Annotated in this window: 61 protein-coding genes, 1 pseudogene, 4 riboswitches and 1 other annotated feature (2 of these 67 only partly in view); of the genes and pseudogenes, 15 read left to right on the top strand and 47 right to left on the bottom strand. The window is 42.2% G+C overall.

The genetic code is table 11. From position 1 onward, the window contains the following. Window positions 1-776 carry the 5' portion of a protease HtpX gene (htpX, locus tag MHB41_RS06435; RefSeq protein WP_041116432.1) on the bottom strand. Its footprint begins 124 nt before the window's first position, so only the first 776 of its 900 coding nucleotides appear in the window; the start codon lies at window positions 774-776; its stop codon lies beyond the left edge, outside the window. Between the two features lie 278 nt (window positions 777-1,054). Here htpX and MHB41_RS06430 point away from each other — a divergent pair, with 278 nt between their 5' ends. After that, complete coding sequence (locus tag MHB41_RS06430) at window positions 1,055-1,771, top strand: DUF1836 domain-containing protein (RefSeq protein ID WP_025092320.1); 717 nt, start codon at window positions 1,055-1,057, stop codon at window positions 1,769-1,771. 123 nt (window positions 1,772-1,894) lie between these two features. Then, window positions 1,895-2,092 carry an alpha/beta-type small acid-soluble spore protein gene (locus MHB41_RS06425; RefSeq protein ID WP_034281522.1) on the top strand — a complete coding sequence of 66 codons (198 nt, stop codon included), beginning with the start codon at window positions 1,895-1,897 and terminating at the stop codon, window positions 2,090-2,092. Between the two features lie 36 nt (window positions 2,093-2,128). On the opposite strand, the gene MHB41_RS06420 is transcribed toward MHB41_RS06425, so the two are convergent. The 4 genes and pseudogenes from MHB41_RS06420 to MHB41_RS06405 all read right to left on the bottom strand — a co-directional run bounded on the left by MHB41_RS06420 (window position 2,129) and on the right by MHB41_RS06405 (window position 5,960). After that, window positions 2,129-3,307 carry an anti-sigma factor domain-containing protein gene (locus MHB41_RS06420; protein ID WP_061109749.1) on the bottom strand — a complete coding sequence of 393 codons (1,179 nt, stop codon included), beginning with the start codon at window positions 3,305-3,307 and terminating at the stop codon, window positions 2,129-2,131. Further along, window positions 3,304-4,059, bottom strand: a complete 756-nt coding sequence (gene sigI / locus MHB41_RS06415) for an RNA polymerase sigma factor SigI (RefSeq protein ID WP_003210952.1) — start codon at window positions 4,057-4,059, stop codon at window positions 3,304-3,306. The genes MHB41_RS06420 and sigI overlap by 4 nt, the downstream gene beginning before the upstream one ends. Before the next feature lie 215 nt (window positions 4,060-4,274). Then, a pseudogene (locus MHB41_RS06410) lies at window positions 4,275-5,166 on the bottom strand (TerC family protein). Beyond that, a riboswitch (yybP-ykoY riboswitch) is annotated at window positions 5,162-5,268 on the bottom strand. It overlaps the preceding pseudogene by 5 nt. A 77-nt stretch (window positions 5,269-5,345) precedes the next feature. After that, the gene (locus MHB41_RS06405; protein WP_098677349.1) at window positions 5,346-5,960 is read right to left on the bottom strand and encodes a DedA family protein; all 615 of its coding nucleotides are present in this window, start codon (window positions 5,958-5,960) and stop codon (window positions 5,346-5,348) included. A gap of 246 nt (window positions 5,961-6,206) precedes the next feature. On the opposite strand from MHB41_RS06405, the gene MHB41_RS06400 reads away from it, so the two are divergent. After that, window positions 6,207-8,627, top strand: coding sequence for an EAL domain-containing protein (locus tag MHB41_RS06400; protein ID WP_340898850.1), 2,421 nt, complete (start codon window positions 6,207-6,209; stop codon window positions 8,625-8,627). A gap of 30 nt (window positions 8,628-8,657) precedes the next feature. On the opposite strand, the gene MHB41_RS06395 is transcribed toward MHB41_RS06400, so the two are convergent. From MHB41_RS06395 to MHB41_RS06385, 3 genes are all read right to left on the bottom strand, one after another. Further along, a complete protein-coding gene (locus tag MHB41_RS06395) occupies window positions 8,658-9,122 on the bottom strand; it encodes a MarR family transcriptional regulator (protein WP_087975546.1) in 465 nt (154 codons plus the stop codon). A gap of 357 nt (window positions 9,123-9,479) precedes the next feature. Next, window positions 9,480-9,644 carry a stress protein gene (locus MHB41_RS06390; protein WP_034281517.1) on the bottom strand — a complete coding sequence of 55 codons (165 nt, stop codon included), beginning with the start codon at window positions 9,642-9,644 and terminating at the stop codon, window positions 9,480-9,482. Window positions 9,645-9,681: 37 nt separating this feature from the next. After that, window positions 9,682-9,837: a hypothetical protein gene (locus tag MHB41_RS06385; protein WP_087975683.1), complete on the bottom strand. Its 156-nt coding sequence runs from the start codon at window positions 9,835-9,837 to the stop codon at window positions 9,682-9,684. 192 nt (window positions 9,838-10,029) lie between these two features. Between MHB41_RS06385 and MHB41_RS06380 the strand changes: the two genes are divergently transcribed. Next, a complete protein-coding gene (locus tag MHB41_RS06380) occupies window positions 10,030-10,359 on the top strand; it encodes a MerR family transcriptional regulator (RefSeq protein WP_024424656.1) in 330 nt (109 codons plus the stop codon). 126 nt (window positions 10,360-10,485) lie between these two features. On the opposite strand, the gene MHB41_RS06375 is transcribed toward MHB41_RS06380, so the two are convergent. Next, window positions 10,486-10,857: a cupin domain-containing protein gene (locus tag MHB41_RS06375; protein ID WP_211042860.1), complete on the bottom strand. Its 372-nt coding sequence runs from the start codon at window positions 10,855-10,857 to the stop codon at window positions 10,486-10,488. Between the two features lie 183 nt (window positions 10,858-11,040). Between MHB41_RS06375 and MHB41_RS06370 the strand changes: the two genes are divergently transcribed. Then, window positions 11,041-11,904: a LysR family transcriptional regulator gene (locus MHB41_RS06370; RefSeq protein ID WP_340898853.1), complete on the top strand. Its 864-nt coding sequence runs from the start codon at window positions 11,041-11,043 to the stop codon at window positions 11,902-11,904. Between the two features lie 115 nt (window positions 11,905-12,019). Here the strand turns inward: MHB41_RS06370 and MHB41_RS06365 are convergent, their stop codons facing one another. From MHB41_RS06365 to MHB41_RS06335, 7 genes are all read right to left on the bottom strand, one after another. Next, window positions 12,020-12,418: a membrane lipoprotein lipid attachment site-containing protein gene (locus tag MHB41_RS06365; RefSeq protein ID WP_211042864.1), complete on the bottom strand. Its 399-nt coding sequence runs from the start codon at window positions 12,416-12,418 to the stop codon at window positions 12,020-12,022. Window positions 12,419-12,520: 102 nt separating this feature from the next. Next, a complete protein-coding gene (gene mgtE / locus MHB41_RS06360; protein ID WP_342502610.1) occupies window positions 12,521-13,879 on the bottom strand; it encodes a magnesium transporter in 1,359 nt (452 codons plus the stop codon). Window positions 13,880-14,086: 207 nt separating this feature from the next. Next, window positions 14,087-14,251, bottom strand: a riboswitch (M-box (ykoK) riboswitch). Window positions 14,252-14,384: 133 nt separating this feature from the next. Continuing rightward, on the bottom strand, window positions 14,385-14,525 hold the full coding sequence (locus tag MHB41_RS06355; protein ID WP_003212346.1) for a hypothetical protein: 141 nt from the start codon (window positions 14,523-14,525) through the stop codon (window positions 14,385-14,387). Between the two features lie 281 nt (window positions 14,526-14,806). Continuing rightward, the gene (locus MHB41_RS06350) at window positions 14,807-15,325 is read right to left on the bottom strand and encodes a PepSY domain-containing protein (protein WP_211042866.1); all 519 of its coding nucleotides are present in this window, start codon (window positions 15,323-15,325) and stop codon (window positions 14,807-14,809) included. A 93-nt stretch (window positions 15,326-15,418) separates the two neighbouring features. Beyond that, window positions 15,419-16,108, bottom strand: a complete 690-nt coding sequence (locus MHB41_RS06345) for a PepSY domain-containing protein (protein WP_034281514.1) — start codon at window positions 16,106-16,108, stop codon at window positions 15,419-15,421. Window positions 16,109-16,174: 66 nt separating this feature from the next. Beyond that, a complete protein-coding gene (locus tag MHB41_RS06340) occupies window positions 16,175-17,524 on the bottom strand; it encodes an ATP-binding protein (protein WP_034281513.1) in 1,350 nt (449 codons plus the stop codon). 3 nt (window positions 17,525-17,527) lie between these two features. After that, entirely contained in the window at window positions 17,528-18,214 is a 687-nt protein-coding gene (locus MHB41_RS06335) for a response regulator transcription factor (RefSeq protein ID WP_034281512.1), read from the bottom strand. Window positions 18,215-18,657: 443 nt separating this feature from the next. Here MHB41_RS06335 and MHB41_RS06330 point away from each other — a divergent pair, with 443 nt between their 5' ends. The 3 genes from MHB41_RS06330 (at window position 18,658) to MHB41_RS06320 (ending at window position 22,970) form a co-directional block, all read left to right on the top strand. Then, window positions 18,658-19,617, top strand: coding sequence for a S8 family peptidase (locus MHB41_RS06330; protein WP_024424648.1), 960 nt, complete (start codon window positions 18,658-18,660; stop codon window positions 19,615-19,617). Window positions 19,618-19,730: 113 nt separating this feature from the next. After that, window positions 19,731-19,922: riboswitch (cobalamin riboswitch) on the top strand. Between the two features lie 149 nt (window positions 19,923-20,071). Further along, window positions 20,072-22,360, top strand: a complete 2,289-nt coding sequence (gene metE / locus MHB41_RS06325) for a 5-methyltetrahydropteroyltriglutamate--homocysteine S-methyltransferase (RefSeq protein WP_046310735.1) — start codon at window positions 20,072-20,074, stop codon at window positions 22,358-22,360. A 139-nt stretch (window positions 22,361-22,499) separates the two neighbouring features. Further along, the gene (locus MHB41_RS06320) at window positions 22,500-22,970 is read left to right on the top strand and encodes a nucleoside deaminase (protein ID WP_034281510.1); all 471 of its coding nucleotides are present in this window, start codon (window positions 22,500-22,502) and stop codon (window positions 22,968-22,970) included. Between the two features lie 58 nt (window positions 22,971-23,028). Here the strand turns inward: MHB41_RS06320 and MHB41_RS06315 are convergent, their stop codons facing one another. Then, the gene (locus MHB41_RS06315) at window positions 23,029-23,445 is read right to left on the bottom strand and encodes an organic hydroperoxide resistance protein (protein WP_034281509.1); all 417 of its coding nucleotides are present in this window, start codon (window positions 23,443-23,445) and stop codon (window positions 23,029-23,031) included. Window positions 23,446-23,607: 162 nt separating this feature from the next. Here MHB41_RS06315 and MHB41_RS06310 point away from each other — a divergent pair, with 162 nt between their 5' ends. Continuing rightward, entirely contained in the window at window positions 23,608-24,054 is a 447-nt protein-coding gene (locus MHB41_RS06310; protein ID WP_024424644.1) for a MarR family transcriptional regulator, read from the top strand. A 33-nt stretch (window positions 24,055-24,087) separates the two neighbouring features. Here MHB41_RS06310 and MHB41_RS06305 read toward each other — a convergent pair whose 3' ends face one another. The 6 genes from MHB41_RS06305 to purU form a co-directional block, all read right to left on the bottom strand. Continuing rightward, entirely contained in the window at window positions 24,088-24,516 is a 429-nt protein-coding gene (locus MHB41_RS06305; RefSeq protein WP_041116420.1) for an organic hydroperoxide resistance protein, read from the bottom strand. Window positions 24,517-24,691: 175 nt separating this feature from the next. Then, complete coding sequence (locus tag MHB41_RS06300; RefSeq protein WP_024424642.1) at window positions 24,692-24,826, bottom strand: hypothetical protein; 135 nt, start codon at window positions 24,824-24,826, stop codon at window positions 24,692-24,694. Continuing rightward, complete coding sequence (locus tag MHB41_RS06295; protein ID WP_046310731.1) at window positions 24,816-25,952, bottom strand: Rap family tetratricopeptide repeat protein; 1,137 nt, start codon at window positions 25,950-25,952, stop codon at window positions 24,816-24,818. The genes MHB41_RS06300 and MHB41_RS06295 overlap by 11 nt, the downstream gene beginning before the upstream one ends. Before the next feature lie 124 nt (window positions 25,953-26,076). Beyond that, window positions 26,077-27,324 (bottom strand): glutamate-5-semialdehyde dehydrogenase, encoded by a 1,248-nt coding sequence (locus MHB41_RS06290; RefSeq protein WP_034281506.1) that lies wholly within the window; start codon window positions 27,322-27,324, stop codon window positions 26,077-26,079. 12 nt (window positions 27,325-27,336) lie between these two features. Next, window positions 27,337-28,434 carry a glutamate 5-kinase gene (proB, locus tag MHB41_RS06285; RefSeq protein WP_034281505.1) on the bottom strand — a complete coding sequence of 366 codons (1,098 nt, stop codon included), beginning with the start codon at window positions 28,432-28,434 and terminating at the stop codon, window positions 27,337-27,339. Between the two features lie 55 nt (window positions 28,435-28,489). Beyond that, window positions 28,490-28,708, bottom strand: a binding site (T-box leader). 43 nt (window positions 28,709-28,751) lie between these two features. Beyond that, a complete protein-coding gene (gene purU / locus MHB41_RS06280; RefSeq protein ID WP_120207186.1) occupies window positions 28,752-29,654 on the bottom strand; it encodes a formyltetrahydrofolate deformylase in 903 nt (300 codons plus the stop codon). A gap of 161 nt (window positions 29,655-29,815) precedes the next feature. Between purU and MHB41_RS06275 the strand changes: the two genes are divergently transcribed. Continuing rightward, entirely contained in the window at window positions 29,816-30,001 is a 186-nt protein-coding gene (locus MHB41_RS06275) for a hypothetical protein (protein WP_024424637.1), read from the top strand. 136 nt (window positions 30,002-30,137) lie between these two features. Here the strand turns inward: MHB41_RS06275 and MHB41_RS06270 are convergent, their stop codons facing one another. Both MHB41_RS06270 and MHB41_RS06265 read right to left on the bottom strand, forming a co-directional pair. Continuing rightward, window positions 30,138-30,452, bottom strand: coding sequence for a multidrug efflux SMR transporter (locus MHB41_RS06270; RefSeq protein WP_024424636.1), 315 nt, complete (start codon window positions 30,450-30,452; stop codon window positions 30,138-30,140). Next, window positions 30,449-30,778 (bottom strand): multidrug efflux SMR transporter, encoded by a 330-nt coding sequence (locus MHB41_RS06265; RefSeq protein ID WP_041116412.1) that lies wholly within the window; start codon window positions 30,776-30,778, stop codon window positions 30,449-30,451. The genes MHB41_RS06270 and MHB41_RS06265 overlap by 4 nt, the downstream gene beginning before the upstream one ends. 66 nt (window positions 30,779-30,844) lie before the next feature. Further along, a riboswitch (guanidine-I (ykkC/yxkD leader) is annotated at window positions 30,845-30,954 on the bottom strand. Between the two features lie 222 nt (window positions 30,955-31,176). Between MHB41_RS06265 and MHB41_RS06260 the strand changes: the two genes are divergently transcribed. Beyond that, on the top strand, window positions 31,177-31,311 hold the full coding sequence (locus MHB41_RS06260; RefSeq protein WP_073204910.1) for a YrzI family small protein: 135 nt from the start codon (window positions 31,177-31,179) through the stop codon (window positions 31,309-31,311). A gap of 219 nt (window positions 31,312-31,530) precedes the next feature. Further along, window positions 31,531-32,574 carry a trifunctional transcriptional activator/DNA repair protein Ada/methylated-DNA--[protein]-cysteine S-methyltransferase gene (locus tag MHB41_RS06255; RefSeq protein WP_025092309.1) on the top strand — a complete coding sequence of 348 codons (1,044 nt, stop codon included), beginning with the start codon at window positions 31,531-31,533 and terminating at the stop codon, window positions 32,572-32,574. Between the two features lie 14 nt (window positions 32,575-32,588). Here the strand turns inward: MHB41_RS06255 and MHB41_RS06250 are convergent, their stop codons facing one another. From MHB41_RS06250 to MHB41_RS06230, 5 genes are all read right to left on the bottom strand, one after another. Further along, window positions 32,589-33,134, bottom strand: a complete 546-nt coding sequence (locus tag MHB41_RS06250) for a GNAT family N-acetyltransferase (RefSeq protein WP_340898865.1) — start codon at window positions 33,132-33,134, stop codon at window positions 32,589-32,591. Window positions 33,135-33,151: 17 nt separating this feature from the next. Then, on the bottom strand, window positions 33,152-33,640 hold the full coding sequence (locus MHB41_RS06245) for a small multi-drug export protein (protein WP_025092307.1): 489 nt from the start codon (window positions 33,638-33,640) through the stop codon (window positions 33,152-33,154). Between the two features lie 105 nt (window positions 33,641-33,745). Beyond that, complete coding sequence (locus MHB41_RS06240) at window positions 33,746-34,504, bottom strand: hypothetical protein (protein WP_280149647.1); 759 nt, start codon at window positions 34,502-34,504, stop codon at window positions 33,746-33,748. Window positions 34,505-34,508: 4 nt separating this feature from the next. Next, on the bottom strand, window positions 34,509-34,835 hold the full coding sequence (locus MHB41_RS06235) for a PadR family transcriptional regulator (RefSeq protein WP_024424630.1): 327 nt from the start codon (window positions 34,833-34,835) through the stop codon (window positions 34,509-34,511). A gap of 114 nt (window positions 34,836-34,949) precedes the next feature. Continuing rightward, a complete protein-coding gene (locus MHB41_RS06230) occupies window positions 34,950-35,471 on the bottom strand; it encodes an acyl-CoA thioesterase (RefSeq protein ID WP_008346212.1) in 522 nt (173 codons plus the stop codon). A gap of 179 nt (window positions 35,472-35,650) precedes the next feature. On the opposite strand from MHB41_RS06230, the gene MHB41_RS06225 reads away from it, so the two are divergent. After that, a complete protein-coding gene (locus MHB41_RS06225) occupies window positions 35,651-36,532 on the top strand; it encodes a dimethylarginine dimethylaminohydrolase family protein (protein ID WP_340898867.1) in 882 nt (293 codons plus the stop codon). A 39-nt stretch (window positions 36,533-36,571) separates the two neighbouring features. On the opposite strand, the gene MHB41_RS06220 is transcribed toward MHB41_RS06225, so the two are convergent. From MHB41_RS06220 to proG, 10 genes are all read right to left on the bottom strand, one after another. Further along, window positions 36,572-37,540 (bottom strand): oligopeptide/dipeptide ABC transporter ATP-binding protein, encoded by a 969-nt coding sequence (locus MHB41_RS06220; protein WP_041116397.1) that lies wholly within the window; start codon window positions 37,538-37,540, stop codon window positions 36,572-36,574. Then, window positions 37,530-38,447: an NlpC/P60 family protein gene (locus tag MHB41_RS06215; protein WP_327828151.1), complete on the bottom strand. Its 918-nt coding sequence runs from the start codon at window positions 38,445-38,447 to the stop codon at window positions 37,530-37,532. Before MHB41_RS06215 ends, MHB41_RS06220 begins: the two co-directional genes overlap by 11 nt. Then, window positions 38,447-39,526, bottom strand: coding sequence for a dipeptide epimerase (locus MHB41_RS06210; protein WP_327828150.1), 1,080 nt, complete (start codon window positions 39,524-39,526; stop codon window positions 38,447-38,449). The genes MHB41_RS06215 and MHB41_RS06210 overlap by 1 nt, the downstream gene beginning before the upstream one ends. Beyond that, window positions 39,523-40,464, bottom strand: a complete 942-nt coding sequence (locus tag MHB41_RS06205) for an LD-carboxypeptidase (protein ID WP_034281493.1) — start codon at window positions 40,462-40,464, stop codon at window positions 39,523-39,525. The genes MHB41_RS06210 and MHB41_RS06205 overlap by 4 nt, the downstream gene beginning before the upstream one ends. Before the next feature lie 315 nt (window positions 40,465-40,779). After that, window positions 40,780-42,402 (bottom strand): peptide ABC transporter substrate-binding protein, encoded by a 1,623-nt coding sequence (locus tag MHB41_RS06200; protein ID WP_340898868.1) that lies wholly within the window; start codon window positions 42,400-42,402, stop codon window positions 40,780-40,782. Continuing rightward, window positions 42,402-43,412, bottom strand: a complete 1,011-nt coding sequence (locus MHB41_RS06195) for an ABC transporter ATP-binding protein (protein WP_044331813.1) — start codon at window positions 43,410-43,412, stop codon at window positions 42,402-42,404. Before MHB41_RS06195 ends, MHB41_RS06200 begins: the two co-directional genes overlap by 1 nt. Before the next feature lie 6 nt (window positions 43,413-43,418). Beyond that, a complete protein-coding gene (locus MHB41_RS06190; RefSeq protein ID WP_034281490.1) occupies window positions 43,419-44,381 on the bottom strand; it encodes an ABC transporter permease in 963 nt (320 codons plus the stop codon). Beyond that, window positions 44,378-45,313, bottom strand: coding sequence for an ABC transporter permease (locus MHB41_RS06185; protein ID WP_034281489.1), 936 nt, complete (start codon window positions 45,311-45,313; stop codon window positions 44,378-44,380). Before MHB41_RS06185 ends, MHB41_RS06190 begins: the two co-directional genes overlap by 4 nt. 18 nt (window positions 45,314-45,331) lie before the next feature. Then, the gene (locus tag MHB41_RS06180) at window positions 45,332-46,156 is read right to left on the bottom strand and encodes a M55 family metallopeptidase (RefSeq protein WP_340898869.1); all 825 of its coding nucleotides are present in this window, start codon (window positions 46,154-46,156) and stop codon (window positions 45,332-45,334) included. Window positions 46,157-46,345: 189 nt separating this feature from the next. Continuing rightward, window positions 46,346-47,170, bottom strand: coding sequence for a pyrroline-5-carboxylate reductase ProG (gene proG, locus MHB41_RS06175; protein WP_340898870.1), 825 nt, complete (start codon window positions 47,168-47,170; stop codon window positions 46,346-46,348). A 168-nt stretch (window positions 47,171-47,338) separates the two neighbouring features. Here proG and MHB41_RS06170 point away from each other — a divergent pair, with 168 nt between their 5' ends. Further along, entirely contained in the window at window positions 47,339-48,628 is a 1,290-nt protein-coding gene (locus tag MHB41_RS06170) for a trypsin-like peptidase domain-containing protein (protein WP_176967501.1), read from the top strand. A 32-nt stretch (window positions 48,629-48,660) separates the two neighbouring features. On the opposite strand, the gene MHB41_RS06165 is transcribed toward MHB41_RS06170, so the two are convergent. Then, complete coding sequence (locus tag MHB41_RS06165) at window positions 48,661-49,617, bottom strand: ring-cleaving dioxygenase (RefSeq protein WP_176967502.1); 957 nt, start codon at window positions 49,615-49,617, stop codon at window positions 48,661-48,663. 329 nt (window positions 49,618-49,946) lie between these two features. Between MHB41_RS06165 and MHB41_RS06160 the strand changes: the two genes are divergently transcribed. Then, window positions 49,947-51,272, top strand: coding sequence for an amino acid permease (locus MHB41_RS06160; protein WP_070325746.1), 1,326 nt, complete (start codon window positions 49,947-49,949; stop codon window positions 51,270-51,272). 129 nt (window positions 51,273-51,401) lie between these two features. On the opposite strand, the gene MHB41_RS06155 is transcribed toward MHB41_RS06160, so the two are convergent. The 6 genes from MHB41_RS06155 to MHB41_RS06130 form a co-directional block, all read right to left on the bottom strand. Then, on the bottom strand, window positions 51,402-51,731 hold the full coding sequence (locus MHB41_RS06155; RefSeq protein WP_024426788.1) for a hypothetical protein: 330 nt from the start codon (window positions 51,729-51,731) through the stop codon (window positions 51,402-51,404). A 63-nt stretch (window positions 51,732-51,794) separates the two neighbouring features. Then, complete coding sequence (locus MHB41_RS06150) at window positions 51,795-52,751, bottom strand: sugar-binding transcriptional regulator (RefSeq protein WP_340898873.1); 957 nt, start codon at window positions 52,749-52,751, stop codon at window positions 51,795-51,797. Between the two features lie 93 nt (window positions 52,752-52,844). After that, window positions 52,845-53,630 (bottom strand): SDR family oxidoreductase, encoded by a 786-nt coding sequence (locus MHB41_RS06145; RefSeq protein WP_217008618.1) that lies wholly within the window; start codon window positions 53,628-53,630, stop codon window positions 52,845-52,847. After that, a complete protein-coding gene (locus MHB41_RS06140; protein ID WP_175579094.1) occupies window positions 53,608-54,309 on the bottom strand; it encodes an SDR family NAD(P)-dependent oxidoreductase in 702 nt (233 codons plus the stop codon). The genes MHB41_RS06145 and MHB41_RS06140 overlap by 23 nt, the downstream gene beginning before the upstream one ends. A 25-nt stretch (window positions 54,310-54,334) precedes the next feature. Next, window positions 54,335-55,717, bottom strand: coding sequence for a dihydrolipoyl dehydrogenase (gene lpdA, locus MHB41_RS06135; protein ID WP_340898878.1), 1,383 nt, complete (start codon window positions 55,715-55,717; stop codon window positions 54,335-54,337). 12 nt (window positions 55,718-55,729) lie between these two features. Continuing rightward, window positions 55,730-56,501, bottom strand: partial view of a dihydrolipoamide acetyltransferase family protein gene (locus MHB41_RS06130; protein WP_340898880.1) — the 3' portion only. 554 nt of this gene lie beyond the right edge of the window; 772 of the gene's 1,326 nt are visible here — the last part of the coding sequence; its start codon lies beyond the right edge, outside the window; it ends in the stop codon at window positions 55,730-55,732.

Raw genomic sequence — 56,501 nt, 5'->3', positions numbered from 1 at the left:
GACGTGTACGCCTCAAGTGAACGAAGCGCATGAATCATTTTATCTTTACCTGCAAGGTCGGCTCCGCCGCGGTCTGCATGGAATTCACGGTGTCTAGAATATGCAAACACGACAAGGCTTCCTAGGATAGAGAAAATGATTTGGAAAACAATCACAGCGATAAAATGAACAATCGGCACAAGCTCTTCGCGTGAAACAAAACGGCTAGCGATCCATGCCGCAATTCTTGAAAGGAACACAACAAACGTGTTGACAATTCCTTGAAGCAGCGTCATGGTCACCATGTCACCATTTGCAACGTGAGCGACTTCGTGGGCGATTACACCTTCAACTGCTGCATCATCCATTTCCTGAAGCAATCCAGTTGATACCGCAACAAGTGATCTTCTCTTAGAAGGACCTGTTGCAAAAGCATTTACTTCAGATGATTGATAAATACCAACCTCAGGCATTTTAGAGAGGCCTGCTGCTCTTGAAAGTCTGTGCACGCGGTCAACTAGCTGCTGCTCATCATATGTTAATGAATCCTTTTCTGGATTTAACACGCGCACACCCATCATCATTTTTGCCATCCAGCGAGACATTGCAAGTGACATAAACGAGCCAACAAAACCAACAACTGCACTGAATACAAGAAGATAAAGGATATTAAGTCTTCCGTCTGCTCCTATATAAGAACCAACACCAGTTGCTGCACTAATAACCGACAGTACAATACCAATCGTAGTGATAACAAGAATGTTCGTTAATATAAACAGAAATATTCTCTTACCCATACATAACCTCCGCTGTCATATTAAGTTCAAATGAACTTATTAATAAAATTATAAAAATAAACGTCTCAAATTGCAAGGAAAAAGGAATCACTTTCTTTGTTTATCATAACGGCTAAAGCCCCGTCACATCAATATTTACGACATTTGCCCCAGCAGAAAAGTGAACAAATTGTGACGCACAGGTCTGATTTTGAGTTTATTTTGCATTTTCATCAAAAAGAGACTATGATGTTGAATTAGATCAATAATCACGTTTTGACGTACAAATGAGGTGGAACATGGTTACTTTTAAATTAACGAGAATTGACATGACAAGACTTCTGTATTCTCTAAAAGGAGAGGGAGATCTGACTCCGCTTCAGCTTTTGAAACTATCTGTAAAAAATGGCAAGGATCATGACTATGATGAATTAAAGATCCCGTCTTTTTTTGAGAAGCTTGAACGGCGGAAGCAAAAATCAGAGCATGGTCTTTCTACAAATGAAATTGTTGAGCTTGGCAACTTGTGTGAGCTGACTTCTCTTAAATCGACGGCGATCCAAAATTGGATCAAACGTGATATTAAAGATATGATTGGCCATCCAGAGCTTGGCAAAAAGTACTCTATTGATCAGGTCGTTATTTTATTAATTGTCAGGGATTTAAAATCAGTTTTTGACTTCGATACCATACGTATGATCTTATCTGCCTTATTTAACACCATCACAGATCGAACAGATGATATTATTAGTCCAATCCGTTTTTATGAAGCATATGCGCACGTCCTTGATTTTATTTATCACCATACACAATTTCCATTAAAGGAAACAAATTTACGAGAAATAACCGAGGAGCAGACAGACAAGCTCCATGACGAGTTTACAGAATTGACGAAGAGCCAATGGAATTTGATTAAAGGGATTATCAGTTCTACCGTCTTCTCTGTATTTACTTCTCATTTGCAAAGTACAGCTCAAGAAATGATGTATAATACGCTGCAGCTGAATAAGGGATAAATAAGAACCGAGGTGACCTTCATCATCTCGGTTTTTTGTACAGCAATTGCCAGCATAATTGTACGGCTTTTTTTTCAAAATAAGAAGGCGCAACAAACATGAGGTGAAAGGAGGAATACGAACATGGCAAATCGAAATCAACTTCTTGTTCCTGGAGTAGAACAAGCTTTAGATCAATTTAAATACGAGATCGCTCAAGAATTTGGCGTCACTCTCGGTTCAGATACAGTTTCACGTGCAAACGGTTCTGTTGGCGGTGAAATCACAAAAAGACTCGTTCAACAGGCTCAATCACAAATGGGTAATCAATCTAAATCATGACATGGTGAAATACGCCGGAGCTATTCTGGCGTTTTTTTATTGTTGATATGTGTGCTCATGCCGGTTCTCACGATAAGGAAACGGTGCACCTTTCCCTTTTTGCTTTGCATGTTCTCTTTTTTGTTCAGCGGATGGATTGTTCTGATCCCTGCCGTTTTTTTTTGCGTGTTTTTCTGCATCACCACGTGATGTACCGTTCCAGTGTCTTCTTTCATCAGGATCAGTTGAGTGATTTTTTTTTTGCTCTTTATCGAAAGAATGATCCTTTTCTTCCTTTATGTTGCTGTCTTTGCTTTCATTATCAGGTTTTTGAGGCTTTTGAACAGATCCTTGCTCTTCCCTCTCTGCCTCCTTCTGCTCTTTGTGCTCAGCTTCAGGAGCCTCTTGATCTGGCTGCATCTCTTCGCTATCGTCTGTCTTTACGTCTTCTTGATTGTCTTTATCTGCTTGTTCTTCTTCATGTTTCTTAGGATCTTCTTCCTTCACAGCATCGTTCTCTGCTGCGTCTTCATCCTTTTTGATGTCTTCATGTTCTTTATTTTGCATTTCTTGATTTCTAATATATGTTCCTGTTGAAATGCCTGCCTTTTGAGCTTTTTCTCTTGTTTCCAGGTCACTTTCCACAGTTTCCAGCTTATAATTGCGTTTTTGATATTCACCAGAAATGGTGTTAATTTTGCTTTTTACGTTTGTTTTATATGTATTGTCCTGCTTGTTTTCATAAACGGTTGAAATATAAATACTTTTAGAATTGTTCACATATCCTTTTTTGTCACAGTCATCTATAATTTCCTGCACGACTTTGGTCATGTCGTTTTTTTCTAAATCCTTCATACTCGCCAGTACTTGCTTTGCATCTTTATTCAGCGGTGTGACACCGATCACTTGATAATTGTGATCAAGCTTCAGCTCAAAGCTTGGATTAATGTCAATTGTCATATACGCATATGCTTTTTGACTTGAGAAAGATGGCATCATAGTAAAAATCACGACAATAATCGCTGCTATTGATAGGATTCCTGCATTTAACGGACGTAAACGAAGCAGGTCAAAAAAACCGGCTCTTTTTCTTTCGAGACGTGATTCATTCGGAAAAGTCACTTCTTGGCCGATTTCATAGTTTTGCTCTTCATATTTTGTCCGCAGAAATTGTCCATCAGGGGTCAGCAGCGTGACATATTTTTTGTTTTTCTCTACTATAATGCCTCTTCTCATGAATTAAGCACCCCTTTAAGGTAATCTTTCAAATACACATAATCACCTGTCATAATGATCGCCATCGCAATGATATATTTTCTATTTCTCTCAATCGTTTTGCGGCTGACTTCCACTAGCTTTTCCAGCTGTTTGACAGGCAATTGTTTTTTCTGAAATAAAATGGTTCTCAGCTCATCGTGTTCAACGAGTGTATGGGCTACTTTAATGGCATTTTGTCTGGCATCTGCATGCTTTGGTGAATGCTCAAGCAGCTCTTGAAACGTGAGACCGTAAACTTTCAATCGTTCTTTAAAATGTTCAATCTCTTCTCTTCTATGTTCTTGTTCAATTAAACGCCTATATTCATTTGCAGAGAGCTCTGCTTCAATCATGCTTTGAGAGTATTCGCCATTCTCACTTTCTTGCAGGTCCATTTGAACCGTTGGCGCATTTCTTGCTTCTTTTCGAATATAGTCAATCACTTTTCTTTTAATAATTAATTCTGCGAAAGCAAGCAGTGAGTTTCCTTTTTCGGCAGAGTATTTTTCTATCGCTTCATTAAAGGCTATTAAGCCTATGCTGAATTCATCATCTTTTTCATCTATATATCGTTTACAAACGGATGAAACCGTCTTAGCGACAAATGGTTTGTATTGCTCTATTAATGCATTTTGCAGTTCGATATCACCTTGTTGAATACTGATAGCCGACTGCTCTAATGTTTGCTTTTTCTTTCCTTTTTTAAACAAAAGGCTAAGCAATGGTTTCACCTCAGTTCTCCCTATATTACTCATTTATGATAGCTAATTTATGAGGGAAGCGCAAAGGAAGAAATGAGGAATTCATTTCCTGTTACTCAATTATGACATGTATGTCACCATCTACTTTACAATGTTTCGTCTAAAAGCAAAGAAATAAGGGGGTATCTCCCCCTTATTTGTAATATACGTGTTATGAAAATGAAATGATATTTCTTTCAAAAAACCTACTCTCCTAGGCGTGCCTCTTGTTTCTCCTCGTTTTCCTGCCCGCCTTTTCTTGATGGACTTGATAAAAACCAGCCAAATGCTGCAATTGCGAGAAGCACTGTCCAGAAAATGACTTTCCATAATGCTGAATGGATAAAGTGAGACGATACGACACCGATGGCTGGATGTGACAGTGTATAAAGCGTGAGCTTCACACCCACCCATCCGACAATGACAAATGCTGCTGTTTCTAGGCTCGGTCTTGTTTTGAGCAGTTTCACAAAGACCGTTGCTGCAAATCGCATAATAACAAGACCGATGATACCGCCTAAAAGAATAACAATAAATTGACCGCCATCGAGTCCGCCGATTTGCGGAAGACTTGTTTTTGGCAGTGTCACAGCTAAAGCGACTGCCGCTAAAATGGAATCTACAGCAAAAGCAATGTCGGCAAGCTCTACTTTCACGACTGTTGCCCAGAAGCCGCTTTGTTTCATGTTTGTATCTGTTTCCTTTTTCTTAAATACGTGCGATTTTAAAATATGGTGAATGGAAATATAAAGAAGATAAATGGCACCAATGGCTTGAACTTGCCACACATCCACTAAAAACGAAATAAGAAACAGAGAACCAAATCGCATAATAAATGCTCCTGCAAGTCCGTAAAACAGTGCCTTTTTTCTTTGTTTTTCTGGAAGGTGTTTGACCATCACGGCCATGACCAGCGCGTTATCAGCTGCTAAAATCCCTTCTAATCCAATCAGTACGAGCAGAACCCACCCGTACTCTAAAATAATGGCTGCATCCATCATCATTCCTCCTTGTTTTTATCTATTGTCCCACAACAGACAAAGGCTTATGAATGCAAAAAAGACCTTTGCCTGTAATGGCAAAGGTCTTGCTAGACATGTGATATGTAGAATCATGCCAACAAAGCCGATGAACATCAGTCCATGTAATGACGACTTTGTTTCCGGTAAAAACCGGACGCTACTCCCCTTTGGCGGGATTTAGAATATTTAGATTACTTATATCATAATCAATAGACACTCGATTGTCAACAGGTGACTTTCTGTTCGATCCATTGATTAAGCAGTTGGCGTTTCTGTTTTTCTTTTTCTTCGTTTTATCAACAGATAGAGAACAAACAATAACACAACACCGATACCAATTGGTAGAAGATAAGGATCTAACATAGCGCCAACCTCTTTCCAGTTCTCCCCAAGCATAAACCCAAGATACACATATACAAACGTAATTGGTGTAATCGCCAAAAACGTATACAGGCAAAAGACCCACACATTCATCTTAGCAATACCGCACGGGATGGAGATCAGTGTTCTGACTCCTGGTATAAACCGGCCGCTGAATGCGACCAATCCGCCATGCTTTTCAAAGAAAGCATCCGATTTATCAAGTGACTCAGGTTTTATAAAAAAGTACTTTCCATATTTATTTAAAAAGGGTCTGCCGCCGTAACGTCCTAACCAGTACAAGGTCAACGGGCCAGCCACGCCGCCTATGGAGCCAGCCGCCACAACACCGATAAAGGCCATGTCCCCTTCTGAGACCCAGTAACCTGCAAGAGGCAAAACCACTTCAGCAGGTACAAATTCAATGCATAATGCGAGGAAGATGCCAAAGTATGACAAGTTCTTAAAGGCATCAGCTAATGAAATAATAAAATCTTCGATGTTTATCAATCCCTTTCACACATAATCATTTGACTGATTCTATCTCTTTTAGAATCACACCATATATTAAACGAATAAAACCGAAGAAACGATTCACTTTTCATCGTTTTTTTACATTAAATTTGATTTTACTATAAAAGAAGGATGAAAAAAACGTTGATTGTTTTATTTAAGTGAAGGAAAGGTGAACACAGAAGCCATTCGATCCGATATATTAAGTATATGTCTGTTTTAAGATACAGGAGGTTTTCTTACATGACCCATTTAACAGGAAGCTACAATGGATGGCTTGTCTTTCTGTCAATCGCTGTCGCCGCTGTCGCCTCCTACTCAGCTCTTCATATAGCCAGCAGGGTAGCACAGTCAAGCGGTGCAAAGAAAAAGGTATGGCTGCTCATTGGTGCAATGATCATGGGAATGGGGATATGGTCGATGCATTTTATTGGCATGATGGCATTTCAAATGCGTGTTGGCATTACATATGATACGTCCTTACTGATTTTATCGATTTTGGCCTCATTTATCGGATCCTTGATTGCTTTTTCAATATGCATTCAAAAGCAGGTCTCTAGAAGAAGGCTGCTCATTAGTTCAATCACTATAGGTACAGCTATTTGCAGCATGCATTATCTTGGAATGGAATCAATGGCCAATGTCTCAATCAGCTATGATCCAGTCCTCTTTTTTCTTTCATTTTTCATCGCTGCCATTGCCTCCTACTTTTCATTGAAGCTCTTCTTTCGTGTTGAGCACATGAAAAGTAAACGGAAGAATTATCTTTTAAAGAGCCTTGGTTCAATGTTGATGGGCGGTGCTATAGCAGGCATGCATTATACTGGTATGGCTGCCTCTACCATGTTTTATCATTCAAATGGACAGGCTGCTGCAGGCGGCTATCTTGAAATGTCGCCATTCAGTCTGTCGATTTTCATCGGATTGATGACACTTATTGTTCAAACGCTGATGATCTTTGGTGCCTATATTGATCACCGGATCATGACGCAGTCAGATCAGCTGAAAGAAAATGAACAGCGGTTTCAATCGCTCATCAAACATAATATAGACGGCATTATCGTGTTATCTGTCGATCAAAAGGTTCTTTCTGCAAATGACTCTGGTAAACAAATCTTAGAGTTGTGCAATTCTAAGATTGGTGATGATGTCAGCCAATATGTGATGCCGACTGAGTTGTGGGAAGAATTTATTTCTCAGTCAAAAAAGGCCATCACACGCGAAGCAGAACTGAAAACAGCAGATCGTTTTTATTATTATCATGTCACTTACATACCTGTTCATGTGAACAATTCACTCGACAGCATTTATCTTGTTTTAAAAGATTTAACACAGCAGCGGATTGCAGAAAAAGAAATTCATGTGATGGCACATTATGATGCACTAACAGAGCTTCCTAACCGCCGCCACGGCATCAATCATTTAAATGATGTTCTCTCCGCTCAAGAAAAGTCAAAAACATCAACAGCGGTTCTGTTTCTGGACTTAAATCGTTTTAAAATTATTAATGATGCACTTGGTCATAACATAGGAGACTTACTGCTGAAAGCTGCCGCAAACAGACTAACGCAATGTTTACCGGACAATGGCTTTATCGCAAGACTTGGCGGTGATGAATTTTTAATGATCTTTCCCCACATGGATCATGATACACATAAAATCGAACAATTTTCTAAAAATATCATCCATCAATTTGAACGTCCTTTTTTCATCCAGAACCATCAGCTTATTACGTCGATCAGCATTGGAATCGCTATCTCTCCGCAAAATGGAAAAAACGGGATGGAACTGATGAGAAAAGCCGATATGGCCATGTATTTATCCAAAAAACATAAGCAAAGCCGTTATGAATTCTTTACCGAATCCATGGAAAGATTGAGTGAGGACAGGTTAAACCGGGAGCTGGAGCTGAGGGATGCCATTCAAAGAGAGCAATTTGTCCTTCACTACCAGCCGCAAGTCAGTGCCAAAACAAGAAAAATGACTGGGGTTGAAGCCCTTTTGAGAATGAAGGCACCAGATGGTTCCTTAAAGTCACCTGAAGCTTTTATTGAGCTGGCAGAGGAATCAGGACTGATCATCGATATTGGCAGATGGGTCATTGATACGGCTGGCAAGCAGGCAAAAATGTGGTATGACGATGGGCTAAATATCCCTGTGGCTGTCAATTTATCTGCGAAACAATTCAATTCTGAAGACTTAATTGATTTGATCAAGCTGACACTGAAAAAATACGATCTGAAACCGTCACTCTTGGAGCTTGAAGTCACAGAAAGTATGACAATGGACAATATCAAGCAATCAAAACAGGTGTTAACGTCGTTGAAACAGCTTGGCGTCCGCATTAGTATTGATGATTTCGGTACAGGCCACAGCTCATTAAGCTATTTAAAGGATTTACCGATTCATCGACTGAAAATTGATAAATCCTTTATAGAGGATATTTTAAGTGATTCAAAGTCTGAACAGATTACAGGGGCTATTATAGCGATGGGACATCAATTATCTCTCGAAGTGATAGCAGAAGGTGTTGAAACATTTGCACAGGCTCAGCTATTATCTGCCCAGGGCTGTGACGACCTGCAAGGGTTTTATTATGCCAAGCCGCTGCCAGCAAGCGATATTGAAAAATTCATCGCCTATCCGGCGCTGCTTGACACATAAAAAAGGTGCCATCATTGGCACCTTTTCGTTTTATCTAAATAATAAATGCTGACTGTGAATACCTGCTTTTTTCAATAGACTAATCAATTGCTCTTGCTCTTCACGCGTCAGACCAGAGAATGCACGCGCAATCCGAAGAGAGTGGATCGGATAAATCTTGTCAAGATAGCTTCGCCCTTTTTCCGTTAAATGGGCATAAACAGACCGTTTATCCTTGGGGTCCTGTTCTCTTTCAATGAAACCATTTCGTTCTAATTTGTCAATTACGTACGTCACATTCCCGCTGACAAGCAGGAGTCTTGAGCCGATTTGCTGAAGCTTTTGAGCACCTCTTGTGTACAGTAATTCAAGAACGGCAAATTCAGTTGGATTGAATCCATGCTCTTTGCTGTCTCTAATACTGTGTTCTGAAACGCTTTTAAATGCTCTTGCAAAAACCTTGTAAAGCGTCATTGAGCGTTCTACTTCTTCTTCATTAAACGATAGTCTCATCACATATCTACCTCTTATAATATTTTTTTAACTTCAAGGCTGTCTTGCGGTGCAGTTGGAGCCTTTCGTAAAAAATAGAAGTACGTTTTTGAAAACCCTTTCAACCACATAAGTGACTCCATTCGTGTTATGTATAAGGTTTCGATATAAACTTTTAAAATCCTTCTTATTTTTCACAATCATCTCGAAAAAAAGCTTTTTCAGCAAACCATCAAGATGCGACACACTTTAACAAAATCTGTAAAGAATCTATGGTTTCTTACACTTCATTCGCCAAATTTCTACAAAATTCAATATTGCTATAATATTAAACACAAAAAAAGAACCCTTTATGTGATATACGCACATTTCAAGGGATTTTTACAAATAGCGCTCTGTTTTGTTGAAAAAGAAATGATACTCTTTTTTTAAGTCACTAATTGTCATGTCCTTGGCCGCATCAGGGCTGTAAACCCCTAATGAACATAGCTGCTTCGTATAATAATGTCTTTCCTTTGCTAAAGCTTCTTTTAATATACGCCGCACCGATTATCCCTCCTATCAAGTGATTTGGATCGGGTGCTTATGAAGACTTCTTATACAAATCATTTTGCATGGCTCTTAGAAGCGCATGTGCATTCTGACCTGCAGCCTGCATGAATTGCTCAAGCAATTCATCCCTCTTCACATCTAATGCGATGATTTCTTTTGCCATACGAATGATCTGTGCTTGCTCCATCATATGCTCCTCCTCCTATGTCAACTCACCATGATTATATGCCGCCGTAAGATGTATTGCACACTCCCTGTTATCTTTCCTTCCATGGTTTTTTCATTTTTTTCGTTTTTGTGTTATATTTTCTAACAAACGATAGGTTTTTTTCCTTCTCGTTCTATATAATATGAAGAAAAGACTTGCAGGGGTGAGTATATGACGCAGGAAGATGTATCTTATAAAGATAAAAAAGTCATTTCAATCGGGATTGTCAGTGAGCTAACAGGGCTTTCCGTCAGGCAAATCCGATATTATGAGGAACGTAAACTCATTTACCCCCAGCGCTCAACAAGAGGCACACGGAAATATTCTTTTGCAGATGTTGAACGTTTGATGGACATCGCCAATAAACGAGAAGACGGTGTGCAGACAGCTGAAATTTTAAAAGACATGAAGAAAAAAGAACAAGCGCTAAAAAGCGGACAATTTAAGAAAAAAATGCTGGAAGGCCAGATTAACGCACACTTTCGGTATAAAAATCGTTAAACAAATAACGAATCGCTTACTCTTTAATAAAAGCTTTGTTTGTATTGATTGTTGCAATTGCTTAATGAAAAAGAGACAGCAATTGCTGCCTCTTTTTTAACTAACGCACCTGTTAAGTACAACGATTTAGTGTTCATCGATTCGTTCAGGAATCGAAACGGTTCGTTCATTGATCACATTCCCCGTGTTTAGCGTCGTTTTGGGTTCAATTAATAGCAGATGAACTTCTTCTTCAGCAATTGGCTGATGTTCAATTCCTTTAGGAATCACAATAAACTCTCCTTCATTAAGAGCTATTTCACTATCCCTGAAGCGGATGACCAGCTTCCCTTTACATACAAAAAACATTTCATCCTCGTCATCATGGTGATGCCAAATGAATTCACCTTTAATTTTTACCATTTTAATGTATGAATCGTTCAATTCTCCGCTTATTCTAGGATTCCAATAATCATTTATTTGCAAAAATTTCTCTTGGACATTCGTCTTTGAAATCAATAGATTCCCTCCTCATTCATTGGTAACGTCTGTTTTATCTTTTCCTAGATAAAATTCCCTACCTCACCATCCTCCTTAGCGTCAACTCTTATATCATTAAGTTTACTTATTCCATTGGATCACGTAAAATCAAAAAATAATGTATAGTTAATCACAATTTGTGATGCAAAAAGGAGAGTTATTTTGGATATTAAATCTTTGGAAGTTTTTAAAGCCGTTGCAATTGAACAAAGCATCACAAAAGCTGCACAGAAATTAAATTATGTTCAGTCCAATGTTACTGCACGAATCCAACGTCTTGAACAAGAATTAGGTGTTCCCCTTCTCTATCGATATCATAAGAAGATATCTTTAACACCTGCAGGACGCGAACTATTGCCCTATGCAAACAAATTACTCTACGATTTCGAAGAAGCGATCGAGGCAGTAAAGCTTTCCTCTACTCCGCGGGGAACTTTACACATTGGATCTATAGAGTCCACCGCTTCTACAAGATTGCCAAAAATTTTTTCCGAATATCATAAGAATTTTCCACAAGTAGAATTGAGTATGTATATGGCACCTACAGTAGATCAGGTTCGTGCTATTCTCAACTACAAGGTAGACGGCGCATTGGTAGATGGGCCCATTCTTCATCCGGAAATTATTGAGTATCCTGTATTGGACGAATCCCTGGTCCTGATTACAAGCTACTCCTCGGAGCAATTCCAGCTAGAATCCATTTTACATGAACCATTGCTCTCGTCATTCGCACATTGCATCTATTTAGGCCGTTGGCAGCAATGGCTAGAGAGCAATGGCTATCCTCCTATGAAGGTAATGGAATATGGTACTTTAGAGGGCGTGCTTAAATGCGTTGAAAACGGGCTAGGAGTTACCGTATTACCAAAATCTATGGTTGAATCTCGGATGCAAGGCGGCTTCACCTGTCATCCATTACCAGAGCCACATAGAATAGTGCCCACTGTGTTTATAAGGCGCCGCGATTCTTACATGACCAGTGCACTGTCACACTTTATGGAGTTAATGGGTATAACGAATATGTGATCGGTACAGATAATTTTTTGTAAATAAGGTTATTTGTGATAAAAAAAAGGATAGATAGAGCCAAGTTCTGTCAGCTCTTCTATCCTTTTAAATATACTTTGACTTTTATAAAGCTTTATTTAGAGGAAGCCTCAGACCCTTCAACAACCCCTACAAAGTCAATCAGCACGCCGCCTCTTTCAGGATCTTCTTTCACCCGCAGGGCAAGCGCCTTTTTCTTCCCGGTTTTTGCATCTTCATAATTCGCGTGGAACACATGAATGCTGGCTTCTTCCAATTGAAAATCCTCATAAGAAAGCGTGTCTATGCCCCATTCTTTTTTCAGCTTCAGAATGTCGTCTGGGCTCGGGACTGCGCCTTCAACGTAGATGTCTTCCATTTTTCTTTTATTTCCTTCGGTGATGGCTTCAAGCATATGCTCTGCAGCCACTAGCCTTCGGTCTTTCCCCTCGTCCTCCCTTTGACATGCACTCAGCAAAAACATACATATCAAAACGAATAAGAATTTCTTCATGTTTCTCTCCCACCTTCTCCTTAAAATGTAAAGGATGGAAGCGCTATATGCAATCTTTATACAAAAAAAGACTGTAAAACGTCATGTTTTACAGTCTTCTTGCTACATAAGTGTATGGAGGAAAGCTGTCGCAATACCAAAATAGATGAGCAGTGATAAAATATCGTTCAATGTTGTAATCAGCGGCCCAGATGCAATCGCAGGGTCCACGTTTAATCTGTGTAAAATAATAGGCACGATCGTACCTGCCATCGTTCCAATAATCAGTGTGGCAAGCAGTGACGAACCAACAACAAATCCTAAAATCATATTTCCCTGCCACACCATTGCGACGACTGTAATAATGATGGAACAGACAATCCCAATGTAAATACTTGTTCGGAGTTCTCTAAAAATCAGGCGCATAATGGTTTTTTTCGTTAATTCTTCTTTTGAAAGTCCTCTAATGACGACCGCAAGCGACTGTGTGCCTGTATTCCCTGTCATTCCGGCAATCATCGGCATGAAGAAGGCTAAGGCGACGACTTGCTGAAGGGTATCTTCAAAGTAATTTAAAATACTGCCTGAAATCAGCCCAATGAATAAGAGCAAAATGAGCCACGGGAGACGCCGGTATGCTGCAACAAAAGCGGGCGTGTCGAACGTAATATCTTTACCAGAGGCAGCGAACTTCTCATAGTCTTCTCCTGCCTCTTGAATGACGACATCAATGATATCATCGACTGTGACGATTCCGACCAGGACATTGTTCTCTTCTACAACAGGAATGGCAAGAAAATCATACCGTTCAATCAGCTTTGCGATTTCCTCCTGATCCTGAAAAGCTCCAACGGCAATGACTCTTGTAAACATAAGATCCTGCACTTTTTCATCTGGTTCACCTAAAATGAGATCCCGGTACGACAGAACCCCTACAAGCTGCTTTTGATCATTAATGACATATAAATAGTTGATCGATTCTGCAATTTCAGCAAAGCTTTTCAGCTTTACAACTGCGTCCTGAACCGTATAGTGCTGAGGAATCCATACGTACCGGTTGGTCATGATCCGGCCTGCTGTCTCAGCAGGATAATTCATGAGAAGCTGGACGGCCTTTGATTCCTCTGCCTCCATGTTTGATAAAAGCTGATCTTTCAGCTCATCATCCATTTCATCAAACAAGTTGGCTAGGTCATCGTTATCCATTTTGTTTGTGACGAAGGTGGCTTTGTCTTTTCCTACTTTTTCAAGCACAATTTCTTGGTATTCGCGCTCAAGCTCACCCATCATTTCCGTCACATCATCGATTGTTAAAAAGCTGAGGAAACGGCCGCAGTGTTTTTCTGGAAGTTCTTTAAATAAATAGGCCATATCATATGGCTGAAGTTCTTCCATAATGTTTTTAAATTCTTTGCGTTTGCCATCTCTTAATAAAATAATGATTCTTAAAATGAGTTCATCGTACGTAATGTTCTGTATCATCGCTGTTACCTCCCCAAAGTCAGGAGATACCCGAATCCCTTAGAATGTGCGGGGTCAGGATCTCCTCTGTCTGATGCGTCAATCTGATCTTTTGACATACTCTCTATGTGTCTCGAATCGGGATGATCCATCCCCACACCTCCTTTTCTCATAAAAAAGCACCTTCAACCGAATGAAGGCGCTTTGTAAGCATGACAAAATAAACACTTGCTCCTTCAATCGTAGAGCTTTAGCACTGTATGGCATAGGATAAAATCCAGCTGCATTAAAAATCACCTTATGTCGATGATTTCTGTTGACCCATTGGCGTCTTTGGACATTTTTGGGCAGCAGCGTATCTCCATACAGGAGCCTCACCTAACGAAGTCTCATATTGTTAACACACTGAGATTACAGAAAAAGCGGAATGATGTCAATAAGCAAGATGCCAAGTATCCTTATGTATTCGCTTACTTTTCAAAAAAAGAGCGATAGACAGCTCAGCCATCGCCCTTTTCATGTCTTTTTATTCCTCTTCCGGCTGATTCATATCCTCTTGGGAGAGGAGATGAAAGGAATCATGCAAAAACAAAGCATATCCTTCTCCATCAGGATGCGGAACGTATTCCGCGTGATCCATTGTTTGCTCTTCTTCTTTTTTCTTCATATTCTCTCGCCTCCTTTCCCGTAGTTTGTCCCAATGAAAAAACCTTACACATGAAAGTGTAAGGTTTGCAGATTGTTGACAAAGGGCTAAAATGATCTTTATTTTAGCCCTTTGTCTTCTATTCAGCGTGATAGAAAACCTTTGCAGTCTAGGAAGGGCGAGCACCGGAGCGGAGCGAATTCGACATTCGTGAGCATCGGAGCGCAGACCTGACACCGAATGCGAGGGTTTGTCTACACGATGAAAACCTTACACATGAAAGTGTAAGGTTTGGTCATAGCTTAATCATCCCATTCTTGCTTCAGGATTTTGCCTGTTTTAGCGGAAATCTCAAAATCAACTTCCTCGCCGCTTGGTGTTGTGATTTCAATTTCGTAAATGTACACACCATTTTCTTTATCTAGATCAGAATCAGTGATTGTGCCTTTTACTTTTGCAAGAGCCATTTTTTCAGCCTGTTTTTTCGTGATCTTCACGTTCTGTTTCTTTTCTTTGACTGGATCATTCATCGCTTTTCCAGTTTTTGCATCGACATATACTTTATATTCAAAGCCGCCTTTTTTGATCTCGACCTCATACACCCATTTTCCTTTTTTACGCTCAAGATCCACATCATCCACATAGCCTTTCACCACTTTTAAGGCTGCTTTTTCAGCTTGTTTCTTTGAAACAAATGACGATTTCTTTTGCACGACTTGCTCGGCGTTTGCTGTTTGATTTGTATTTTGCGCTTGAAGTGTGAAACCACCTGCGACAAGAGTTCCCGTTAATGCTGTAGCTACTAGTACTTTTTTCATCATGTTCAATTCCTCCTCTGTTTGATTTCTTCTCTATCTTAAGAAAACAAGATGATAAAGGAAGGAAAGAAACATGAGAATATCATGAGAAAAGGATTAGTTTTCGTACGTAATGCCCTCAATATCCCCTGTATAGGCGTTCACAAGCACCTCCGCCTCTCTGCCGTCAGGCAAATCCAGCTCCACCTCAAATACGAGCATACCGCTGAATGTTTCAAGATCAGCATCATCCACTGTTCCGCCAACTTCTTTGACGGCAATTTGGATGGCTTCCTCGACAGTGATTTTCGTAAGCTTCTTTTCTTTAGAGGTTGGTTTTTTCTTTTCTGCTTCAAGCACCTTAAATGACTGTTTGTCGACCTCGACTTGATATAATTCTTTTTTTGATTGGATGGTAAAAATGAAACGATCTGACGTCTCTTTTTTTTGAATGACAGTTCCGCTCACCTTTTTAACAGCCGCCTCTTCTGCCTGGAGCTCAGCATTTTTTTCATTTGGCTTTTGATAGCTTTTTAACTGTCTAATTTCTTTCATTTGACCGCTTGCAGAAGATGCAATGATTTGATAGATGCCGTTTGCATTTTCCAGCGTCATTGTATAGTCCTGTTTATGATTGATTAAATCAATATGTGTAATGTTTCCATTGTAGTCTTTTGCGATCATTTTTTTCATTTCTGCTTCACTTAATATTTTTTGATCAATGGTTTGGATCATGAGCATTGCAAAGGCCGCAAGAATCACAAGACATCCTGCGAGCGCAAGCACCATTTTCGTTTTTCTAGACATGCAGCGCCTCCTTCCTATTTCCTATTTTATAAGGAGGAAATGAGAAATTGATGAGAAAAGACCCATTTATTTCTGAAAAAGAATGGTCATGGCTGTCCCTTCTCCGATACGGCTGTCTACCTTCAGCTCGGCCTCATGTTCTTCTGCAATTTGCTTCGCAATTGAAAGACCGAGTCCGGTTCCGCCCGTCTCACTGTTTCTCGCTTCATCCACACGGAAAAAGCGGTCAAAGATTTTCGGCAGATCCTCTTCTTTTATGCCAATTCCTTGATCAATCACTGAAATAAATGGCTTGTCTTCTGCCCATCCGCAGGTCACATCAACTGGCTCTCTGCTATATTTGACCGCATTATCAATTAAGATGGTCAAAAGCTGTTTGATTTTCTCTTCGTCTCCTTCTGCGATCAGCGGCTGATCTGTCTGCACATGAGATTGAATCGTTCGATTGGTAGCCACTTCAAGTGTATGACAAAGCTGCTTGCACAAATGACCAAGATCAACCGGCTTCATATCCAAGTATAACGGCTGGCCGTTTTTCGCCAATGTCAATAATTGATCTGTCAGTCTTTTCATTTTTTTCGCTTCATCATGAATCGCTTGGGAGGATTCTTCTACAACCTCTGGACGTGTTTGCCCCCAGCGTTTGAGTAAATTGCTGTAGCTCATAATGACGGTAATCGGTGTCTTCAATTCATGGGAGGCATCATGCAAAAATTGCTGTTCTTTTTCATAATGCTTCTCGAGAATCTCGGACATTTCATTAAAGGTTTGTCCCATTTGATATAGTTCATCCTTTGAATCGCCTGTTAATTCAATTCGTTTAAACGCCTTCTCTTTCATACTTGCCTTCATGGTATTCGTCATTCTGCTAATCGGCCGGACAATTTGCTTTGTTAAAACGTGGCCTGCAAAATAGGAAAGCACAATAAACAAAACGCCGGTAGCGATTAAAATCATTTTTAATAACGCTAAGTTCTCTTCCGTATTTTCGATTTCTTCATATACTTGAAGCGACATAATCTCACCATTTGTCCAAATGACCGGAATAGCAGCGAACGCAATCATATGCTTATTGTATTCTTTGATTTCTGCTGTCTGGCCAGATTCGTATGTAAAAGGCAGTGAGCTAAACGTTGATTCCTTTGTGACAGTCAGTTTTGACTCTCCCGTTTCTGTCACGACTCGGATCATACCATTTTGAGGCAGGTACGCCTTCAGCAGCTCCGAGGACGGAAGACCCTCTTCCTCTGATTTTTTTAAAGCAATGGCAATATTTTCAGCCACCTCAGACAAGCGGGACATATCTTTTTGCGTCAAGGTCATCGAAAAAATAAAATAAATGGCTGTATGAAACAAGAGCACCATTAAAAACAAAGACAACGACGTATAAAGCTGAATCTTATTTTTTAATCTCATTCTTTATCCTTTCATCACATAACCCACACCTCTCACTGTGTGAATCAGCTGTTTTTCGAATGGGTAATCGATTTTTTTCCTTAAATAACGGATATAGACATCTACCACATTTGTATCACCAAAATAATCAAAACCCCAAACCGCTGTTAAAAGCTGATCTCTTGTGAGCACTTGCTGCTGATGGTTCAGTAAGTGGACAAGCAGGTCATATTCTCTCGGTGTGAGTTCAAGCATTTGCCCAGCCCTTTGGATTTCTCTTGTTTTCTCGTTGACCGTTAAATCTGCTATGCTCAGCTCTGTCTCCTTTTCTTCTTGTGCATGTATATTCAGTCTTAGCTGCGCGCGAATTCGTGCTAATAATTCTTCTATATCAAAAGGTTTTGTTATATAATCATTCGCCCCAAGATCGAGCCCGCTTACCTTATCAGGGACACTCCCCCTTGCTGTAATCAAAATAATAGGTGTCGCTGTATTTGTCTTTCGAACCCTTCTCAGCACTTCAAGACCGCTTAACTCTGGAAGCATGACGTCAAGCAGCACCAAATCGAAGCTGTCTTCTTCAAGAGCCTGAAGGCCGTCCATTCCTGTCTCTTTGACTGTCACCTCATATCCTTCATATTCAAGTTCAAGTGACAGCACCCTAGCGATTTTCTTTTCATCTTCGACTACGAGTATCTTCCCTTTGTTCATCTCTATCTCTCCTATCTAAAAGGCAAGCTTGTCTTTCCATTATTATATGTTGCCTTTCTCATTTGGAACAGTCACAATCTTCACATCTATTTTTTTATGGAGGGAATTATTTTTGAGAAAAAACATTTAACTTGATCCTTCTTCTCAATTTGTTACTTCATCTCATTATTTTTTAGTCTGCCTCTTTTAGTTCTATTCACCCATTTTCATCTGTACAGGTGCAACCTCACTATGCAGCATTTCCTTCTTTTTCATATGATATCAAGAGTTTTCTTCAAAAGGTGAGCTCTTTCGTCAATATGTGAGGAGAACTGCACTTTTGATAATAGATTGATTATTTGAAAAATTATTACAATTGACCCTTTCCGATCAAAAGTTTCTTTTATACAATAACATTATGCAGCCTGAATCTACTTTGAAAACAAAATAAGGAGGGCTTTCTTATGAAAGGTGAAATTCGCTTAATTCCGTATGAAGTAAAAGCCAATGTGATGGAAGCGAAAGAGACGCCGGAAAGTATTCAGGAGATTAAAGCACCCGAACTTTGGTCAAGTGGCTTCAAAGGAAAAGGCATAACCATTGCTGTCCTTGATACAGGCTGTGACACAGAGCATCCCGACTTAAAAGATCAGATTATCGGTGGGAAGAACTTTACCGATGATGACGATGGAGATGCTGAAAATGTAAAAGACTATAATGGGCATGGTACCCATGTAGCAGGAACGATTGCCGCAACCGATCAAAATGGCGGAATTTTAGGGGTTGCCCCTGAAGCCAAGCTGCTCATCGTGAAAGTTCTTGGCGGTGAAAATGGCAGCGGAAAATATGAGTGGATCATTGATGGTATCAACTATGCCGCAGAGCAGAAGGTGGATATTATCTCTATGTCTCTCGGTGGTCCAAGCAATGAGCCTGCCCTGCAGGAAGCCATTCAAAATGCGGTAAAAAGCGGTGTGCTTGTTGTGTGCGCAGCAGGAAATGAAGGGGACGGGGACGAGCGTACGGAAGAGTTCTCCTACCCAGCAGCATACAATGAAGTCATTGCCGTCGGTTCTGTTTCCCTTGCTAGAGAATCCTCTGAATTTTCTAACGCCAATAAAGAAATCGACCTCGTCGCTCCAGGAGAAGACATTTTATCCACTCTCCCTAACCATAAATATGGCAGGCTCACAGGGACTTCAATGGCTGCCCCTCACGTAAGCGGTGCACTAGCAATTATTAAAAACGCCGAAGAAGAAGCGTTCCAGCGCAAGCTGACAGAGCCTGAGGTTTATGCTCAGCTTGTCAGAAGAACCCTTCCATTAAAACAGTCGAAAGCCCTTGTAGGGAATGGATTTTTATATTTAACTGCGCCTGATGTCCTTTTAGAAAAAACATTAGAAGCAGATCTTTTATCTCTATAGCTTAAATAGAGGTCCTGAGAAAAGATAGAATTTTCTCAGGATTTTTTTAATTAAAATTATTCAAAATTTACTTTGACGAAATGAAGTGAACGTTATATAATCGAACACAATAAATTCATAGTTTGAGAGTCGGTAATTCGATTACACGTCGAATTTTAATTGGGAAGACCGGTGAAAATCCGGCGCGGTCCCGCCACTGTGAGTGAGGAGAGCTTTTCTCAGGAATCCACTGTCATTAGGATGGGAAGGATGAAAAGCTTGCAGATTCACCAGCCAGGATACCAGCCGCTCTATCACATCAAACCCCCTACGGTTGATAGGAGATGTCGGAAAAGCGTCAGTGATACTCACGCCTTATTTCGCACACACATTTTGTCTTTTAAACCAGACATTTACCTCATCAATCATGATCATGAGCGTAAATGTCTTTTTATATTTAGAGGAGGAATTGGAATTGACAATTGTTAAAACAAGTAATCTAGGCTTTCCGCGCATTGGTTTAAACAGAGAATGGAAAAAAGCACTTGAGTCTTACTGGAAAGGTCAAACAGACCGCGAAACCCTCTTAAGCACACTGGATGAACAATTTTTAACTGCCATTAAAACACAAATCGATCAACAAATTGATGTTGTTCCTTCTGGAGACTTTACCTTCTATGATCACGTGCTGGATACCGCTGTTATGTTCAATTGGATTCCAGAGCGCTTCCGCAGCTTAAAAGACCCGCTAGATACATACTTCGCGATGGCAAGAGGAACAAAAGATGCCGTCTCAAGTGAAATGACAAAATGGTTTAATACAAACTATCACTACATCGTTCCAGAATACGAAAAAAGCACAGAATTTAAACTCACACACAACAAGCCGCTTGAAGCTTACGAAAAGGTGAAAAAGGCGTTTGGTGTTGAAACAAAACCGGTTGTACTTGGTCTATATACATTTGTCTCACTTTCTAAAGGTTATGAAGCAAATGAAGTGAAAGAAATCCAGCAGCGTCTAGTGCCGCTTTATACTCAGCTTTTAAAAGAACTTAAAGAAGCAGGCGTCAAATGGGTTCAAATTGATGAACCTGCACTTGTCACAGCTTCCAGTGAAGACGTAAAATCCGTAAAAGAAATTTATCAAACGATCAAAGAAGCCGTACCTGGCTTGAACATTCTTCTTCAAACATACTTTGATTCAGTAGATGCGTATGAAGAGCTTGTCACATATCCTGTTGAAGCAATTGGTCTTGATTTTGTCCATGATCAAGGGCGCAACCTTGATCAAGTGAAAAAGCACGGTTTCCCGAAAGATAAAATTTTAGCAGCAGGCGTCATTGATGGAAGAAATATTTGGAGATCAGACCTTGGCGAAAGATTATCCTTTATTTCTGAAGTCATTGCTGACGTTCAGCCGAAAGAAGTGTGGCTGCAGCCATCAAGCAGCTTGCTGCATGTGCCAGTTGCCAAACACCCAAGCGAACAGCTTGAAGAAAAACTATTAAACGGACTGTCTTATGCCACTGAAAAGCTGGCTGAATTGACATTACTAAAAGAAGGTTTAACAAAAGGAGCAGCTGCCATTGATGCTGATATTAACGAAGCAGCACAAGCACTTCTTACCTTAAAAGAGTTCGCAAAAGGAACAAATGCGGATCTAACAGCGGAACGCAACAATCTTTCATCGAAAGATTTTAAACGTCCAGCTGCCTTTGAAGAACGCCTTCGTATCCAAAACGAATCTCTTGAGCTCCCGCTTCTTCCAACAACAACAATTGGCAGTTTCCCGCAGTCTGCCGAAGTGCGCAGTGCTCGTCAAAAGTGGCGCAAAAATGAGTGGACAGATGCAGAGTATGATGAGTTTATTAAGAAAGAAACAAAACGATGGATTGATATTCAAGAAGAAATTGGTCTGGATGTGCTCGTACATGGGGAATTTGAACGTACAGACATGGTTGAATACTTCGGTGAGAAGCTAGCCGGATTTGCCTTTACAAAATTTGCTTGGGTACAATCCTATGGATCACGCTGCGTGAAGCCGCCAATCATTTATGGAGATGTAGAGTTTACAGAGCCAATGACAGTGAAAGAGACGGTATACGCACAAAGTTTAACAGAGAAAAAAGTCAAGGGCATGCTGACAGGACCTGTTACCATCTTAAACTGGTCTTTCCCAAGAACGGATATCTCTCGCAAAGACATTGCTTTCCAAATTGCTTTCGCTTTGCGTAAAGAGGTAGAAGCTTTAGAAGCAGCTGGTATTCAAGTGATCCAAGTGGATGAGCCTGCGCTAAGAGAAGGACTTCCGCTCAAAGAAAGTGATTGGGCAGAATATTTAAACTGGGCAGCAGAGTCATTCCGTTTATCTACATCATCCGTTCAAAATGAAACACAAATTCATACACATATGTGCTACAGTAACTTCGAGGATATTGTCGATACAATCGAAGACTTGGATGCTGACGTGATTACAATTGAACATTCACGCAGTCATGGCGGATTCCTCGATTACTTAGAAAAACACCCGTATTTGAAAGGACTTGGACTAGGCGTTTATGACATCCATAGCCCGCGCGTTCCATCTGTTGAAGAAATGAGCGAGATCATTGATGATGCGCTGAACGTTTGTCCAACAGATCGCTTCTGGGTGAATCCGGATTGTGGTCTAAAAACTAGACAAGAGCCTGAAACCATTGCTGCTTTGAAAAACATGGTCACAGCTGCTGAAGTCGCTCGTAAAAAGCTGGCGCAGCACGCTTAATTGAATGTCTCTCCCCTGCTGAACGCGGCAGGGGTTTTTTATGCGTAATTTGGCCTGTTCGATCTCCTGCTATGATGATTTCTTTTCTAGCATGATTCGTTTATACTAGAGAAGTCAGTCGAACAAAGGGAGGAAGACAATGAATCACGAAGATTTTTTACAACGAGCAATTGATCTTGCAGTAGAAGGAGTCAATAGTGGTACTGGCGGCCCTTTTGGAGCAGTCATTGTCAAGGATGGTCAGATTATTGCAGAGGGCAGCAACAACGTAACAACAGCAAATGATCCAACCGCACATGCTGAAGTCACAGCCATTCGAAAGGCGTGCCAGACGCTGAATACATACCAATTAGAAGACTGCACTCTATACACAAGTTGCGAGCCTTGTCCGATGTGCCTTGGCGCTATTTACTGGGCTAGACCAAAAGCTGTGTATTTTGCCGCTGGGCATCAGGATGCAGCGGATTCTGGTTTTGATGACTCATTTATTTATGAAGAAATCAACAAAGAATACGAATCAAGAAATATACCATTTTACAAGCTGACACCTCAAAAAACCCTTGCGCCATTTGAAGCATGGGAAGCATACGAACAAAAGAAAGAATATTAAAAAAGAAACACCTGCTCATCAGCAGGTGTTTCTCTTTTCAGCGTGATAGAAAACTTTTTTATTCAGCCACTTCAAGCTCTACTTCAATGTTCCCTCTTGTTGCTTTTGAATATGGACAGAATTCATGTGCAGCATGGACAAGCTCTTTCACTTTGTCATGATCATGACCTTTCGCAGATACAATTAGCTTTACGCCAAGCTTAAAGCCGCCGTCACTTTCATCTTTTAAAAGACTGACATGTCCTTCTACTTCCGATTCTATTTCTATCCCTTGCTTCTTGGCTACCTGCTCAAGTGCTCCTCCGAAACAAGCTGCATAGCCTGCTGCAAATAATTGCTCTGGGTTTGTACCAGTCTCTCCATCTTTCTTAGCGTTAGGCATGACAATGTTATGATCGAGCACACCATCCTCTGAACGAACATGTCCAGCTCTTCCATGCTGCGCCTTTACTTTTGCTGTGAATAATGGTTTCATCTTCAATCTCCTCCTCCATCTATTCATCCTTTTCACGTTCTCTTCATTTCTCAAACATTTATGGCACATTGAAGAATTTTTCATTTTTCGTCTGTATTTATTTTAAAAAGGAAGAAAATCTTATACAATGATAAGTATGACAAAAAATAGTTGGTGACTGACATGACAAATGAATTTGAACATATGAAGCTGGAAAACCAGCTTTGTTTCTTGTTATATGCAAGTTCACGAGAGATGACGAAGCAGTATAAACCGTTGTTAGAAGAATTAAACATTACGTATCCGCAATATTTGGCACTGCTTTTATTGTGGGAGCATGGAACATTAAATGTGAAAACGATGGGAGAGCTTCTCTATTTAGACTCCGGTACACTCACGCCCATGCTGAAACGAATGGAGCAAAACGGACTCATTATCCGAGAACGTTCGAAAGAGGATGAGCGGTCTGTGCAAATTCGTTTAACGGAATATGGAGAGCAGCTAAAAGAAAAGGCCACTGCGATTCCGTCTCACATGCTGACTGGGACAGGAAGATCGGAAGAAGAGCTAAAAACACTGCGTGCCTCTTTACATGAGCTTTTGCAAAATTTAACACAATCAAAAGGCTGAGGGAATGTTCCCTCAGCCTTTTATTGATATCTATTATTGTGCGACAGCTACTAGTTCTACTTCGATGTTTCCTTGAGTTGCTTTTGAATATGGGCATACGCCGTGCGCTTTATGAACAAGTTCTTCTAATGCTGACTGCTCAATTCCAGTTCCCTTTACTTCTAATTGAACACCTAGTTTGAAGCCGCCATCTGAACTGTCTTTTAATAAGCTGACATGTGCTGTTACTTCACTTTCAAAACGGATACGCTCTTGTCTTGCTACCATTTGAAGGGCTGAATCAAAACATGCAGAGTAGCCTGCTGCGAATAATTGCTCTGGATTTGTTGCTTTTTCGATTTTTTTTGCTCTTGGTGTTCCAGGCATTGCTACATCATGCTCAAGTACACCATCTGTTGAAACAACCTTACCTTCTCTTCCTCCGACAGCTGATACCGTTGCTGTAAATAAAACGTCTGACATGAATATAACCCTCTTTCTCTCCAATAATATTTCCTACAATTGAATTGTACACAATTTAAATTGTAGAGTCAATCAATAAATACTCTTTTTTAAGTTTTCCTCCTCGTTTCCTTTTTATGAGCATGTCCCGCAGAATGGTGTTTAGGCAGTAAAAAAAGCCCTTTAACAAGGGCTTTTAGATCGTGTCGTGCTGCGGATTCGGTTGTTCCAGCGTATGGTTTCTGTTATCTGGGTCGGCATTTGCTGCTGCCAGCCACAATGCCATGATGGTGATGCTTGTACAGACGACTGCCCATTTTTTAAAATTCATATAAACAATCCCCTCTCTGAATATAGATTCGAGCATGTTCCGCTTCCCCATAGAACATGGAAGATTTTTCATAATCCCCCATTTCATTATAATACTTTGCGGTATCTAATGCCAGTTCCTCTATATCTGGATATGCATAGACAGACTCTAAAAAATGGAAAATTCGTTTGATATGCTCAGCATCTCGTCTTAAATACAATGCTTCTAGAAATATGGTTTTCTGAAGATGAATGTCATCTTGAAGAGCTTCTGCTCGCTTCATACATTCTTCTCTGTAGTGTAATGCTTCTTCGTGTTTTCCTTGTTTGTATAATATCTGAGCGGCTGTATAAAGAGGGTCTATAGATCGACGAAGATGATCGGATTGATTTTGATCAAATAACGAGATGGATTCTTTCATTAATTCGAGTGCGCGGGTCAAGTCTCCCATTCGGTAATAACTGTTGCCCATATTAAACAAAGAGGAGGCAATAAAACGCACATTCTGAAACTCTCTTGATCTCGCAAGTGCTCTTTCGAGATGTGGTAATGCTTTTTCATGCCTTCTCATATCATCGTAGTTACCTGCCACAATAAATTCACACTGAATCGTGCGAAGCGCATACAGTTCATGCTGAACATAAACATCCAGCGCTAGTTTGGCATGGTGCATCGAGATATGTGTTTGTTTCATGTGATAATATATTTCTGACATTTTAAAATGAAATTCCGCACGTTCAATATCATCTGATACAAAAGAAAGCTTGTGCTCTGCCTTTTGATAAGACGATATGGCAGCAATATACTCCCTCCGCCCGAATTCATACATGCCTCTAAAAAAATGATAGTAGTATTCAAGCATGCCTGTGACATGCGTTTGATGCTCATCTATTTCTTTCGAAAGCTCGGAAAAGTTGGCGCGAAGCTTTCCTTCCTTTAATGGCTTTAAATAATCGAGCATGACTTCATGCCTAAATTCCATTAAAGAAAAATAGAGAAGCAAATTCTGATCTTCTTCCATTGAATCAAGAGAGGTGCGAATTTCCTGTTTTAACTGTTCTGCTTGTTCTGAATCAAATCTGCGGATTAATTCATACCACTTGTTGATTTTCACTCCAATATCCGAAGAGGGAATGATTTTCGCCATACGTTGCCTTCTCCAATCTTCTCAAAATATAAAACATTACCATATTTTATCATACTTGACCGGAGAAATACAAAAATGAAAGGAAAAAGAGAGCCTGTTGTCACAAGACTCTCTTTTAAATTCGTTATTCTCTTATTTGTCCTTGACCACGAATGACAAATTTTTCAGACGTTAAGGCTGGCAGACCCATTGGCCCTCTTGCATGAAGTTTTTGTGTACTAATTCCTATTTCCGCTCCATAGCCAAACTCAAAGCCATCTGTGAAACGAGTAGAGGCATTATGATAAACAGCGGCAGCATCGACAGCTGTTAAGAAAAGGGCTGCATGCTCATCGCTTTCCGTAATGATCGCTTCAGAGTGCTTAGAGCTATATGTTTGAATATGCTGAATCGCTTGTTCTATGTTTTCTACAATTTTAATACTGACGATCGGTGCTAAAAACTCCGTTGCATAGTCCTCTGCTGTCGCTAATGCAGCACTAGGAGCAAGCGCGCAAACGGCTTCATCACCGCGTATTTCTACCCCATTTGATTGAAGGGCTTCAAATAACGAAGCACCGTATGTTTTTGCCCATGTTTCATGAATGACAATGCTCTCGATCGCATTACAAACAGATGGTCTCTGGGTTTTGGCATTCAGCACAATCCGCTCAGCCATTTCGTTTTTTGCTGTTTCATCAATATAGATATGACAATTTCCTGCACCTGTCTCAAGCACCGGCACAGTTGACTCTCTCACGACAAGATCAATTAAATTCTTCCCGCCGCGCGGAATGAGGACATCCAGGTATTCATTTAAGGTGAACAGCGTTTTCGCCGTTTCACGGCCAGTATCTTCAATCAATTGCACACTGTCTACTGGAATATCCGTCGTATGAAGCGCTTCATGAATCACCTTTACAATTGCCTTATTACTATGAATAGCAGATGAGCTTCCGCGCAGAATCACAGCATTTCCAGTTTTCAAGCAAAGGGTCGCAGCATCGACTGTCACGTTTGGTCTTGCTTCATAAATCATTCCAACCGTTCCAAGCGGTACACGGACCTTTTCGATGAGCAGGCCGTTTTCTTTTTGAATGGTTTCTAACGTTTCACCAATTGGGTCTTTTAGCTGAATGAGTTGAAGGGTCGCGTCTGCAATGGCTTCAATTCTCTCTTCCGTGAGTGTGATCCGGTCAATGACAGATGGCGTGAACTGCTTTTCCTCAGCAGCCTGAACATCCTTTAGGTTCTCCTCTATTAAATAAGCTGAAGATGCTTTTAGTGCACTCGCGATGGCGTGCAGGGCAGCATTTTTTTGTTCCGTCGTTTTTAGAAGCAGCTGATCTTTGGCTGCACTTGCTTTTTTTGCTTTTTCAAGAACTTCATTCATCGTATTCCCTCCTCAGTTTTGTACATGCTGTACCCAGTGATCTCGGTGTATGACCTCAGGCTTCTCTTTTGAAAGCTCGTCACTTCGCATTCCTTTAATGCCGAGAAGCTCATCGGAGGCGTACAAGGTTTGTCCCTTACCAACTAATCCGTTTGGACCGACGACTTCTACGACTTCTCCTTTAGAAAAGTCACCAGCGACATCAATGACTCCTGCCGGAAGAAGGCTTCTGCCATTATGCAAAATCGCCGCTTCTGCTCCTGCATCAATCATGATCTTTCCAGAGACCGGTGAGTGGAATTGAATCCATTGACGACGGTTGTTCACGGCTGATAAATCCTGTTCACCGATATACGTTCCATCGCCTTGCCCCGCAAGAATGCGAAGCAGTTTGTCTTCCCCAGTGCCTGTGCCAATGAAGACTTTCACGCCAAGTGAAAGTGCCGTTTGTGCAGCAGACAGCTTCGATTTCATTCCGCCTGTTCCAACCTTTGAACCGGTGCTCTTTGCATATGAAAACAATTCTTCTGAAATGTGAGTCAGGACATCAAACCGCTTCGCCTCAGGATGCTCATTTGGATTTGCATCATAAATGCCATTGATGTCTGTTAATATAATCAATTGGTCTGCATGGATTAATCCACTGACAAGAGCTGACAGCATGTCATTATCCCCAAAGGTAAGCTCCTCGATGGAGACTGAATCATTTTCATTTATGATCGGCAAAATCTTTCTTTCCAGCAGCTCCATCATCGTTGCGTAAGCATTTCGATATCTTGTTCGATCTGAAAAGTCATTACGTGTTAAAAGCATTTGAGCAGGTGTCATGTGAAACTGTGAAAAAAGCTCTGTATATTTCTGCATTAACAAGCCCTGACCAACGGCGGCAGCTGCCTGTTTCCCCTTTAAGGTCACAGGTCTTGATGGATAGCCTAAGCTGCCAAATCCTGCTGCAACGGCTCCTGACGAAATTAAAATGATTTCATGACCTGCTTCTTTGAGCTTTGCGATGGCTCTTACATGATCCCGCATCTTTTGTTCATCAATGGCTCCTTTTTGCTCTGTTAATGAACTGCTGCCAATTTTTATGACGATCCTTTGCTTTTTCATCCTTGATTCCCTCCGCTATACCTTTAGGCACAAAAAAATCCCTTTTTCTCCTTATGTAAAGGACGAAAAGGGATTTTCCGTGGTACCACCTTCATTGAATAAGCATGCGATCTGCTTATTCCACTCAACTCCTGTAACGCCAGGCACGCGCTTAGATTTTTCCTCTAAGGCTCAAAGGGCAGGTTCAGCAGCTGTCTGCGGCAAATGTTTCAGCACATCATTTGCTCTCTTTACGCATCAGTTCCTGCTTACTATTCCTTTTCAACGCTCGTTAATTTTTTTATATTATCACCAATTGCTAAAGAAAAGTCAAGCGGTCAATTAAAGACAATCGTTTTATTCTCATGAACGATAATGCGATCTTCAAGGTGCCATTTGACAGCACGTGCAAGCACACTGCGCTCAATTGTCCGGCCAATATTTTTCAGGGCCTCCGCATCATCCCGGTGATCTACACGCTCAATATCCTGTTCAATGATCGGTCCTTCATCTAAATCATTGGTGACATAATGAGAAGTCGCACCAATTAATTTGACTCCCCGCTCATATGCCCGCTTGTAGGGGTTTGCACCAATAAATGCTGGCAGGAAGGAATGATGAATATTAATGATTTTGTTCGGATGCTCTTCAATGAATCCAGGCGTTAAAATTTGCATGTATCTGGCAAGCACAACCGCATCAATGTCGTACTTTTCTAATAAGGCGAGCTGCTCTTTTTCAGCTTCTTTGCGAATGTCTTTGTTCGCCTTTACAAAATGGAATGGGATTCCAAGCGATTCTACTGTATCTTTTGCCGTTTCATGATTGCTGATCACAACTGCGATTTCAGCCATTAAATTTCCGCTTTGCCATTCCCATAGAAGCTCATGCAGACAATGAAGCTCTTTTGAGACAAAGATTGCCAGCTTTTTCAGCTCACTTGCACGCGACATGCTCCACGTCATTTGAAATGATGCTGCGATTGGCTCAAAGCTATTTTTCAATTGATCCATATTCGCCGAGATGTCTTTCCAATCAAATTCAATTCTTAAAAAGAACCGGCCGCTTTCATGATCGGTTGTGTATTGGCTGGATTCAATGATGTTCGCTCCGTGCTCAAATAAAAAGGAAGAAACAGCTGATACAATACCAGGCTGATCCGGGCAGCTGACAAGTAATCTGCCTTTTTGCTCGTGCTTTTGTCTGTGTAATTCAAGTTTCTCTGTAATCAATGTTCTCATGTATCATGACCTCATTTACGTTTTCATTCTAATGAAATATTATACTGGACTGGAAAGAGAAAAAGCAATGAAGAGTCTATTTTTTATTGAATATTCATTCAATTTCGCACCTAGCGTGATATAATATGAGTAGACCTTTTATCACAAAAGGAGTGATGGAGATGAAAAGCATGACTTTGTTTGGTAAAGTGAGCTTTTGGCTCGGCATCGTATGTCTGATCACAGGTATTTATCTTTTTATGGCCGGTGAGAGACTCATTCCTTTACTCACATTTGGTGTCTGTTTTCTTCTAGTGAGTCAGCTTTACCGCAAAAATGAAAACGATTCCAATCATCATTCGATGTAACAAAAAAGGGCTCAAATGATTTTTATTTGAGCCCTTTTTCTACTTTTAACGCGTGATAGAAAACCTTTGCAGCCCTGACAAAGAATGCGAGGGTTTGTCTACATCGAGAGGCTGGCAGACAGATGCCAGCCTTTTCTTATTCAATGATTTTTAACCCGACCGCCGCAGATAAAATCAGTGCGATAAAGAAAATACGTTTTGCGTCCTTAGACTCACCGTAAAACAGCATGCCGACAATGGCTCCTCCAGCAGCTCCAATGCCAGTCCAAATGGCGTATGCCGTTCCCATCGGAATTGTATTCATCGCAAGAGAGAGCATGAGAAAGGACAGCGAAAATCCAGCTGCAATGAATAAAATCCATTTGACATGCCGGTCTTTCTGGAATTGATTCATCATGGTGACACAAAGCATTTCTAAAATGCCTGCACCAATAAGTAAAAGCCAGCTCATGATTCAGTCTCCCCTTTCTTTTCACCCGTGGTCAGTTTGAGCCCTAATACACCGCTTAAAAGCACCATGATTAAAAGTAATTTCACTAGCTGTACCGGCTCACCCATTACCATACCTACTATGACAGTACCTGCTGTCCCAAGTCCGGTGAAAACGGCGTAAAGTGTGCCAACTGGCAGTACAGTCGTGGCTTTCAGGAGTAAATAAAAGCTGACGACAATACAAACGATGGTTGCGGCCCACTCCAATAAAGAGTCAGCATATTTCAACCCCATCACCCAGCCGACTTCAAAGATCGCCGCAATAAAGACATTTCCCCATTTCATCTAATCCCTTCCTTTCTGAACGATTCCAACCAACAAAAAAAGCCCGGAAATCGATCGTTTGATCAAATCTCCCGGGCTTTTATCCCTCCGTGTACATACGGTCTATTGTGTAGACCTTATGTGTTTTCTCTCGGTCCAGACTGCGCCACCCGCACGGAACCCTAGAAAACCAATTCTTAATAAGCAGATCTGACTTAAAGCAGATTCTGTGTGTCAAAATTGTATCACACCCCGAAATACCGGTCTACCGCTTTGCTTGCCACACGTAAATATACTTGTTCATTTTTCGAAAGAAATTTTATGGGACCTCCGTATACTAAGGGTTAGAAACAGGTCAACTGATAAAGAAGATCTGCGGGCTGTTTCACATGCTGCGAACTGAAGGGAAACGAGCGTATATGACAATTCATTTATTTTTTATGACATTGACGATTAAGCGTAAATACAAGGACATGGAGACCGTACTTTACGAACAAGAAGTTGAAGCATTTTATGAAGAAATGAAACAGAAGCAGCTAAAATATATGAACTAAAACAGGAAGTGAAAAATGAGAAAAGAAGGAGAATGATGCTTGATTGTTATACGAGGGAGAAGGATCTATTCCGGGTACAGCAACGATCACACCGCTGATATAATAAAATCAGATTGATGTGATGAACGTTCAACTTTAGGATGATGCATTTACAGATCATCCGTTGTACTCCAAATAATGCTGAAAAACATTTTATAGAAAATTAAGAGGTGGATTCATATGATGATGACCGATGAACAAAAACATGAATTTTATCAAGCACTTGTTGACAAGAATCCGCAATATGACGGCACATTCTTTGCCTGTATTAAGACAACTGGCATCTTCTGTCATGCCACATGTACGGCCAGAAAGCCAAAATTTGAAAACTGTGAGTTTTTCTTTACAGCGGAGGAAGCACTGCTGGCAGGGTATCGCCCTTGCAAGCGCTGCACACCATTAACATACCCGAACAGCATTCCTGAAGAAGTCAAAACACTCGTTTCAGCAGTAGAAAAAAATCCTGAGAAACGCTGGAAGGAAGAGGACTTCCGCCAATTAGGGATTCACTCTGCCACAGCTCGAAGAAAATTTAAAGACATTTACGGCATGACCTTTGTACAATATGCAAGATCTCGCCGAATGGGACTTGCCTTTAAAGAAATTTTGAACGGAAAAAAAGTAATCGATCAGCAGGTCACTTTCGGCTATGAATCTTCAAGTGCCTTCAATGATGCATTTACGAAAATCATGGGAAATCCCCCTAAAAAAGCACAGATTCACATTCTCTATGCTAATTTTATTTCCACACCGATCGGGCGGATGATGAGTGTGACAGATGCCACACATGTGTATTTACTGGAGTTTATGGACAGGCGTGGACTCGAAAAAGAAATTGAAACATTAAGAAAGAAGCATCATGCCCGCATTTTAGTTGGAGAAACAAACGTCCATCAGCAATTAGCAAAGGAATTGGCCTTATATTTTGAGAAAAAGCTGACCAAGTTTACTGTACCGCTTTCTTTACATGGCACCCCATTTCAAATGAAGGTGTGGGACCAGCTCTCACGCATTCCCGCAGGCGAAACGAGATCCTATCGAGATCTAGCCACGAAACTAGGCGATCCGCATTTGGTTCGTGCCGTTGGTAATGCAAATGGTGCCAATCAATTGGCGATTATCATTCCCTGCCACCGCGTGATTCAAACAAGTGGTGAGCTTGGAGGCTACGGCGGAGGGATTGAACGGAAGAAATATTTGCTTCAGTTAGAACAGCGTGCATAAAAAAACGGCTCTGCTTATTCGGTAAGCGAGCCGTTTTCTCCGTTACGGGTGATGCTGTATACATCAATGATTTGGTCCCATTTTGAAATGTTTTTTTCTTTTTTCATGCCCATTTTTAAAGCGACCTTCACCGACGCTTCATTCTCAGGACGAATTAGGCTGACCATCCGTCTGACCTTCATTTCTTCAAATCCATAGGTAAGGCAGCCTTTTGCAGCCTCAGCAGCATAGCCATTCCCCCACGCCGCTTTCTTTAGCATATAGCCAATCTCAAGCTCGGTTTGTCCTTCAATGTTTTGCAGGACAATGCCGCTTTGTCCAAGTCGTTCATTTGTTTCTTTATCTTCAATGATCCATAGCGAGGTGTGGTACATGCGGTCATTTTTTTGATTCCATGCAATCCACTCTTTTGTCTGCTGTTCATCCTTCAAAGAAGGATAATACTTCATCACTTCTTCATCCTGGAACAGCTCGTCATATAAAAATGACGCATCATGTTCATTCATCGTTCTCAGTTTCAGGCGCTCTGTTTCAAATACTGTTCTTGTTTGAACTGTCATTGATGATCCCCCCTTTTTTACTTGCTAAAAATATCTCCGAACAATCCATTTGAATCTGGGGCAAAGTAATGGAAGCCCGCACCGGTTAAACTTGCAGCCAGCGCTGTCCACATCATTAAACTGACGGTCATCCACACCGCGACTTGCTTTCTTTTCGTTCCAAAGCTCATGCACATCAAGGCTGCTAAATGACTGCCGATGATAAAAGGTCCTATGAGTGCTAACCCAGGCAGACCGTATCGTTCCCAAATTTTTCTCGCCCGCAGCTGCTTTTTCTCTCCTTTTTCATCACCTTTTTCCTCTTTTCTTTTTAACCACCATGCTTTAAACCGGTCGACGAACACAATGAGAAGCAAGACTGTCAAAAAGTTGCCGATGAATCCAATCACAGCCGTTGTCACAGGATGCAGCCCACTTAAGATTGCGAATGGAACGACACCAATCACTTCAAAAAAAGGCAAGGCAGCCAATACAAAAACGAGTACATATCCCCATACAATATCCAAAAACAGAACCCCTTTTCATTTTTGTCCTCTCCCCATTGTAATGAAAAAGACAATTCCATTTCTACATTTTTTTAGAAAAAGAAAAGCACATCGGATAGGATGTGCTCAGTTTACATTCGTATTTTCATTTTTCTTATTTGTCCGGCGCAGTACAATGAATATAAGCCCTATGAAAATCACAATAGATAGCAGACTTTGCAGCAAAATCACACTTGGTGACGTCCAGCCAATCCATTCGAAGATGAGCTGCGGTCCGAAAAAGATAATCGGAATCAATGAAACGACATTCGCCTTTAAGATTGCATTAAATACAACGATACATAGCAGCATGAGCAAAATGACGCCCCACCTTTGACCAGAAGTAAGGACAAGTAGTGGTGTGCCGACTTTTTGATCCAATAGTTTGATTGTGACCATCGCTGTCAGCTGAAAGATTCCTAACATCCAAAAGTAGAGAAATACCCGGCTGCTTGTTTGAAAAGCGGACGCTCTAAACATCACAATGATCATGATGACATTGGCCACTAAAACGAGCGGATATCCAATCAAAGCAAACCAAGAATAGGATAAGTTTTGGCTGATTGCATCTGCTAAAATCATGTAAAAAAGCGATCCAATTAAGAAAGCACTGACGAATGGCACCCAGTCTTTATGATTCCCTGACAGCTCTTTTGCCAGTTCATCAGCATAGCCCCGCGGATCTCCACCGAACACATCCTCACCTGTTTTCCCATCTTTTTCAGCCTCAACCGCATGTGCTGTCAGTTCGTCCATCAGCTCATCGATTTCACCCTGATTTTTTCCCTTTGATATGAGATAAAGTTGCAGCTCTAGTAGAATGTGTCTTGTTTCTTTTGATACCATAATCTCACTTCCCTTTTTGTAATAAGCGGTTTACATTTTTTGAAAGCTCATTCCAGCGGTCAATAAACTCTGTGAGCGCTTGTTCTCCCGCTTGTGTGAGCGTATAGTATTTCCTTTTCGGGCCGGTCGCTGACGCTTTTGTGACGGTGGTCACCAGCTGTTCCTTTTGCATACGCAGCAAAATCGGATAGATACTGCCTTCACTTATTTGATCAAACCCATAATGCGCGAGCTTCTTCGTCATTTCATACCCATAAATTTCGCCCTCAGAAATAATCGACAGCAGGCAGCCTTCTAAAATTCCTTTTAGCATTTGTGTGGATGTTGTCATGATTGTTCCTCCGATTCCAGTACCTTGCATCACAAGATAGCTTCATCTTACCATACACTATCTTGCCATGCAAGATACTGACACAGAAAAAAATCACCGCTTAAAGGGTGATTTTTACGCCCAAGGCTTATCTGTCCCAAGTGCGTCAGCAAGCGCCTTACTATGCTTTCGGCGGCTTTTTCTTTCCTCTGCCCGCTGCTTCGCTGTTTGATGAAGCATGATCTCTTCCTCTGTTTCCGGCATCACCTGCGGGACTCGTTTAGGCTTTCCGTTTTCATCTAATGAGACAAATGTCAGAAATGAAGTTGCTGCGAGTCTGCGCTCTCCAGACATCAAGTTTTCTTTAATGACTTTGACGAACACTTCCATAGAAGACGTGCCCACCCATGTGACATAGGATTCCAAGCATACGGACTCCTTTTGTCCAATCGGCTCTAAAAAGTCAACAGAATCCATTGAAGCTGTGACCGTTTCACTGCGGCTGTGTCTTGCAGCCGAGATGGAGGCAATGTCATCTATATAACTCATTAATTTCCCGCCAAATAACGTTTGGTGGTTATTCGTATCGAGAGGGAACACCCTGCTGGTTTTAACAACTTTCGATTCCTTGCAGTATTTGAAATTTTCTTCACTCATCATCATAGCTCCTTCTTGCTGTTTTCGTGGATGCGGAACGACTTTTATTAAACACTATTCTTTTAGGTTTGTCTAAACTTTTAGCTTTAGTCTTATGTGAGAGATTTTCTTTCGGAAATGTTTCAACCATGGCTAGAAGAAGGAATAATAGAACTATGAATGAACAAGGAGGCCATTTGATGGATTCTATGAGAGCAGAGCAATTATACAAAATGCCGCAATGCATGAGTGAATACGACGATTTAGAAGAAGTTCTTTTATGCAGTCCTATTTATATGGAAATCAAACAAATTATTAACGAAACCCAGAAACATTTTGCGAAAGAAAATATTTCTCAAATGAAAGCAGTCGCTCAGCATAAGCAATTGATCCAAACCCTTAAAGAGAATCAAGTACGGCCCATCCTGCTCCCGGCGAATGACCGCTTCCCTGAGCAAGTCTTCACTCGGGATATTGGGTTTACGATTGGACATACATTGTTTGTTTCAAGTATGGCCGCTCCGGTTCGGCAAGGGGAAGAACAATACCTAAAAGAATGGGCACACGCAAAAGGGTGGTCAGCTGTCACTTTGACAGACGGAACGATTGAAGGCGGCGATGTGCTTGTGGATCAGAACCGTGTGTTTGTTGGCACGAGCAAAAGAACTAGTCCAGCCGCTATCTACCAGCTCAAAAAGGAGCTGCCGGATCATGACATCATTCCGATTCACCTTCCTCCTCACATTTTGCATCTTGATTGTGTGATGAATATTCTGTCTCATGACGAGATCATCATTTATCCTGAAGCGTTTAAGCAAAAGGATCTCCAGCTGCTCAAAACGTATTATGATTTGATTGAAATCAGCGAACAAGAGCAATTCACACTTGGACCAAATGTTTTATCCATTGGGCAGAAAAAAGTGATCAGCCTGCCCAGCAACCAAGAAACAAATGCTTTATTAACCGCTCACGGGTACACCGTTATTAAAGTGGACTTTTCGGAAATTATTAAATCTGGCGGCTCTTTCAGATGCTGTACATTGCCTATTCGGCGTTCATCCACTAAAAAAGCCAGCATGTAGAACAGTTTGTCTACTTGCTGGCTTTTTATCGGGCTTGTCCTATTTTCTATTGTATAAATGACAGGCGACTTCATGTCCTTCTTCCACCGCTTGTAATGTCGGCTTTTTTTCAGCACACACATCCATCGCGGCAGGACATCGTGTTCGAAATACACAGCCGCTTGGCGGGTTCACTGGACTTGGAATTTCTCCTTTTAAAATAAACCTTTTGCGCTTGTCCTCTACGTCAGGATCTGGAATGGGGATGGCAGACAGCAAGGCTTGTGTATATGGGTGAAGCGGTGTTTGATATAATGCATCACTCGTCGTCAATTCGACGAGATGACCTAAATACATGACACCGATCCGGTCACTAATATATTTCACCATGGACAAGTCATGTGCAATAAAAAGAAAAGTTAATCCTTCCTCTTTTTGCAGTTTTTTCAGCAGGTTCACGACCTGCGCTTGGACGGAGACGTCTAGTGCAGAAATCGGCTCATCTGCCACAATAAATTTTGGCGCTAAGGCAAGTGCTCTTGCAATGCCGATTCTCTGCCTCTGTCCCCCGCTAAATTCGTGCGGATAACGGGTGGCAAAATCATAGCTTAATCCTACCGCTTCAAGCAGTTCTTTCACGCGGGCAATCCTTTTCTTTTGACTGCCATAAAGCTGATGAATCTCCATTGGCTCCAGCATAATATCTTTTACTGACAGTCTTGGATTTAACGAGGAATACGGATCTTGAAAGACCATTTGCATTTGCCGGTTGAAATCAAATGATTCTTTTTTAGAAAGGTGGTGAAGACTTTTCCCTTCATATAAGGCTTCACCATCTGTAGGTTCATAAAGACGCATGAGCACTTTTCCAAGTGTGGATTTGCCGCAGCCAGACTCACCAACGAGACCAAAGGTTTCTCCTTGTTTCAGCTGAAAAGAGACACCATCCAGCGCTTTTAAGGTTCTCCCTTTCGATAGATGAAAATGTTTTTTAAGGTTGTTTACTTGTAAGAGTGGTTCAACTGTCATGATCGCTCCTCCTCTCGCTTGGTAAATACCGCCTTGCACCTGCCCATTCCTTTTCATATGAAGTGCCAGAAAGGGAGAGAAGCTCAATTTGTCTGCCAGTTTTAGGCGAATGAAGCATCATCCCGTTCCCAGCGTAGATCCCTACATGGCGGACCGCTCCCTTTCCGTTTTCATTTGCAAAAAACAGCAAGTCGCCTTGTTCTAAATGGCTTGATGTAACCGGCGTTCCTTGAACAGCTTGGTCACTTGCATCTCTCGGCAAAAGATATCCGCACGCTTTGTACATGCTGTAAGCAAAGCCTGAACAATCATAGCCAAAGCTGCTCATGCCTCCCCATAAATACGAAAGGCCTATAAATTGTTTTCCTGCGTCTACGACATCTTTGCCTGTCAGAGAGAAAGCATGTGAGCCTGGGCGTACATCCGCTTTGTTGATTTCTCTTATTCCTACTGGGGTGACAACATGAAATTGATCATCAGTTTCTTTGGCTGCTGCCAGCTCTGTTAAAAAACTAATCTCCATATCTGGTTCCCCGTTTTGATATAGCGTGGCTTTTTTCTGACAAACGATAAGAGATACAGCTGACGCACTTCCCTCAGTTACTTGGTTTAATTGCTCAGCAGGTATATAGCCTGGATAGCCTTCTGGATGTTTCCGGCTGGCCTGCTGCGGTATGACGACTTTTATCCAGCCATCTGTCTCTTCTAATCCAATCACTCGTTCGCCGAGCAGTATTTGAGATTGAATCAAATTTTCTTCACATAAAGCCAGCTTTTCTTCATATGTTTGCTGGTCAATCCACTCTTTGATGTTGATGGAGTCCTGAAGTACCTTCTGATCGATTTCTCTCGGCGAATGCGGCGCTGTCCATACGTTAGCGACTGGAACCTTTGATTCGTATATCATCATGAGACTCCTTTCACCCCTTGAATGCCTAACCCATGATGCAGCGGTAAAAATATGTCTTTTCCTTTGTACACGATTCCTCCGTCTATCAAGTCCTCTTTCAGCATAAGCGGGGCATCAAAATCGCAGCGGGTGATATTCGGCTGGCTTGCGGCGAAATGTGCCGCAGCTGTAATGCCAAGCTTTGACTCAATCATACTGCCAACCATGCACTGAACACCGTATGCTTCGGCTAGGGCATTGATTTTTAATGCTTCTTTTATGCCGCCTGATTTCATTAATTTTAAATTGATCAGATCGCAGCTTCTCGTTTCAAGCACCCTAATGGCATCATGAAAACTGAAAATGCTTTCGTCTGCCATAATCAGTGTTTCAGTTGCTTCTGTCACACGGCGCAGCCCTTCAATATCTTCTTTCGGCACTGGCTGTTCTACTAGTTCAATATTCAGCGCTTCCATTTTTCGAATGGCTGTGATCGCTTCCTTCCACGTCCAGCCCTGATTGGCGTCGAGCCTGATCTGAATATCCGGACCGACTTTTTCTCGAATCCGCTTGATCCGCTGAATATCCGTGTGTATATCATCTTTTCCTACTTTAACCTTTAACGTCTGAAAGCCTTCGGCTGCGTATTGCTTCGCATCTTCCGCCATCTCAAGCGGCCGGTTTACACTGACCGTATAGTCGGTTTCGAGCTGATGACGATATCCGCCAAGGTATTGATAAAGCGGAAGTCCTGCCTGCTTTGCTAAGCCATCATAAATGGCCATATCGATTGCAGCCTTTGCGCTTGTGTTGCTTGCGAGCACGCGGTTCATAGCAGAAAAGATTTGTTCATACTCTGCCAAGGAAGCCCCTAGCAAAATGGGTCTGATCACTTCACAGATGGCATAGTCGATGCTTTCCAGCGTTTCTCCTGTAATCACCGATGTGGGAACTGCCTCTCCGTAGCTGACGTCACCTTGATCATATGTGATGATGACGATCAGAGATGCTGCGTCATACACCGTTCTTAAAGCGGTTTTGAAAGGCTTTTTTAGCGGCACACTCGTTCTGCATGTACGAACATCCACAATGTTCATTTAATCGCCTCTTTCGCTGCAACGCCTGGAGAAATGTGCAGTTTCTTCCCTGCCGCATCTAGTGCAGCCTGCACGCCCATCGGAATGGCAAAGTTCGGTGATGAATGACCGATCCGAAAGCCGCCGAGTGCGGGTTTCTTTTGCGGCACAATATAGGTTTCCCACAGCTGTTCCAAGGTTAAGGACTGGTCTTTCTTTTTTGGTTCACATTGATGAAAATCGCCAATGATGAATCCAGCCGCATCATCCAATTTTCCAGCAGAGGTGAGGTGCTGCATCATGCGATCGATTTTATAAGGCTCTTCGTCAATATCTTCAATGAACAACAGCTTTCCCTTCGTATCAATTTCAAAAGGTGTGCCAAGTGTTGTCACGATGAGGGCAAGATTCCCTCCTATGATGTCCCCTGAAGCGGTGCCGGGGTAGAAGGTATGAAGAGGTGACAAGTGATGCGAATACGTAAAGGCCTTCGGCGTGAACAGCTGCAAAAAGGTATCCTTCGTATACGGATGGACCTCTTCAAGTCCCACATCAGAGGAAAGCATTGGACCATGAAAAGTCACAAGACCCGTCTGCTGCTGGATGGCCGTATGTAAAAACGTAATGTCACTATAACCCCAAAAGATTTTTGGATTCCGGCGAATGAGATCATAGTCAATGACTTCCGCAAGTCTTCCAGTTCCGTACCCTCCGCAGGCACAAATAACCGCTTTGACTTCTGGATCTTGAAACATGCCATGAAGATCTTCCACTCTTTCATGATCACGACCTGCTAAATATCCGTACCGGGAATCAAGATACTTCCCTTTTTTCACCTTCAGCCCAAGGCTTTCTAAAAAGGCAATCCCTTTTGCTAATTTCAATTCATCAGGCGGGCTTGCTGGTGCGATAACCCCCACCGTATCCCCTGTTTGAAGCGCCGCTGGCAGCTGGTTCATGCCAATCCCCTCTTTCTCTTTATTTCTTACAATCTATGGGCATCTTCTCCATAACATGAACAAATAAAGGAACAGACGCTTTTGTTCAAAGCGTCCCATATTGTTGACAAAGAGCTAAAATGATCTTTATTTTAGCCCTTTGTCTTCTATTCAGCGTGACCTGAAAACCTTTGCAGCCCTAGGAAGGACGAGCATCGGAGCGGAGCGAATTTGACATTCGTGAGTACCGAGCGCAGGACTGACAAAGAATGCGAGGGTTTGTCCGCGCGCTGAGACGCTTTTGTTCAAAGCGTCCGTGTTCCTCTTTTCCTTCAATTACTCTCCATCTACTTGTGCCCATTTCAAATCGATATACCCAACAGGGTGGCGGACAATTCCCTTCACGCCCTCTTTTTGCAAATGCACTTGGTTATAAAAATGAATTGGAATGATCGGTGCTTCTTCAATGAGAAGTGCCTCTGCATCATGAAGGATGCTGTTTCTTTTTTGTTCATCTGCTTCCTGGCTTGCCTTTTTAATCAGCTGATCATAGGTGTCGTTTGACCATCCAGTCCGGTTCATCGCATTCCCTGTTTGGAAGCTCTCTAGGAAATTGATCGGATCTGCATAGTCTGCTAAAAATGAACTTTGCGAGAATTGGAATTTCAGCGCCTTTTGATCCTCTGCAAATACATTGGCTTCCATGTTTGCAAGCTTCACGTCCACACCCAGCGCTTCTTTTAATTGCTGCTGGATGGCTTCAGCTTTTTTCTTATTCTCAGGCTTTGTGCTATATGTTAATGTGACGGGCGGCAGCTTCGAATAGTTCTCTTCTTTCAGCCCTTTTTCTAATAGCTTCGCAGCTTCACTCGTATCTTGTTTGACAAGATCGCCGCCAGCTTCTCTGAAATCATCACCCTTTGAATCTAAAATCCCCGGTGAAACGAAGGCGCGGGCAGGCTTCTCTTTATTCTTCGTGACATAATCCACGATATCTTGCGGGTTGATCGCCATTTGAAAGGCTTTGCGAATGTTCTTATTTTGAAAAGGTTCCATGTTCACATTCAGACGATAAAAGAACAGTCCGGCCTGATCTTCAATTTGCACATCTTTATTTTTCAGCAAATTTTCACTTTGTTCTGCTGGAACGAAGGCAGTGTCCAAATCTCCCGATTGATACATTTGATAATCAGTGTTTCGATCACTGATCATCAGCCACTTTACCTGATCCAGCTTGACTGATTTTTTGTCCCAATACGTCTCACTTTTTTCCATAGTGAAGCTCTCATCATGCTTCCATTCTGTCAGCTGAAACGGTCCATTCCCAACAAAGGTATTGGCATCCTTTGCCCAGTTTGGATCCTTCTCTGCTACCTTCTCATTGACAGGGAAAAAGGCAGGGTTTGCGGTCATATTTAAGAACGATTTCTGCGGGTATGCCAGTGTGACCTTTAGCGTTTTGTCATTTTCAGCACTGACTTTTACATCCTCTTTCTTTCCTTTTCCGCTGTTAAATGCCTCTCCGCCTTCAATCATGTATGCTAAGAACGATGCAGAGGAGCCTGTTTTCGGATCAAGCAGACGCTTCCACGCATATTCAAAGTCACTCGCTTTCACTGGGTCACCATTCGACCACTTGATGCCGTCTCTTAAATGAAATGTGTATGTTTTTCCATCCTCTGAAATCTCCCATTTTTCCGCCATTGCAGGAGATGGTTCGTGCTTTTCATTCAGTCTCGTTAATCCCTCCATTAAGTTATTCAGACCTTGCCACGATACATTATTAAAACCAATCGGCGGGTCAAATGACGTCGGTTCGTTTTCGTTATTTAAGGTTAATACTTTCTTTTCATCCTTATTGCTTGATGATCCTTTACCTGCTTGCTCATTGGCTGTACATCCAGCGAGCAGTATGATGATAAACAAACAAATACTGATGATCCACCCTTTTTTCCTCATCAAAAACTCCCCCTTTGTGTTGAAGATAACATCGCTTGGTTCGCTCGCTCATCCTGAAGCCAGCAATGCACTGTATGAGTAGGTGACCGCTGCGTTTCGTGCGGCATGATATGATCACACACTTTCATGGCAGCCGGGCAGCGATCGGTATACGGACAGCCCTTTGGCGGTGCAAATAAATCAGGCGGGCTTCCTTCAATCGGAATCAGTTCATCTTTCATATCAAGTCTTGGAACGGATTGCAGGAGCCCTTTTGTATAAGGATGCTGCGGACTGTAAAAAATATCCTGCCTTGTTCCGGTTTCAACCATTTTCCCTCCGTACATGACCGCTACCCGGTCGGCAACTTGGGCTACGACCCCTAAGTCGTGTGTGATTAAGATAATGGTAACCCCTGTTTTCCTCTGAATCTCTTTAAACAGCTCTAAAATTTGTGCCTGTATGGTCACATCCAGCGCGGTCGTCGGTTCATCTGCGATCAGCACCTTTGGCTCACAAATCAGTGCCATGGCAATCATGAGCCGCTGCCTCATTCCCCCGCTGAATTGGTGCGGATATTGCTTTAGTCTCTCCTTTGGCTGCGGAATACCAACCAAATCAAGCATCTGTATGGCGGCTTCTTTCACTTCTTTTTTCGTCAGCTTTTGATGCTCCTTCGCCGCCTCCATCAGCTGATCTCCTATTGTCAAGGTTGGGTTGAGTGCTGTCATCGGATCTTGGAAGATCATCGAAATATCCACGCCTCGTATGGCGCGCATTTCTTTTTCAGATAATGACAGCAAGTTGCGGTCTTGAAACCAGATTTCTCCCTGATCGACTTGCGCGCTGTATGCAGGCAGAAGCCTCATAATGCTTTGTGATGTCACACTTTTTCCGCAGCCTGATTCTCCCACAATGGCGAGGGTTTCTTTTTCATATACATCGACATTCACTCCGCGTACTGCTTGAACTGAACCGCCGTATGTCCGAAAACTGACGTGCAGATCGATAATTTGTAGAACTTTTTTCAAAGCGCTTCACCTCTTCATCTTTGGATCAAGCGCATCTTGCAAGCCATCACCTAAATTGTTAAAGCAAAACATCGTGAGTGAAATAAAAAATGCCGGGAAAAATAAACGCCACCAATGTCCATTGTCTGACAGCACAGTCGGCAAAGCGTCATTAGCCATCACGCCCCAGCTTGCAAACGGCGCTTGAATACCTAAACCGAGAAAGCTTAGGAACGCTTCAGCAAATATCGCGGTCGGTACAGTCAGGGTCATTTGGACGATAATCGGCCCCATCGTATTTGGAAGCAGGTTGCGGCGAATGATCCGCAGGCTTTTGGCACCAAAGGTTTTTGAGGCAAGGACATATTCCTGGCTTTTCAGCTGAAGAACCTGACCTCTCACAATTCTTGCCATTCCAATCCATCCGGTGACAGTGAGCGCTACAATAATGGTGACAAGCCCTGGCCCCATGAGCACCATCAATAAAATGACGACGAGTAAATAAGGAAGTCCGTAGAGCACCTCGACAATCCGCATCATGACATGGTCGTATTTGCCTCCCTTATAGCCCGCTATGCCCCCATAAATCACGCCGATGGCAAAATCAATCAGGGCTGCCATGACACCCACAAATAATGAAATACGGGCTCCGTACCAAGTGCGTGTGAACACATCTCGTCCAAGCTCATCTGTTCCAAACCAGTGAGCAGCCGAGGGCGGCAGATTTTGCATCGAAAGACGCTGCTCTGTCACACTATTTGGCGCAAGCAATGGGCCTAAGACTGCCATGACAAAAAGAAAAATCAAGACCGATAGGCTAAACATCGCAAGCTTATTTTGCTTCAGCCGCCTCCATGTATCTGCCCAATAGGAAAGAGAGGGTCTTTTAATGGCATGGGCTTCTGTTTTCTTTTGCTCTCGTGGAGAAAACCATTCGTCTGGCACTTCAGGATGCCTGTTCGGTGGATCATGCTGAAGGTGTATACTCATGCCTTTCCTCCTTTCTGATGCAGCTGAATCCTCGGATCAAGGAGACGATACGCCACATCGACAATGAAGAGAAGTGTGATTAAAATAATGCTGTAAAAAACAGTGGTTCCCATGATGACAGGATAATCACGGTTGTTAATACTCTCGACAAAGTATTTTCCCATCCCAGGAATGGCGAATATTTTTTCAATGACAAAACTTCCTGTTAAAATACTTGCGACAAGTGTTCCAAGAATGGTCACAACGGGTAAAAGTGCATTCCGAAGCGCATGCTTAAATACAATTTTAAAGGGAGAAAGCCCTTTTGCTTTGGCCGTACGGATATAGTCTTGCGACAGCACTTCAATCATGCTCGATCTCGTTAACCTGGCGATAATGGCCATTGGGCCGACAGCAAGGGCGATTGTAGGCAGCACCATATGCATTGGACTTGTCCACATCGCTGTAGGAAAGAGCTTCAAATTGACAGCAAGCTGCTGAATTAAAAGGGTAGCAAAGATAAAGTTTGGAATGGATATACCGAAAACTGCAATGGTCATGGCGATGTAATCAATTAAACCATTATGCCGGAGGGCAGCCATGACCCCTAGCAGGATGCCAGAGATGACAGCAATCAATATCGAGATAAGACCAAGTTCTAATGAGACTGGGAAGCCTCTCGCCAATAGATCATTGACACTTTCAGAAGGCTTTTTAATGGAAGGACCAAAATCAAAGGTAACAATGGATTTTAAATAGATGACATATTGAACATAGAGTGGTTCGTCTAAGTGATAGTAGCTTTCGAGGTTTCGCTGGACGGTTTCGTTTGTATTTCGTTCTTCATTGAAAGGCGATCCTGGGATGACCTTCATTAAAATAAACGTTAAAGTCGTAATCGTTAAGATCGTAGCAATCATCGCAATAAAACGCTTGAACAAAAAGCTGGCCATCTGCTGTCTCCCCCTCACTTAACAAAATGTTGTACGTGCGGCAAGCTCTGTCATGACAAGCATCGCTTGATAGGCTTCTAATATATTGTCTGCTTGGTACGTCACCGTCGTTGTTCCTTCTATGATGGCAGTACCCGGCATTAAATTCGCCCATTCAGCTTGTCCATAATTGGCAAACTCAATCTTAAGCAGCGGCTGATCAGGAGGCGTCAGCGGCTTCATTTGATCAATCTGTTTCATCGCGGCTTCCACTTGCTGCGAGATTTGTTTATTGACTTTGGCAGGAGGTAAGCATTTCACAGCAGATCTTGAGATGGTTTCTTTCACTGCCACTGTTTTCACACCAGGCATCAGCTTTTCTGCCTCAAGTGCTGCTTGATCATCCCCGCAAACAAGAATCACCGGCACACCATAGTAGCCTGCCACATACGCATTAAAGCCCATTTCACCAATTGGATGATCATTTATGTAAAAATGTCTGACCCCAAAAATCATACTGTGTGACATCACACCTTTCATTGATGCCCTTGCATGATAGCCTAAAAAAACAGCTGCATCATAGGTTTGATCCAATCCTTGCACCATTGAATAAGGCTTTACGTCACCTGATATGAGAACTGCCTCTTCATGTAGTTCTTCGATCAAAAGATTATTCATTTTAGAATGACTGTCATTCACCAAAATATCGGTGGCACCATGCTGGACAAGCGCCTCTACACAGGCGTTCACTTCACCGGTCATAATGCGTCTGCCACGCTCATAGTTATGCTGGCGTGAATCAACAAATGTATGATCAGCTAGACCAGTAATTCCCTCCATATCGACAGATAGATAGAGCTTCATTCCCATCCCCCTTTAATTAAACATAAAATTTGTGTATATTTTTCTAAATTTTCTAAAAAATTATATGAGAACTTGATTGATTTTTCAATACAATGTCCGAAAATAAGGAGTTTAGACTCAGATAATACAGGTCAAAAGGATTTTTTAGAAAGGATTTTTTTAACAAATAAAACACCACTAACTATGTCTTTAGTGGTGTTTATCCGCTTCGTTGATCTGAGATTTCAGCTGTTCATATTTCTTCATGGTTTGTGTAAATAAATCATCAAACATCTGAGGTGCCTGCTGTTGAATGACCTCAGCACCTTCTCCTGTAATTCCCCCTTTTGTCGCCACTCTATCGACAGTTTCAGCAAAGGTTAGGCCTCGTTCTACAAGGACCTGGCCAGTTCCTAAAAGGGCATACGTTAAAAATTCATTCGCTTCCTCTAAGGAAAGATCACTATTTCTCACAGCCGCTTTTGCCATTTCTTCAAAAAGAGCAGCGATAAAACCAGGAGATGAGCTTGTCAAATTGCTCGCCGCATCAAACCGGTCTTCCTCTACCTCCCTGACGATGCTAAAAGCTGAAAGCAGCCGGTGCAAACGCTCCTTGTCCTCACGTCCTGCGGCTGCACCATGCGCAACAAGGGATACGCCTGTCCCAACAGCTGACGTGAGCGTTGGGATGTATCTGGATACTGGCTGCGCTGTATGCGCCTGTAACTTTTCTAATGTCACAGCTGCTGCTACTGACACAATATGTACCGCTCTCCCTTTAGAAGGCAGCTGATCCAGAACATTTAGTACAGCAAGCGGCGGCACGCAGACAAACAATATATCACATGACGCAGAAAGTTCGTCTAATGAACAAATGTTGACTTCTTGGTGCTTTTCTTTGAGCTGATGAAGGCGCTCCGTTTCACTTCTTGTATGGATCATGATTTGATGAGCATCCAGCACCCCATTTTCCAGCCACTTTTGCACCATCATATCAGCCATACTTCCATATCCAATGATTCCAATTGTCTCCACAGTTTAATCTCCTCTATCTTGCTTAGATTCACTACTTATTTTAACAATTTCCCACAATGTTTTCATTTTTATCCCACACTTTTTTCATACGATAAAGTCAGTCCCCACCACATACGGTAAAACACCCAAACACATACATGAAAAAATCATTGAAAGAGAGTGATTGAAATGACACAGCACAAAGATGACAAACAAACAATTGAACAACTTCAAAAACAGAAAAAGCCAAACGGCTGGTTTAAGCCATTTGTCAGCGGTGTTGTAGGCGGTACATTAGCGTTAGGTGTCTACGTTCTTTCGCCATATGCTCAGCATTCATCAGACAGCACTGCAAATGATTCGGCAGCGAAAACTGAAGCAGTATCGACAAATCACACGAATTCGTCAAAAACAACAGCCGTCCAAACATCAAATTCATCAAGCAGCATCTCCAGTATGGTCGAAAATGTATCACCAGCTATTGTCGGCATTACAAACTACCAAGCACAAACTCAAACAGACACGAGCTTTGGCGATTTCAATACGCCTTTCGATGAATCACAGCAAAACAAAAGCAGTCAAGAGGAAGAAACCGGTACAGGCTCAGGAGTGATTTTCAAAAAATCAGGCAATAAAGCCTATGTCTTAACAAACAACCACGTCATTGAAGGGGCAAATAAACTAACCGTATCCTTACACGATGGCAAAACCATTGAAGGAAAACTGGTTGGAGCTGATCCGCTCACTGACTTAGCCGTTGTGGAAATTAGCAGCAGTCATGTGACGAAGGTTGCGGCATTAGGCAATTCCTCCTCACTGCGTGCTGGAGAAACCGTCATTGCGATCGGAAACCCGCTTGGTGAAGATCTTTCAAGAACGGTGACACAAGGAATTGTCAGCGGTGTCGACCGAACAGTCTCTATGAACACATCAGCAGGCGAAAGCAGCATTAATGTTATTCAAACAGATGCAGCCATTAACCCAGGTAACAGCGGAGGCCCGCTTCTGACGACAGACGGAAAGGTTGTGGGGATCACGAGTATGAAAATCTCTGAAACAGGTGTTGAAGGCATTGGGTTCGCACTGCCAATCAATGATGTCAAACCAATCGCTGATCAGCTTCTCGCAAAAGGAAAAATTGAACGTCCATATATCGGCATCAGCATGCTGGATCTCGAACAAGTTCCAAATGTGTATCAAAAAGAAACTCTCGGACTTAAAAGCAGTCAGCTCAATCAAGGCGTGTATGTCAAAGATATCGCCGCAGGTTCACCTGCCGCCAAAGCTGGCTTAAAGTCAGAGGATGTCATTACCGGCATCAATGGGAAACAAATCAAAACTGGCAGTGAATTACGTCACGAGCTATACACGAATGCAAAAGTAGGAGACACCGTGAGCATCACCCTCATTCGAAACGGAAAACAAGAAACAAAGCAGGTCACATTAACACAATCTGAATCTAAGCAGGTCAGTTCCTAATAAAAAAACAGCTCAGTTGATGAGCTGTTTTTTTATGACGACTGAATTGGCGTTAATCTTTGTTCAATTTCTGCTCGTTTATGCTCTAGGAACGGCGGAAGGGCTAATTGATCGCCAAGCTCATCCACCCCTTCATCGACTGTAAATCCAGGACCATCTGTTGAAATTTCAAATAAAATACCATTTGGCTCTCTAAAGTAAAGAGCTTTAAAGTAAAAGCGTTCTACAACACCAGAGTTCGTGAAGCCTGCTTTTGAGATTTTTTCATACCATTTTTCAAGCTCCTCTGCATCCTTCACGCGAAATGCGACGTGATGCACACTTCCTCTGCCGGAACGTTCAGAAGGCCCTTCTGTTTTTTCGATCACATGAATTTCTGTTCCAGCACCGCCATTTCCTGACTCAAAAATGGTCACGATCTCACCATTATTTGATTGTTCACGTGCTCTTTCAGTGAAACCAAGGATGTCCGTTAAAACACGGATCGTCTTGTCAGCTTCTGCAACGGTTAATTCAACTGGACCTAAACCTCTAATCGCAAACTCTGCCGGAATATCATCATGCACTGGCGGTGAGCCTGCCTCTTGCGTATTCGGTTCTACTGTTAAAAACAGCTGCTGCCCTTCTGGGTCTTTAAAACGCAAAGCAGGTCTTCCGCCTCTCAAAGAAGCTGTTTCTTGCTGCACGCCTTTATCTTCAAACCGCTTTTCCCAAAACGTGAGTGCCTCTTCAGAAGAAACGAGAAGACCTGTGCTTGTGATCGCATTCGTCCCTTCCAAACGGCGGGCAAGCATTGGAATTTCAAAGAATGTAAGCTCTGTTCCTGGTGAAGCGACCTCATCTCCATAAAACAAATGATACATAGACGGGTCATCTTGATTGACTGTTTTCTTTACAAGTTTCAAGCCAAGGATTTGGCGGTAGAAATCAATATTTTTCTGAGCATTGGCTGTTAACGCAGATACGTGGTGAATCCCATTGATTTTCATTATTTTCACTCCTATTTTAAATTATCTCGAATTCGAGATAATATCCTTATGAATAAAATAGTTCATTTTTCAAGAAAAGTCAACCATTTGGCTGCACGTTTACTGGATGTTCGGTTTCCGGCCATTAAATTAACATTAAATCAAAAATAAACTTTCATTGTTCGTTTTTAACGCAACATTCACCCTAATATCTCCAATAAACGAACACTTTCAAATACAAATACGAAAATCAGAAAATTTTTTTAATTCTTGTTTTCCTAAAATCGTATTACAATGAACAAAATACATGTCACAGTAACGTACGAAAGTGATGCAGGAGGTCGTGTGTAATGAACAAAGAACAACCAGCGTTAAAACAAGACATCGGCTTATTTTTCGCCCTATCTCTTGTCATCGGGACCATTATCGGGTCAGGCGTCTTTATGAAGCCAGGCAACGTCCTTTCCTATTCAGGAAGCTCAGACATCGCCTTATTCGCTTGGCTGCTAGGTGGCATCTTAACCCTTGCAGGCGGACTGACTGTCGCTGAAATTGGTACACAAATCCCGAGAACCGGCGGGTTGTACGCCTATCTTGAAGAAGTGTATGGTGAATTTTGGGGCTACTTATGCGGCTGGGTGCAGATTATTATTTACGGACCCGCCATCATTGGTGCACTTGGTCTTTATTTTGGTTCATTATTAGCCAATCTATTTTCTCTTTCGACTTTATGGTCTACAACGATCGGCATTATCACCGTTTTATTTTTATGTATCATCAACATCATGGGAACAAAATACGGCGGATTTGTTCAGGGGCTGACCACTATCGGAAAGCTTGTCCCAATTGCTGCGATTATTGTGTTTGGCATATGGAAAGGTAACGAAAACATCTTGATGGCCGTCAACGATAGTATCGCTCAAATGAACTTCGGAGCAGCGATTTTGGCTACGCTGTTTGCTTATGATGGCTGGATTTTACTTGCGGCGCTTGGGGGTGAAATGAAAAACCCTGAGAAACTGCTTCCTCGTGCAATGGCAGGCGGAATTTTAATCGTGACGGCTTGTTATCTCTTTATTAATGTCGCACTTTTGCACGTGCTGCCAGCTGATCAAATCGTCCAGTTAGGTGAAAATGCGACAAGCACAGCTGCTACCATGCTCTTTGGGCCAATTGGCGGGAAAATCATTAGTATTGGGATCATCATCAGCATCTTTGGCTGTTTGAACGGAAAGGTTCTTTCATTCCCACGTGTGATTTTTGCGATGGCAGAACGAAAGCAGATTCCTTTCGCCAACGCGATTTCGCGGATTCACCCAACGTTTAAAACACCTTGGATCGCTGTATTTGTGCAAATTTTGATCGCCATTGTGTTTATGATCGTCAGTAATCCGGAGAAGCTGTCTGAGGTCTCGATTTTCATGATCTACATCTTTTATGTGATGGCCTTTTTCGCCGTCTTTAAGCTGAGAAAACAAAACAGCGGAATGAAGCGTGCTTACAGTGTACCACTTTACCCGCTGACACCGATCATTGCGATTATCGGTTCATTATTCGTTTTAATCAGCACCATGATCACCGATTGGAAAAGCTGCCTGATCTCCATGCTGATCGGGATGGCTGGACTGCCTATTTATTATTATATGAAAAAAACACAAAATAAAGCAGAGCACTAAACAGTGCTCTGCTTTTTTTCCTTCTTCTCAGCGTAAAATAGAAAACCTTTGCAGTCTAGGAAAGACGAGTATCGGAGCGGAGGACTGACTTGCCTACAGGCTGGAGCAGAGTGCTAAACGGTCTCTGCTTCATTTTTTATATTGTTTGATCACTTTGTATGATTCGTTTAAATATCTCATGAGCCGGTATGGCTTACTAAGCACACGGATTGGGAGTCTTGAGATAAATCCATTCAGGTTCGACTTATATTCCTGCGTGATCCGCTTTGGCTTTGTCGCTATTTTCTCGTATACTTCCTTGTAAAATTCCTTCATGATGTCGACTTGCACACTGATCTTTTGATGACACTCTGTACACTCAACGCTTTTCATCTGATCATTCACATAAACGATGCTGTGGAGGGTCTCTTCTTGGCACCGAGTACAGTGTAGGTTTGCTTCCATTTCGGTTTTCTTCAAGATACACAGCTCCTTTCTCGTTTGATGTTGCTCTTGTTATACCATTCGAACGCTGCCAGCCTTTTATTGAACGGATGCTTCCTTTAAAATGGCTGCCGCCGTTAGTTCGTCTGTCACCAGTACTTGGATGAAGCCGCCATTTAAAGCCCCTAAAATGCTCTCAGCTTTATGGGTGCCTTCTACAACAGCGATGACCGTTTTGACGCTCTTTAATTGTTCCAGCGATAAGCCAATGACCTTTTGATTCAGTTCATCTTGAACAGGTTTTCCTTCTCCATCAAAGAAACGAAAGCCAATATCACCGACAGCCCCTGATTGCCTTAAACCAGATAAGTCCTCTTCTTTTAAATAACCGACTGTTTTTAAAGTTGACCCTTTATGCGGGTTGCCAATACCGATGAGGGCAATATCCACATTTCTGCCTTCTTCAAGCACAGCTTCTATGTCCTGCATCGCCATAAGCCGTTCTTTTAATTCTTCTGTTTTTAAAATCGCAGGGGCATATAAATAGGAACACGTGCCGTTCATTTTCTTTGCCAGCTCATATGCCAGCTGATTGGCATGAATGTCGACCGCCTGCCTGCCCATTCCGCCTTCTAAAGGAATGACCTTCACATCATTTCTTCGTTCAAAAGGATATTCTTTGACAAGCTCAGCAAGCGTCGTGCCCCATGAAATGCCGATTTTCTCCGCATCTTTCATGTTTTTAGACAAATAATAGGCGCCTGCTTGACCGACTGCCCGCTTCACCATCTCAGACATTGTCCCGACACTTGGAACAACGACCGCATCTGTTAATTGAAAGGTTGTTTCTAGCTGCTTTTCCAGTTCCACCGTATGAATGCTTTCGTCTTTAATGTACACTTCAACGATTCCCACATCTTTCGCTTTTTGTAAGAGCTTTGAAATGACTGGTCTTGAGACATTGAGCTTTTTTGCAATTTCCTGCTGCGTCCACCCGTCTGTATAATAAAGATGAGCAACTTTGACGAGCTGTCGTCTTTCTTCCCAATTCAGCATGTGACATCATCCTTTTAATATACTATGATTACCAGTATACCAAACATTCGTTTCCAATTGGAACAATTGTTATGAAAATGACAAAAAGAGCGATTAACTCTCCGCTCTTTTTCCCTCAGTATATTTTGGCTGATACGTTCTCCCTCCGTCTAACAGGATAATCTGTCCGTGCAAATAGCTCCCCTCGCCACGTGTAAGAAATAGAGTGAGCCCTGCGATATCCTCAGGCTTTCCTAATCTTCCGATGGGAATGAGTGATTGCAGCTGCCGTTTCTCCTCTACAGTAGGATAGAGCGTATCAAGCATTTGAGATTCAATGACGCGGGGGGCAATCACATTGATGCGTATTTGATGCGAGCCTAGTTCCTTTACGAGCGAACGCATCAATCCAAAAGCACCTGCTTTTGATGCATAATATTGAATACCGCCGCCTGAGCCGGTGATTGCCGATCCCGATCCAATAATGACAACACTGCCTTCCTGCCGCTCACACATATAGGGTGCCAGCGCTTTGATGCAATAGTAAAGACCATATAAGTTCACAGCCAGTGTCTTTTTCCAAAGTGAAAAATCGACTTCTAAAAAAGGCAGTGATTTTGTCATTCCTGCTGAGTACACAAGGTGAGCAATACCGCCCAGCTCCCTTTCAGCTGCTGATATCATTTGCTGAACACTTTCCCACGATGAAACGTCAGCTTGAAATATCAGCAGCTGAGGATACTGTGTCTTTAAGAGCGAAAGTCCCTTTTCATCTATATCTGACACGGCGACTTGGTGCCCTTCTTTTAAAAACCGCTCAGCTATTTCTTTTCCGATCCCTTGGGCTCCGCCAACGATGAGAACTGGTTTTTGAACATTAGCCAGCACTCTCACCCCCATCAAGCATAATCGCCGCGCCATCTGTAAATGCACCATAGGATGTACTGAGGAACACCGTCATATGGGCCACAGTCTCCTTGATTTGCTCTGTATCAGGAACCAAATCGAGAGGCGGCGGCAGCAGCGCAAGCACCCGGATACCTTTGTCTTTAAATTCTCTTGCTAACCCTTTTGTCATGGCATTCAGCATAGAATTTGATGTAGCATGTGAGATCCCGCCATCCCCTGTGATACTGCCTGATGACGATATATTAATGATGCAGCCTTGCTTCTGATCAACCATATGCCATACGGCAGCCTGACTGGAAAGAAAGACGGTATTCACAGCCGATTCCACTTCATCCACCCACTCATCTGGGCTCACGTCATCAAGCTCCGCGTCCGCTCCTTGTTCAGCTTGATTGACCAAAATATCCAGTTTACCGCATGTATCAATCACTTGCCTCAGCATCCGTGTGGCATCACGCGGCGTTTCCAGCGGGTTCTGAATGATACTCGCTTGACCGCCCATTTTTTGAATGTCTTCACGAATGGTTTTAGCCTTTGATTCATCATGAAACGTGTGTAAAAAAACATGTGCACCTGCCCGGGCTAAAGCCAGGCAGATGGCTTCTCCAAATCCATCTGTGCTACCTGTCACAAGTGCCGCTTTCTGATGAAGCTGGACGTGCACATGCATCTCCTCCCTATCCCTTGTTTGGCATTTATTTTCTCAGCTTACTCACGATATCAAGTGCTGCTTCATAAAAACCTTCTGAGATGGTCGGATGCGGATGAATCATTTTCGCCATCTCTTCTGCTGTTCCTTCTAAATACATAAAGGAGGAAGCTTCTGAAATCATCTCTGTGACGTGCGGGCCAACCATCGTCGCACCAATCACTTCGCCATAGGCTGTATCGTATACCAATTTAATAAAACCTGTTTGCTCGCCTGCCGCTAGTGCTTTACCACTTGCTGCTAAATCAAATCGTTCTGCCCGCACGTTAAGTCCTTTGGCTTTTGCCTCTTTTTCAGTCAGACCAACACTTGCTACCTCTGGTAATGTATAAATACATCTAGGCATGATATCAGCATTCATTTTTTCAGACACACCGCAAATATTACTGACCGCAACAGCGGCTTCTGCCATCGCTGCGTGAGCAAGCTGATAGCCGCCAGCGACATCCCCGACTGCATAGACACCTTCCACGCTTGTCTGCATCTTGTCGTTCACCTTGATAAAAGGACCCTCCAGCTGAAGGTCAAGCTGGCTGACAGCAGAAACGCTAGGTCTTCTTCCTACACAAACAAGCAGTCTTTCAGCCGTAAAGATATGCGTCTCTCCTTTATCGTCTGATGCATGAACCGCTTTGATTCCTTCGCTTTCCGTCACCTCTGTCACAGTGGTTTTTTTCGCGATATGGATGCCTTTTTTCTTTAATTCTCTTTCTAGCAGCTTAGATGCTTCCTCATCCTCTTGCGGAATAATAGACGGAGCCGCTTCGATAATCGTGACTTTTGATTGAAGACTCTGGAAGATACAAGCCAGCTCAAGTCCAATGACACCGCCGCCAATGATGACGACAGAAGCCGGAATATCTGGAATGTCAAAGATCGTATCACTTGTGTCAAATTGAATGTCTTTAAGGCCCGGTATTGGCGGAATGGCAGGTGAAGATCCAGTAGCAATGATGAGTTCTTTCGTTTCGATCGATTCTGCCCCATCTTGCTTTTCAATCTCAATCCGGTGCTTTGTAACAGCTGTACCTCTGCCGTTATATACATCAATCTTTCCTTGCTTTAATAAAAAGGCAATTCCGCCTCTGAGCTTTTCAATGACGTCATCTTTGCGCTTTCTCATTTTATCGAAGGAAAGGACCAAATCACCTGTTTCAATTCCCCAGCTTTTCGCCTTCTCAATTGATTCAATGACTTCTGCATGTTTGAGCAGCGTCTTTGAAGGAATACAGCCCCGATTTAAACAAGTACCGCCTAGAAAATCCTCTTCAATCAATGCGACCTTCCGTCCACGCTCAGCTGCTTGAAGGGCGGCAGTATACCCGCCAGGCCCTCCGCCAATGACTGTCAGATCATACGCTTTCGTCATCCGATTCATCTCCTACATTAGCAATTCAAATGGTTGTTCAAGCACTTTTTTAAGATCTGTTAAAAAGGCAGCCGCTGGTGCGCCATCTACCACTCGGTGATCAAACGATAAACTAACGCCCATCATCGGCCGCACCTGAATTTCTCCATCTACTACAACAGGTTTTTCTTGAATGCGCCCAACCCCTAAGATCGCCACTTCCGGCTGATTAATAATCGGGGTAAAGGTATCAATGGCATACATCCCTAAGTTACTAATGGTAAAAGTGGATCCTTTCAGCTGGTCTGGCAGCAGTTTTTGTTCACGTGCGTTTCGGCCGATTTCTTTCGCCTCTTTTGTCAGCTGTTTTAACCCTTTTTGGTTCGCATGAGAAATGACTGGAACCATTAAGCCATCTTTTACAGCGACAGCGAGACCAATGTGCACATCGTCATGGAAATGGAGCTCATTTTGTTCAAACGTCATATTGATATGCGGGTGGCGTGTGAGTACGTTGCTGACCGCATGAATGATAATTTCTGTGAACGACAATCTGTAGCCTGTCTCTTTTTCAATCGCTGGCAATAGCTGTTTGCGTACTTCTTTCGCTTTTGTCATATCGATTTCACTTGTTAATGTCACGTGCGGTGCTGTAAAGGCACTTTGTGACATCCTATCAGCGATCACTTTTCTCATGCCAGCTAGTTTTTGTGTTTTCGCTGGAGAAGACTCTGCTGTTTGTGCAGCTGCTGCCGTTACATCACTCTTCATAATTTTTCCGTGTGCACCAGATCCAGCAACATTC

It is taken from the genome of Bacillus sp. FSL H7-0578 (assembly GCF_038630855.1).
Taxonomy (GTDB): domain Bacteria; phylum Bacillota; class Bacilli; order Bacillales; family Bacillaceae; genus Bacillus; species Bacillus safensis.
Note: the sequence above shows the minus strand (reverse complement) of the source record. Positions and strands in the feature narration are given on the sequence as shown.

What these genes read in the sequence shown, in the direction of transcription:
- MHB41_RS06430 (WP_025092320.1), top strand. Translation starts at nt 1,055, where the DNA reads ATGGTTACTTTTAAATTAACGAGAATTGACATGACAAGACTTCTGTAT.
- MHB41_RS06425 (WP_034281522.1), top strand. Translation starts at nt 1,895, where the DNA reads ATGGCAAATCGAAATCAACTTCTTGTTCCTGGAGTAGAACAAGCTTTA.
- MHB41_RS06420 (WP_061109749.1), bottom strand. Translation starts at nt 3,307, where the DNA reads ATGAGAAGAGGCATTATAGTAGAGAAAAACAAAAAATATGTCACGCTG.
- MHB41_RS06400 (WP_340898850.1), top strand. Translation starts at nt 6,207, where the DNA reads ATGACCCATTTAACAGGAAGCTACAATGGATGGCTTGTCTTTCTGTCA.
- MHB41_RS06385 (WP_087975683.1), bottom strand. Translation starts at nt 9,837, where the DNA reads ATGGAGCAAGCACAGATCATTCGTATGGCAAAAGAAATCATCGCATTA.
- MHB41_RS06380 (WP_024424656.1), top strand. Translation starts at nt 10,030, where the DNA reads ATGACGCAGGAAGATGTATCTTATAAAGATAAAAAAGTCATTTCAATC.
- MHB41_RS06365 (WP_211042864.1), bottom strand. Translation starts at nt 12,418, where the DNA reads ATGAAGAAATTCTTATTCGTTTTGATATGTATGTTTTTGCTGAGTGCA.
- mgtE (WP_342502610.1), bottom strand. Translation starts at nt 13,879, where the DNA reads ATGATACAGAACATTACGTACGATGAACTCATTTTAAGAATCATTATT.
- MHB41_RS06355 (WP_003212346.1), bottom strand. Translation starts at nt 14,525, where the DNA reads ATGAAGAAAAAAGAAGAAGAGCAAACAATGGATCACGCGGAATACGTT.
- MHB41_RS06350 (WP_211042866.1), bottom strand. Translation starts at nt 15,325, where the DNA reads ATGATGAAAAAAGTACTAGTAGCTACAGCATTAACGGGAACTCTTGTC.
- MHB41_RS06345 (WP_034281514.1), bottom strand. Translation starts at nt 16,108, where the DNA reads ATGTCTAGAAAAACGAAAATGGTGCTTGCGCTCGCAGGATGTCTTGTG.
- MHB41_RS06340 (WP_034281513.1), bottom strand. Translation starts at nt 17,524, where the DNA reads ATGAGATTAAAAAATAAGATTCAGCTTTATACGTCGTTGTCTTTGTTT.
- MHB41_RS06335 (WP_034281512.1), bottom strand. Translation starts at nt 18,214, where the DNA reads ATGAACAAAGGGAAGATACTCGTAGTCGAAGATGAAAAGAAAATCGCT.
- MHB41_RS06330 (WP_024424648.1), top strand. Translation starts at nt 18,658, where the DNA reads ATGAAAGGTGAAATTCGCTTAATTCCGTATGAAGTAAAAGCCAATGTG.
- MHB41_RS06320 (WP_034281510.1), top strand. Translation starts at nt 22,500, where the DNA reads ATGAATCACGAAGATTTTTTACAACGAGCAATTGATCTTGCAGTAGAA.
- MHB41_RS06315 (WP_034281509.1), bottom strand. Translation starts at nt 23,445, where the DNA reads ATGAAACCATTATTCACAGCAAAAGTAAAGGCGCAGCATGGAAGAGCT.
- MHB41_RS06310 (WP_024424644.1), top strand. Translation starts at nt 23,608, where the DNA reads ATGACAAATGAATTTGAACATATGAAGCTGGAAAACCAGCTTTGTTTC.
- MHB41_RS06305 (WP_041116420.1), bottom strand. Translation starts at nt 24,516, where the DNA reads ATGTCAGACGTTTTATTTACAGCAACGGTATCAGCTGTCGGAGGAAGA.
- MHB41_RS06300 (WP_024424642.1), bottom strand. Translation starts at nt 24,826, where the DNA reads ATGAATTTTAAAAAATGGGCAGTCGTCTGTACAAGCATCACCATCATG.
- MHB41_RS06295 (WP_046310731.1), bottom strand. Translation starts at nt 25,952, where the DNA reads ATGGCGAAAATCATTCCCTCTTCGGATATTGGAGTGAAAATCAACAAG.
- MHB41_RS06290 (WP_034281506.1), bottom strand. Translation starts at nt 27,324, where the DNA reads ATGAATGAAGTTCTTGAAAAAGCAAAAAAAGCAAGTGCAGCCAAAGAT.
- proB (WP_034281505.1), bottom strand. Translation starts at nt 28,434, where the DNA reads ATGAAAAAGCAAAGGATCGTCATAAAAATTGGCAGCAGTTCATTAACA.
- purU (WP_120207186.1), bottom strand. Translation starts at nt 29,654, where the DNA reads ATGAGAACATTGATTACAGAGAAACTTGAATTACACAGACAAAAGCAC.
- MHB41_RS06275 (WP_024424637.1), top strand. Translation starts at nt 29,816, where the DNA reads ATGAAAAGCATGACTTTGTTTGGTAAAGTGAGCTTTTGGCTCGGCATC.
- MHB41_RS06270 (WP_024424636.1), bottom strand. Translation starts at nt 30,452, where the DNA reads ATGAGCTGGCTTTTACTTATTGGTGCAGGCATTTTAGAAATGCTTTGT.
- MHB41_RS06265 (WP_041116412.1), bottom strand. Translation starts at nt 30,778, where the DNA reads ATGAAATGGGGAAATGTCTTTATTGCGGCGATCTTTGAAGTCGGCTGG.
- MHB41_RS06260 (WP_073204910.1), top strand. Translation starts at nt 31,177, where the DNA reads ATGACAATTCATTTATTTTTTATGACATTGACGATTAAGCGTAAATAC.
- MHB41_RS06255 (WP_025092309.1), top strand. Translation starts at nt 31,531, where the DNA reads ATGATGATGACCGATGAACAAAAACATGAATTTTATCAAGCACTTGTT.
- MHB41_RS06250 (WP_340898865.1), bottom strand. Translation starts at nt 33,134, where the DNA reads ATGACAGTTCAAACAAGAACAGTATTTGAAACAGAGCGCCTGAAACTG.
- MHB41_RS06240 (WP_280149647.1), bottom strand. Translation starts at nt 34,504, where the DNA reads ATGGTATCAAAAGAAACAAGACACATTCTACTAGAGCTGCAACTTTAT.
- MHB41_RS06235 (WP_024424630.1), bottom strand. Translation starts at nt 34,835, where the DNA reads ATGACAACATCCACACAAATGCTAAAAGGAATTTTAGAAGGCTGCCTG.
- MHB41_RS06230 (WP_008346212.1), bottom strand. Translation starts at nt 35,471, where the DNA reads ATGAGTGAAGAAAATTTCAAATACTGCAAGGAATCGAAAGTTGTTAAA.
- MHB41_RS06225 (WP_340898867.1), top strand. Translation starts at nt 35,651, where the DNA reads ATGGATTCTATGAGAGCAGAGCAATTATACAAAATGCCGCAATGCATG.
- MHB41_RS06220 (WP_041116397.1), bottom strand. Translation starts at nt 37,540, where the DNA reads ATGACAGTTGAACCACTCTTACAAGTAAACAACCTTAAAAAACATTTT.
- MHB41_RS06215 (WP_327828151.1), bottom strand. Translation starts at nt 38,447, where the DNA reads ATGATATACGAATCAAAGGTTCCAGTCGCTAACGTATGGACAGCGCCG.
- MHB41_RS06210 (WP_327828150.1), bottom strand. Translation starts at nt 39,526, where the DNA reads ATGAACATTGTGGATGTTCGTACATGCAGAACGAGTGTGCCGCTAAAA.
- MHB41_RS06205 (WP_034281493.1), bottom strand. Translation starts at nt 40,464, where the DNA reads ATGAACCAGCTGCCAGCGGCGCTTCAAACAGGGGATACGGTGGGGGTT.
- MHB41_RS06200 (WP_340898868.1), bottom strand. Translation starts at nt 42,402, where the DNA reads ATGAGGAAAAAAGGGTGGATCATCAGTATTTGTTTGTTTATCATCATA.
- MHB41_RS06190 (WP_034281490.1), bottom strand. Translation starts at nt 44,381, where the DNA reads ATGAGTATACACCTTCAGCATGATCCACCGAACAGGCATCCTGAAGTG.
- MHB41_RS06185 (WP_034281489.1), bottom strand. Translation starts at nt 45,313, where the DNA reads ATGGCCAGCTTTTTGTTCAAGCGTTTTATTGCGATGATTGCTACGATC.
- MHB41_RS06180 (WP_340898869.1), bottom strand. Translation starts at nt 46,156, where the DNA reads ATGAAGCTCTATCTATCTGTCGATATGGAGGGAATTACTGGTCTAGCT.
- MHB41_RS06170 (WP_176967501.1), top strand. Translation starts at nt 47,339, where the DNA reads ATGACACAGCACAAAGATGACAAACAAACAATTGAACAACTTCAAAAA.
- MHB41_RS06165 (WP_176967502.1), bottom strand. Translation starts at nt 49,617, where the DNA reads ATGAAAATCAATGGGATTCACCACGTATCTGCGTTAACAGCCAATGCT.
- MHB41_RS06160 (WP_070325746.1), top strand. Translation starts at nt 49,947, where the DNA reads ATGAACAAAGAACAACCAGCGTTAAAACAAGACATCGGCTTATTTTTC.
- MHB41_RS06150 (WP_340898873.1), bottom strand. Translation starts at nt 52,751, where the DNA reads ATGCTGAATTGGGAAGAAAGACGACAGCTCGTCAAAGTTGCTCATCTT.
- MHB41_RS06145 (WP_217008618.1), bottom strand. Translation starts at nt 53,630, where the DNA reads ATGGGGGTGAGAGTGCTGGCTAATGTTCAAAAACCAGTTCTCATCGTT.
- MHB41_RS06140 (WP_175579094.1), bottom strand. Translation starts at nt 54,309, where the DNA reads ATGCATGTGCACGTCCAGCTTCATCAGAAAGCGGCACTTGTGACAGGT.
- lpdA (WP_340898878.1), bottom strand. Translation starts at nt 55,717, where the DNA reads ATGACGAAAGCGTATGATCTGACAGTCATTGGCGGAGGGCCTGGCGGG.